The organism is Wolbachia endosymbiont (group A) of Sturmia bella, assembly GCF_964030905.1.
GTDB lineage: Bacteria > Pseudomonadota > Alphaproteobacteria > Rickettsiales > Anaplasmataceae > Wolbachia > Wolbachia pipientis.
Genome location: NZ_OZ034988.1, coordinates 576,135 through 633,805, shown reverse-complemented (window position 1 = coordinate 633,805; position 57,671 = coordinate 576,135). Strand labels below are relative to the sequence as shown.

General features: G+C 33.4%; 37 protein-coding genes and 4 pseudogenes (2 of these 41 cut by a window edge). 19 read left to right on the top strand and 22 right to left on the bottom strand.

The window, feature by feature from the left end:
- Both ACQH3L_RS02970 and ACQH3L_RS02965 read right to left on the bottom strand, forming a co-directional pair.
- Positions 1-2,969, bottom strand: partial view of a hypothetical protein gene (locus tag ACQH3L_RS02970; protein ID WP_425384975.1) — the 5' end (the start) only. The gene continues 7,111 nt to the left of window position 1, outside the view; only the first 2,969 of its 10,080 coding nucleotides appear in the window; its start codon is at positions 2,967-2,969; its stop codon lies beyond the left edge, outside the window.
- A 28-nt stretch (positions 2,970-2,997) separates the two neighbouring features.
- The gene (locus ACQH3L_RS02965; protein ID WP_425384974.1) at positions 2,998-4,281 is read right to left on the bottom strand and encodes a hypothetical protein; all 1,284 of its coding nucleotides are present in this window, start codon (positions 4,279-4,281) and stop codon (positions 2,998-3,000) included.
- 1,309 nt (positions 4,282-5,590) lie between these two features.
- Here ACQH3L_RS02965 and ACQH3L_RS02960 point away from each other — a divergent pair.
- On the top strand, positions 5,591-6,916 hold the full coding sequence (locus tag ACQH3L_RS02960) for a hypothetical protein (RefSeq protein ID WP_425384973.1): 1,326 nt from the start codon (positions 5,591-5,593) through the stop codon (positions 6,914-6,916).
- Between the two features lie 484 nt (positions 6,917-7,400).
- Here ACQH3L_RS02960 and ACQH3L_RS02955 read toward each other — a convergent pair.
- From ACQH3L_RS02955 to ACQH3L_RS02945, 3 genes and pseudogenes are all read right to left on the bottom strand, one after another.
- Positions 7,401-8,588 (bottom strand): annotated as a pseudogene (locus ACQH3L_RS02955) (recombinase family protein); the annotation flags it as partial.
- A 206-nt stretch (positions 8,589-8,794) separates the two neighbouring features.
- A complete protein-coding gene (locus tag ACQH3L_RS02950) occupies positions 8,795-10,990 on the bottom strand; it encodes an AAA family ATPase (RefSeq protein ID WP_425384972.1) in 2,196 nt (731 codons plus the stop codon).
- 707 nt (positions 10,991-11,697) lie between these two features.
- Positions 11,698-15,225: an SNF2-related protein gene (locus tag ACQH3L_RS02945; RefSeq protein WP_425384971.1), complete on the bottom strand. Its 3,528-nt coding sequence runs from the start codon at positions 15,223-15,225 to the stop codon at positions 11,698-11,700.
- Positions 15,226-15,918: 693 nt separating this feature from the next.
- Between ACQH3L_RS02945 and ACQH3L_RS02940 the strand changes: the two genes are divergently transcribed.
- The 9 genes from ACQH3L_RS02940 (at position 15,919) to ACQH3L_RS02900 (ending at position 27,810) form a co-directional block, all read left to right on the top strand.
- Complete coding sequence (locus ACQH3L_RS02940) at positions 15,919-16,668, top strand: NTP transferase domain-containing protein (RefSeq protein ID WP_425384970.1); 750 nt, start codon at positions 15,919-15,921, stop codon at positions 16,666-16,668.
- A 124-nt stretch (positions 16,669-16,792) separates the two neighbouring features.
- On the top strand, positions 16,793-17,746 hold the full coding sequence (locus ACQH3L_RS02935) for an NAD-dependent epimerase/dehydratase family protein (protein WP_425384721.1): 954 nt from the start codon (positions 16,793-16,795) through the stop codon (positions 17,744-17,746).
- A complete protein-coding gene (locus ACQH3L_RS02930) occupies positions 17,703-20,030 on the top strand; it encodes a glycosyltransferase (RefSeq protein ID WP_425384720.1) in 2,328 nt (775 codons plus the stop codon). The genes ACQH3L_RS02935 and ACQH3L_RS02930 overlap by 44 nt, the downstream gene beginning before the upstream one ends.
- On the top strand, positions 19,991-21,667 hold the full coding sequence (locus ACQH3L_RS02925) for a WG repeat-containing protein (protein WP_425384719.1): 1,677 nt from the start codon (positions 19,991-19,993) through the stop codon (positions 21,665-21,667). The genes ACQH3L_RS02930 and ACQH3L_RS02925 overlap by 40 nt, the downstream gene beginning before the upstream one ends.
- A 4-nt stretch (positions 21,668-21,671) precedes the next feature.
- On the top strand, positions 21,672-22,661 hold the full coding sequence (locus tag ACQH3L_RS02920) for a phytanoyl-CoA dioxygenase family protein (RefSeq protein ID WP_395461744.1): 990 nt from the start codon (positions 21,672-21,674) through the stop codon (positions 22,659-22,661).
- Positions 22,662-24,437, top strand: a complete 1,776-nt coding sequence (locus ACQH3L_RS02915) for an ABC transporter ATP-binding protein (protein ID WP_425384718.1) — start codon at positions 22,662-22,664, stop codon at positions 24,435-24,437.
- A gap of 1 nt (position 24,438) precedes the next feature.
- A complete protein-coding gene (locus ACQH3L_RS02910) occupies positions 24,439-25,488 on the top strand; it encodes a threonine aldolase family protein (RefSeq protein WP_425385009.1) in 1,050 nt (349 codons plus the stop codon).
- Complete coding sequence (locus ACQH3L_RS02905) at positions 25,485-26,537, top strand: threonine aldolase family protein (protein WP_425384717.1); 1,053 nt, start codon at positions 25,485-25,487, stop codon at positions 26,535-26,537. Before ACQH3L_RS02910 ends, ACQH3L_RS02905 begins: the two co-directional genes overlap by 4 nt.
- 127 nt (positions 26,538-26,664) lie before the next feature.
- On the top strand, positions 26,665-27,810 hold the full coding sequence (locus tag ACQH3L_RS02900; RefSeq protein WP_425384716.1) for an MFS transporter: 1,146 nt from the start codon (positions 26,665-26,667) through the stop codon (positions 27,808-27,810).
- A 17-nt stretch (positions 27,811-27,827) separates the two neighbouring features.
- On the opposite strand, the gene ACQH3L_RS02895 is transcribed toward ACQH3L_RS02900, so the two are convergent.
- From ACQH3L_RS02895 to wmk (ACQH3L_RS02865), 7 genes and pseudogenes are all read right to left on the bottom strand, one after another.
- Positions 27,828-29,135, bottom strand: a complete 1,308-nt coding sequence (locus ACQH3L_RS02895; protein WP_425384715.1) for a UDP-glucose dehydrogenase family protein — start codon at positions 29,133-29,135, stop codon at positions 27,828-27,830.
- A 47-nt stretch (positions 29,136-29,182) separates the two neighbouring features.
- On the bottom strand, positions 29,183-30,082 hold the full coding sequence (locus ACQH3L_RS02890; RefSeq protein WP_425384969.1) for a DMT family transporter: 900 nt from the start codon (positions 30,080-30,082) through the stop codon (positions 29,183-29,185).
- Positions 30,083-30,565: 483 nt separating this feature from the next.
- The gene (wmk, locus tag ACQH3L_RS02885) at positions 30,566-31,477 is read right to left on the bottom strand and encodes a WO male-killing family protein Wmk (RefSeq protein ID WP_010962716.1); all 912 of its coding nucleotides are present in this window, start codon (positions 31,475-31,477) and stop codon (positions 30,566-30,568) included.
- Between the two features lie 25 nt (positions 31,478-31,502).
- On the bottom strand, positions 31,503-32,411 hold the full coding sequence (gene wmk, locus ACQH3L_RS02880; protein ID WP_006280075.1) for a WO male-killing family protein Wmk: 909 nt from the start codon (positions 32,409-32,411) through the stop codon (positions 31,503-31,505).
- Positions 32,412-32,486: 75 nt separating this feature from the next.
- Positions 32,487-33,620, bottom strand: coding sequence for a hypothetical protein (locus tag ACQH3L_RS02875; RefSeq protein WP_425384968.1), 1,134 nt, complete (start codon positions 33,618-33,620; stop codon positions 32,487-32,489).
- A gap of 100 nt (positions 33,621-33,720) precedes the next feature.
- A pseudogene (locus tag ACQH3L_RS02870) lies at positions 33,721-34,377 on the bottom strand (JAB domain-containing protein).
- Between the two features lie 164 nt (positions 34,378-34,541).
- Positions 34,542-35,442: pseudogene (gene wmk / locus ACQH3L_RS02865) on the bottom strand (WO male-killing family protein Wmk).
- A gap of 129 nt (positions 35,443-35,571) precedes the next feature.
- Here wmk (ACQH3L_RS02865) and ACQH3L_RS02860 point away from each other — a divergent pair.
- The gene (locus tag ACQH3L_RS02860; RefSeq protein WP_425384967.1) at positions 35,572-36,468 is read left to right on the top strand and encodes an Rpn family recombination-promoting nuclease/putative transposase; all 897 of its coding nucleotides are present in this window, start codon (positions 35,572-35,574) and stop codon (positions 36,466-36,468) included.
- A complete protein-coding gene (locus ACQH3L_RS02855; RefSeq protein WP_010082266.1) occupies positions 36,469-37,008 on the top strand; it encodes a pyrimidine dimer DNA glycosylase/endonuclease V in 540 nt (179 codons plus the stop codon).
- Between the two features lie 702 nt (positions 37,009-37,710).
- On the opposite strand, the gene ACQH3L_RS02850 is transcribed toward ACQH3L_RS02855, so the two are convergent.
- A complete protein-coding gene (locus ACQH3L_RS02850) occupies positions 37,711-40,140 on the bottom strand; it encodes a TomO hydrophobic C-terminal domain-containing protein (RefSeq protein ID WP_208571664.1) in 2,430 nt (809 codons plus the stop codon).
- Between the two features lie 242 nt (positions 40,141-40,382).
- Between ACQH3L_RS02850 and cifA the strand changes: the two genes are divergently transcribed.
- The 5 genes and pseudogenes from cifA (at position 40,383) to ACQH3L_RS02825 (ending at position 46,876) form a co-directional block, all read left to right on the top strand.
- A complete protein-coding gene (gene cifA, locus ACQH3L_RS02845; protein WP_155968735.1) occupies positions 40,383-41,807 on the top strand; it encodes a cytoplasmic incompatibility factor CifA in 1,425 nt (474 codons plus the stop codon).
- Between the two features lie 75 nt (positions 41,808-41,882).
- Positions 41,883-45,383 carry a cytoplasmic incompatibility factor CifB gene (gene cifB / locus ACQH3L_RS02840; protein ID WP_425385008.1) on the top strand — a complete coding sequence of 1,167 codons (3,501 nt, stop codon included), beginning with the start codon at positions 41,883-41,885 and terminating at the stop codon, positions 45,381-45,383.
- Positions 45,384-45,407: 24 nt separating this feature from the next.
- The gene (locus tag ACQH3L_RS02835) at positions 45,408-45,890 is read left to right on the top strand and encodes a phage late control D family protein (protein WP_425384966.1); all 483 of its coding nucleotides are present in this window, start codon (positions 45,408-45,410) and stop codon (positions 45,888-45,890) included.
- A gap of 12 nt (positions 45,891-45,902) precedes the next feature.
- Positions 45,903-46,440, top strand: a pseudogene (locus tag ACQH3L_RS02830) (ankyrin repeat domain-containing protein).
- Positions 46,441-46,654: 214 nt separating this feature from the next.
- Positions 46,655-46,876 carry a hypothetical protein gene (locus ACQH3L_RS02825; protein WP_143688910.1) on the top strand — a complete coding sequence of 74 codons (222 nt, stop codon included), beginning with the start codon at positions 46,655-46,657 and terminating at the stop codon, positions 46,874-46,876.
- Here the strand turns inward: ACQH3L_RS02825 and ACQH3L_RS02820 are convergent, their stop codons facing one another.
- A complete protein-coding gene (locus tag ACQH3L_RS02820) occupies positions 46,877-47,398 on the bottom strand; it encodes a phospholipase D family protein (RefSeq protein ID WP_425384686.1) in 522 nt (173 codons plus the stop codon).
- Here ACQH3L_RS02820 and ACQH3L_RS02815 point away from each other — a divergent pair.
- Positions 47,397-48,311, top strand: a complete 915-nt coding sequence (locus ACQH3L_RS02815; RefSeq protein ID WP_425384685.1) for a patatin-like phospholipase family protein — start codon at positions 47,397-47,399, stop codon at positions 48,309-48,311. The two genes, ACQH3L_RS02820 and ACQH3L_RS02815, sit on opposite strands and share 2 nt — an antisense overlap.
- Positions 48,312-48,389: 78 nt before the next feature.
- On the opposite strand, the gene ACQH3L_RS02810 is transcribed toward ACQH3L_RS02815, so the two are convergent.
- The 7 genes from ACQH3L_RS02810 to ACQH3L_RS02780 form a co-directional block, all read right to left on the bottom strand.
- A complete protein-coding gene (locus ACQH3L_RS02810; protein ID WP_425384684.1) occupies positions 48,390-48,722 on the bottom strand; it encodes a WD_0736 family protein in 333 nt (110 codons plus the stop codon).
- Between the two features lie 428 nt (positions 48,723-49,150).
- Positions 49,151-50,056 (bottom strand): WO male-killing family protein Wmk, encoded by a 906-nt coding sequence (gene wmk, locus ACQH3L_RS02805; protein WP_425384683.1) that lies wholly within the window; start codon positions 50,054-50,056, stop codon positions 49,151-49,153.
- Positions 50,057-50,094: 38 nt separating this feature from the next.
- Positions 50,095-51,009, bottom strand: coding sequence for a WO male-killing family protein Wmk (gene wmk, locus ACQH3L_RS02800; protein ID WP_425384682.1), 915 nt, complete (start codon positions 51,007-51,009; stop codon positions 50,095-50,097).
- A 78-nt stretch (positions 51,010-51,087) separates the two neighbouring features.
- Entirely contained in the window at positions 51,088-52,284 is a 1,197-nt protein-coding gene (locus ACQH3L_RS02795) for a hypothetical protein (protein ID WP_425384681.1), read from the bottom strand.
- 107 nt (positions 52,285-52,391) lie between these two features.
- On the bottom strand, positions 52,392-53,048 hold the full coding sequence (locus tag ACQH3L_RS02790; RefSeq protein ID WP_425384680.1) for a JAB domain-containing protein: 657 nt from the start codon (positions 53,046-53,048) through the stop codon (positions 52,392-52,394).
- A 189-nt stretch (positions 53,049-53,237) separates the two neighbouring features.
- On the bottom strand, positions 53,238-53,495 hold the full coding sequence (locus ACQH3L_RS02785) for a transcriptional regulator (protein WP_425384965.1): 258 nt from the start codon (positions 53,493-53,495) through the stop codon (positions 53,238-53,240).
- A 75-nt stretch (positions 53,496-53,570) separates the two neighbouring features.
- Positions 53,571-54,188, bottom strand: a complete 618-nt coding sequence (locus ACQH3L_RS02780) for a helix-turn-helix domain-containing protein (RefSeq protein WP_425384964.1) — start codon at positions 54,186-54,188, stop codon at positions 53,571-53,573.
- Between the two features lie 61 nt (positions 54,189-54,249).
- Here ACQH3L_RS02780 and ACQH3L_RS02775 point away from each other — a divergent pair, with 61 nt between their 5' ends.
- Entirely contained in the window at positions 54,250-55,143 is an 894-nt protein-coding gene (locus ACQH3L_RS02775; RefSeq protein ID WP_425384963.1) for an Rpn family recombination-promoting nuclease/putative transposase, read from the top strand.
- A 336-nt stretch (positions 55,144-55,479) separates the two neighbouring features.
- Here the strand turns inward: ACQH3L_RS02775 and ACQH3L_RS02770 are convergent, their stop codons facing one another.
- Positions 55,480-57,671: the 3' end of an ankyrin repeat domain-containing protein gene (locus tag ACQH3L_RS02770; RefSeq protein ID WP_425384962.1), read on the bottom strand. 5,965 nt of this gene lie beyond the right edge of the window; the window shows 2,192 of its 8,157 coding nt (coding positions 5,966-8,157); its start codon lies beyond the right edge, outside the window; the stop codon is at positions 55,480-55,482.

The following is a 57,671-nucleotide window of genomic DNA, read 5'->3' as shown; positions in this document are numbered from 1 at the left end:
CTTGGAGTAATTTTAACCATTACATTCTCAATTGGTTGAGATGCAAAAGACCATCCTACTCCGCCTAGATTTAATCCACAATCCGTTGCTGTTCCATCTTTGCAAGATACAATAGCTCCATGGATTCCTCTTATCAATTGTATTCCACCTGCAGCATTCATTAATCTGCTTTTTAATTTTGGATTTTTTGTTAAACCACTATTTTGTTGTAAAACATCACCTTGCAAATCCTTAATACGCTCATTCTGAATATAGCGCTCATACCCTTGATCTCCAATCACCTTATCAACTAAATATTTATAGTCACCTTCAATATTTTTGTTTCCAATAAACTCTACTAGCTGAGCGTTTTTCCCTTTATCTTGACTGCTTTTAACATAAGTTAGAAATTTCTCACTATCAATTATAATTTTGTCTACATTATTTTCATCTATATTTCCTTTACTGAATTTTTCTACATCACCCTTCGAAAACAAACAGTTATTAATGCTTCTCTTGCTTCTACTACTTTGCCCCACACAACTATTTGGATCAAATCTCTTTCCAGGCTGCTGCTGACTAAAACTAAAGATAGAGCTATGAATTACTTTAACAGAAGCAAACTCATCTTTGCTCATTAAGATAAGAGAATCTGCATTACTTACACTTTTATCAAACACAACGCCTATAAAACCCACTTCTTTTCCATCTGTAAGTGTTTTATAAGTTACACCTTTTACATACTCTGTATTTATCTGATCATTTGCCTCCTTTACCAATGCATCAGCTGTCTTACCTTCCCTTGGTCCTTTAAGTTCTAAACCTACTGGATCGTATTCTTTAGCACTGCTAGCCTGATCTGCAAACTTAATACCATGCACTAGCATATCAATACGTTTTCCCCTTCCAGTTTGAAACTCTGTTAATACTAAAGCTCTGTTTTCTTGTAATTCTCCTAATTTTATATCACTGTAGTGGCTAAATACTCCATGAAACACAGCTTGAGTATGTGCTTCTTTTTCTATTAAATCTTTAAAAGGCAGCATTGCCTCACCTAACTTTTCAAATGACTCCTTATACTTGCCTATTGATTGAGATCGATCTTGTGAAGAAGCAAGCTGAGACTCTAATACCTTATCAAATGTTTCCTTGAACTCGGTAGGATAAGGAATATCTTTAAAATTACCTTCAAATTTATTAGTTTCTCTTCTATTATACTGCTCTAGGGAAACGGATTCTCCCACCTCCACGCTAAAATACTCTTCAAATTTTGATTTTTTCTTAATGTTAAAACTAAGGTTTAGTTCAACTATTTTCCTGTTTCCTATTTCTTGCTGAAGTTGATCAAGAGGAATTCCCTTGTTCATCGCATTATCTCTTCCATCTGTTTCAACAATATTCATCACACAAACTGATTTTTGAACATTGATTGGAATAAATACCATTGTCACAACTCCATGGCTTTGATCCAAGTTAGATGGTTGACCGGCACCTTGCCCTTTACTTTTCTGATCTTTAAGACGTTGAGATTTAGGTTCAGGTTGAGCTTCTGTGGGTATATTTTCTCCATAAATAAAAACGTGCTTTTTAAAACTGCTTTCTAAAACTTGAACTTCATTTAATAACAGAGACTGCCCTAACAAAAACCTACTAAAATAATGATTATCTCCTGTACCAGGAAATGTATGGTAGATACGCTCTATGTTATTTTGAACTTTCTCCTTCAGCCCTTCTTCATTAATTCTACCATTATTTCGTCCATCAATAGATTCCATTATATCATTAAAAAGAGGGGTGATTTCTTGATCACGTGATTTAGCAACGATATTCGAAACAGGGGATGGATGATCAAGGTTTACACCAACGCATAGCATGTCATTTGCAGTAGTTAAAATTCTCATTACATTCGGTTGAAAACCTTTTGTATAATCCTCAGCTTGCTTTAAAGCAGTAGTTGGTGCAGTTCCACTCTTTTCTCCTATTTTACCTTCTTCTAACTCTGCTTTAGTAGCAGCCTTCATTTCTATAATAATAGGAATAGCATTCAATGACCTATCCTTACCACGAGGCACTAAAACAATATCAGCGTAACCTCTCCCTGCAAATTGCTCTAGATAAACCCTAAGATTATGTCTATAGCGAAAATTCACTAGGGCGCCTGCTATAAACCCATGATGTGCTGTTTCCCGGAGTTGAACGATAACCTTTTTGCTATTGGATAGCGTACGCTTTTCTTCACCGTACATAAGTGAATCCTTGTATTCAGAGTGGATTTTACTAACTTTTTTAAGAATTTCTTCGACAGATTCCTTTACTTTTCCTGCATTCGAATTAGTTAGCTTCGCTATATCACTTTCTGGATTATTCCATACCCCCTTTTTTATTTCCTTAAACTCATGTGTTGTAGAAGCATCATTGTCCAATTTATTACTTTCCACATTAATAGATATTCCTGCCATTTTCCCTTTGTCATCTTTTTCTTTAGTGATTTCTACCAACCTCACACCTAGCTTACCTTGATCTCTAGCTAGCCTCACAATGTTATTCCTGGCGACTTTAGTATTGCCTAATATCTTATCTAGCTCACCATAGCTAAACTTTTTCTTTGTGCTACCAGATTCTGCAATAACAAAGAGCCTTACTTTATCAGCAGCATCTTCTGGGCTTTTGATTTCTCCTTTTTTAATAACAGCTACTTTTAGAGTCTTTGCACTATCAAAACTAAAATATACTTTCTCAATGTTCAGCTTTGTTGCAATTTCTGTGTCTACCAAAGTAGAAAAGCTTCCTAGAAAGAAATGAGGAAAAAATCCTTCTTTACCTACTGAATGTAAATACGATGGAACCTGATCAATATATGATTGAAACCTTGCTTTGAAAGATTTAAAATCACTTCCCTGTTGAGTTGAAGTACTTGCTACATCTGAACTCACCTCTCTAATTAATAGTTCTATTAACTCAAAATCTTGTGGTCTTTCTTCGTTCGGCATATAACCCTCCTTTTATACATATAATATTTTAATGATCACCTACCCCCACATAAGATTGTTTACTAAGCTCTACCTCAGCTAAATCACCACTTGGACCAGGTATGTTTTTTTGATCAAGTTCTTTATCAGCAGACTTGCCATACGCTAAAAACTTATTTAATGAAACATGATCTCCTTGCTCTAATATAGAACGTATATAATTTGCTTTTTCAGAAGACATAAACTCCCTAATCTGATCAGAGTTAGCTTTATCTAAAATTGCCCACACTGGCTTCATAAAACCTTTTTCAACCAAATGCACTGAAAATCTTCCTTGAAAAACAGAGTTATTCATCATTTCTTTATTCAATGTCAAAGTACGATGATCATCAAATCCCTCTCTTGTCCATATACGTATAAAAATTTCCATAGCTGTACTTAAATAATGCTCTGGGCATTCCTTTACCATTAATTTTAACCAGAGATAGTAATCATCTTCTGGAATATTGCATGGCTTCAAAAAATCAAATAACTTCTGAAATAGATCAAAATTAAACATTTCTAGCATTCTGTATAAAGAGGCATATTCAGTATTCCTTTCCAAATCTCTTTTCAAAAGCTCTGGATATCTATCAGGATTTATCTGATTAAGGAAGAACTCGAATATATCAGGGTAAACGCGAAAATTAGGTCCTGCTGAATAAATTGCATTTTTCATTAAGATCTCATCCTTTTTCTGTTCACTCATTTCATTTTCAGGCAATGATTTTATCTTATTCCAAAAGAATTCCACTGCTTCTACTTTTTTCCAATCTACTGCACAATCAAGCCCATACTCATATGGATGACGACCTCTTAAATCCAATTTATCAAGATACCCACTAATAAAATGTGACCAAAACTGTGCTATAGGACCTTCTCCACAACACCTAACTAAGTGATGATACTCAAGCAAGCTATCATTACCTTGAGCAGACAATTCCTCTTTTCTTTCCTCAAAGATAGCTCTTATTTCATCCTCCAAACAACACTCACATGCAATTCTGTATCTACTTGCCCTGCCAAAAGCATTATCTGAATCTGGTAGTGTAGTAAGCCTTTTACCTACCTCCCGTCTATTAAGCTTGACTCCATGTAATCCTCCTACTTCCTCCCAAGACTCCTTATCAGATAACACTTGTGCAATAAGATTGTATCCTTTTTTACCACTTCTTCCAATTATCTTCGAATGTGTATAGCACCAGCGTTCAACTTGGAGGAGCTTAGATGCCTTATAAGGATCATCCTCTTTAACAGATGAAAACAAAACTTCCGGAATATCTCCACGGTCCATAATTACCCCTCTTTGCAAATGAATAAAAAAATACTTTGATTCTTAACCCTCTCACATACCATAATGAATGAGCTTCTATTATATTCTAGGCATGTTGCTCTACCTTTAAAACTTTGTCAATTACTATTTTAGAAAAATTTTCTAACCCAAAGTAGTTTTAGGCAAAAGGCTCTTAATAGGCTCAATATAAGGCCTTTTATTTGCTTTTAAATTCTGTTTTTTATAAATCTACCTTAATTACTATTCTAAAATGAACTAGTATTAATTTAACAAAATATATTATTAATATCTCAAATAACTTAACCATTTCCAGCGCCCAAAACTGCTACACGTGAGAAATATTTTTTTTGGGATGGCATGGTCTACCATCTGTAACATACGAACTTTTCAATATAATGATTTTGCTATACGCTAAAACTAGCCATATTAGCCCATTTCATCCATATCTATATACGAACTGTTTTGCCTAAGCTTATTGAAATAATTTAAATCTTCTATTTTTATAACCTTATTTTTACGCGGCTTGTTCTCACAAATATACGACCTTTTTTGCAATCTTAGGAAGAGTAAATAATTCAATTCTTTATAACACTAGCTAGCATGGTATCTTCACTAAAATATTTTTTGAAAAAGTTAGTTGACTTATAAATAATTCTCTATTAATATTGGCATGTGTTTATTCATTTTGCTGAAGTTGCTCCTTACAAGTTTGTTGTAAAAAAACTTCAGCAGTTTCCGTACTCCTTTAAAGCATAATTCATCATGCTCTTATAGTAGTGATATCAAATATAGGTCTTAACCATGTTAATTTATAGTAAAATTAGCTCAAATTTGCAGTCATAAGCAACTTTTAACCTATCTACATACTCCATTGTTACTCACCATAAAAACTTAACAAAAATATAAGTAGTAAAAAGATTATGGTTATTGATTTAATGTTATATATTGCATATAATGTATTATTTGTGTTTAGAGGGGTAAGTATGGGTGAGTCTACTGGAATGATAAAATCTATCATCATCTTTAATAGGCAACCATTTGCTTGTAATGTGTTGGCTTTTGTGCTCTACTTTATCTCTTAGTGAAACTTTAAGTTCCATATCCTGCACACAAAGAAATCCATATTTATACCAACATTCGTTATGGGGAACACAAATGATAAATTTATTTAACTTCGCAATTATAGGCAAAAACAGCTCTTTTTCATGTGTTTCATAACTAACGGAAATTTGTATTAGAAAAATTATGCTTGCATCAGCCTTTATTCATGCTAGTTATTGTACACAATGTATTTATAGATTGAGGGAATATGGTGTTAGAATATATTTTAGATACTAAGCAAGTTTATAAAAAAAAGCCATTTGGTCAGTTAGCTGATGAAGAACAGCATACAGAACGTTTTGGTCAGTACACCATTGAAGGTAATGCATCATCGTTAAGTCAAGAACAAAGTGATGATGACTGGCATGAGTCCGTTATTGAAGACAAGAATACTGTTGTTGAAAGTTCTTTTATTCCAGAAAACTCAATTTTGATGAATTTAGCAAATCTGTTAACTGAGAGCGAAAAAGTTTCGATTGATGAATTTCATGAAAAGATGGAAAGTATAATGAAACGGTTTCATGAAAATAGATACGAAAATTCTGCAAAGGTCACTCTAGAAAAGATGGAACGTTTAATAGATGAATATTTGAAAAGAAAAATAAAGCTAAATTTACGCTGTGATCAATATGAATGCACTGTGTCAAATTTTGTATTCAAAAAAATAATTGATATTGCTAATGCTAGCAGTGTTATGCGTATAACGCCTACTACTAGAGCACGGTATAAAGATGATGGAGAAGAGGCAATAGATGAATGGGAAGAGGCTTTAGAACCTTTATTCAATATTGTCAATAAGCTATTATCAGCAGGTGCAAAAATAGAGTCTGATTTTTACAATGATAGGATGATAGGTGAAGTTATGTGGGGAAGTGATGAGCCTATTTTTACAAAGTGTAAAAAAATTAAGGACGAACTAAAAAGTATCGCATATAAGGGTTTAGTAAACAAGAATGAACAGATTCAAGATGATGATCTGAAAGTAGAAGTAGATAACAATCTTGCTCTTTTCAGGTGGCCACAAAACAGTATCGTTGAAGTTGCAAAGGTTATGAATAGTAAGGTGAATGAAAATTTCAGTATAGAAAGTAGCATCTTACAGATCGGAGAAAGTATAATAAGAGTTGAAAGCATAGGAAGAAAAAGAAATTATACAGATGTCTTAGGGGGTGGCATTGAAATGTCCTTTATCACTGAAGTAGGTAAGATTAATATTCATCTATGTCCTAGTGATGAAGGTAGTAATATAATAAAAGTAAATCTTGATGAAGAGAGCCAAGAGAAGTTTGACAAATTAAAAGATAAATCAAGTTTAGGAGAAAGTTGCTTTTTAGGAGGAAAAAGTGTTCTACAAGCTTTAAACGATAAAGGTTTTGAAAGAAACGGTAGAATACTTATAGAGTCAGCTGAAACTATTAAACAATCAAATTTTGTAGTGAAAGAATCAGGTGTCCCATCTACTCTTATGAGGCCAATCGATAGTTTAGACCAGCTGCAAAAGATGGGAGCTTCGAAAGAAATAGTAGTGTGTTAATGAAGTCAACTAAAATTAGTAAACAAAAGAAAGGTCTTGGAGGGTAAAAAAATTGATGTATCTTCAAAGTAAGATCTTTTGAGGTATAAACTATACTCTCAAGGTGAGAAGAAATAGTAGGGAGATAAGTGTTAACTTAGTAATTTAGAGATTCTTCTAAAGAAATTATTTTTCTCTCTTGATGTTTATTCTTTTATAGGTATAGCCTTTTGTGTTTGATTGAATTGACTTTTGTGATACCTACAGAATTTCCTTTATCAGACCCACCACATGATTCAGCGGGAGAAGGGCTATCAGGAACATTTATCTCTTACGCAATAACTTTGGAGTTCTGGAATCGTTTCATATGTATGTTTAAGATTATCACTGTTTTTATTACATAATTAAGTATCAGTTCCTGTAAAAATAGTTTACCTTAATTCTTTGTTTTAAAGTATTGGTTTTCTGGCACATAGTCTTTTCCATTGCCTATTGCTTTTGTAAATTAAGATTCTAAGCCGTAAAACTTCTCCAGTTGGTCACTCCATAACATTGGTACTTCTCTTAAATAAGCTAGCTTCAAATCTCTTGGCTGTCTCCCATTTACTATGTCTTCCTTTATTTTTGGAGCTAAATAATTTAATCTCAAAATTTGCTGTATACGTCTTGTACCTATATTAATTTTGGCACTCATCTCTTTAACACTTCTATACTTTCCCTCTTCTAGCTGACGTTTCCATAGGTGAGCTCTCACCACTGCTTTCAGTAGTGCATTATTTGTTTTCCCTTCTGGCTCTACTACTGTACATTTGTTTCCTTTCTTCTTCATTGGTATAAATTTTTCCTCTGATTCAGAATGTACCTCCATTCCATCCTCTCTCACCATTACTCCCTTTATTAACTTTTGCACTATTTCTTTTTGCTTTCCAAAGCTTAAATTTTTCCACTCTTCCGCTTTTTCTCCCCATTTTTCATATAGCTGCTCTGTCTTTCTCATCACTTCTTTTTCTACTTCTCCTGCTACTATTGTTCGATTTATTGATTCACAATTCTTTCCCCTTAAGTGATTATTACATATGTAGTATCGATACCTTTTATTCTCTTTTTTTGCATACGTTAGCGTCATATTTACACTACAGCTCTTGCACTTAATTATCCCCCTAAGCAGCGCTTCCTCATATTTTGCTTTTCTATATGGCTGATTCTTTATTAATTCTTGTGCTTTTTTCCACTTTTCCTCTTCTATTATTGCTTCATGCTTTCCCTCATACTGTTTGTCATAATGTCTTATCTTTCCCACATATATTGGATTTGTTATTATTCTCCTTACCGTCGCTTTTTTAAAGATATCTGATTTTGTTCTGTAACCTTGACTATTTAGCTCCCTTGCTAGTTCTGCCATTGACTTCAGCTCTATATACCTCTCAAATATATGTTTTACCAACTTTGCTTCTTTCTCATTTATTATTAATTCCTTATCTTTTACATCATACCCAAGCGGTAAAGTTCCACCCATCCACAATCCCTGCTCCTTTGATGTTGCTATTTTATTTTTTACTCTCTCTACTATCATTTCTCTTTCTAGTTGTGCTGCTCCTGACAATACCGTTTGTACAAATTTTCCCATTGGCGTATTATTGTCAAATATCTGCGTTACTGCTACAAAATTTACTCTATGTCTTCTAAAAAGCGATCTTTAGCTTCCTAGTTTCTCATTACTTATTTAGTAACCAAGGAATCAGGAATATAATTCAACCATTTGATGTCTTATCCCTTTTTAATTGAAATCATAACTTATAATAGGGTTGTGGCTCCGAAGTTAGATTGAGTAGATGGTAGATTGAATAGAGAAAATAGGGCAACTCTAAAATATTTAAAGAGCCACCCATAAAGAAAGACTTATCCTAACATTAAATTTTGCCTATAGCTAAAATCTTCATCTCCAAGAGTGAACTTTCCTATACCACAAGCAAATGGTCCAGTTGGAATGTCAAGCCACTTATCCTCTTTTGCACCTGTAGACATTCCTTTAACTAACTGCTTTGCTTGTAAAAGTTCCTGAACTATACGCTCTAGTCGATCTCTTCCCATACTGTGGAAAATCTCAGGTAGCCTATGCCGTTGTTTATATACTCCTGTGCTTCCTGTGTGAGTAAATGGGTGTCCTGCAACAGCAGATCGTGTAATTGCATCAGTAAGACATATTTTAAGGTCTTTTTCACTAGCATTTTTAACTGTTAGTTGTATTGTTATATCTTCTAGTAGCCCTGTTTCCTGATTTCTTAGGTAAGTTCTTACAGTGCGATCAGCTAAACCATTGGCCTTCACAACTGCCCCATGAAACAAAGCATTCTGTCTTGGTGTTTCTCCTACTGCCTTAAAGATTTCTAGCCTAGCTGTATTTTCTATTGGCCAAAAAGCGTATGAGCATCTAACACCATTAACAAGAGCAGAGGTACCTCTAATTGCATCGCGTGCTTGTTCAGCAGTTAATATTGGTTTTTCTCCTTTTGGCTTTCTCATGTGATGAGCAGTAATTATCGAAGCTCCAGTACTACATGCTAAATCAGATAATAAGCACATTAGATAATCCCCTACAGCAGGATCAGCATTTATATCTGCATGGATAAATGAAGCAAGTGGATCAAATACTATCAATTTCAGATCTTTAATTTCCTCGAGCTGTTTCATTACGGATTCGAATTCAGGAGAAACTTCGACGATTTTACCACGAACATTTCTGAGTATTGTAAGTGATCCTCTGACGTTTGGCAGTGGTACAATAAATAATTTATCTTTATGTTTCAACCTTTCACACTTAGGGTCGAGTCGTTCTAAGCGGCGGTGTATCTCACTTGCATCATCTTCTGCTGAAAAAATCACTACTGATCCATGTTCAGTAACAAGTGAACCAAAGCCACACATCTGATCCTTATCACTTGCAACCTTAAGCGCTAGGTCAAGAAGAAGCATACCTTTGCCTGTATCTCCCATTGCTGCTATTATTGAAGTAACACCTAAAGGAAATAGACCTTCAACAAGAAACTTTTGCTCTGGTACCGGACCTACAAAGCGCTCTGCACTCCAATCTAAAATGTTAAGTGGCTGTTTTGTGGATCTTTCTAAACTTTTCATATTTGAAGTATCAGTAGCTGGAGTATCAATAGTAAGCAACGGAGTTGAAGCTAAAAACTCTTTGACATCTATACCTTCCTCTACACAATCAGCAGCATCCCATTTCTCAGGCTTACCTCGAGGAATTTCAAGCACAGCAAGTGATGCAACTCCGATCTCTAAAAGCTTTTTTTCAGCATTTTTTGCGTATTCATTACCTGCTTCATCATTATCTGGCCAAATGATAATATGCTTACCTTTAAGTGGTGACCAGTCTGTTTTATCAATTGGTGCGTTTGCTCCAGACATTGCTGTTGTTGCTGTGATACCTTGTTCTATCAGCGCTTCTGCACATTTTTCCCCTTCAACCAGAACAACTTTATCAGACTTTAAAATACTTGGTATGTTATAGAGAGGTCTTACTTTTGGCGCACCATACCGAGATTGTTTAACATCAAAAGGCTTATATTGCTTTTTTCCTTTAGGAGGATCAGAACGATAAATTTTTACAATGACCTGACCATTTTCATCATAATAATTCCAACTGTGGGTAATAAATTTCTCGAAGTCTTCGTCAGCCTTTGCGCATTTCTTGTTATATCCAAGACATTCACTTATAGAGGCCATCACTTCACAAAAGTCTCTCTTTGTATCTTTTCCCTGTGCACCTGCCCAAATATCAAGAACATCACCTTTCTGCCCAGTTGCAAAATCCTGCCAGAGTCCGGCTTTTCCACCAGTTAATGCTACTCTGAGGCTTTGTCCTTTGTTACCATGCACATCACCTATTCGGAATTCATCTCCATGAAAAGTTCCCCTTGGGAATAAATAAGAAAGGCATGATCTTATGTTTAATAATAGTTGTCTTTTTATTTCTTCTACATCAAATTGCTCTAATGGTTCTACAGTATTATTAAAATCATAATATTCATCATTTAAAGTATTTTTTTGTTTGACATCAGTTAAAAAATCTTGTACCATAAGTTGGAACTCCTTTTAAGATTAAGCGTTTGAAAGGTTTTTGAGTAAGGCTGTTTTGATTGGGGTCTTACTCTTTCATTATGTAAGTAAAAACTACGGTGGGGGTTCTCTTGGCAAAGCTTGAAAAATATATTAACAAGTAAAGGAAGTCAGTTCAGGTGAAAAGTGAGGTTTTAGTATCTTCTTTCTTTTAAGGAAAAATACTCTATTATAATTCTACTACATTTTACTCACCATGTCAACCACTTAGTTTTTATTCTGTTGATATATTTAAAATAAATTAAAAAAACTAATGTTTTCTTTCTGCTATATAATTCATAATGGTGTCTTTGATAGAAAACCCTCTACTATATATATACCGGGTTTCTTATGACTTTTTCTGAAAAAATTAAAAACTTTTTTCTTTGGAGGAGTTTGGCCTACCTATTAATGATAATCTTTTCAAGCCATCTGTAAAAATGAAAAGTTTCTGAAAACGGCAATTACTTTTTGGTTCATGAATAGAATTATTAAAGATGCTTTTTATTCAAATTTTAAAGGGCATTACAGGTGCTAAAGGGTACAGTTTAAAGTGGAATCACTTTAAAACGTAATTACAGGCTTTTTGCCTACCAATGAGACATAAAGTACGAAATATAAATCTTTATCTCTATTTTGAACTATTAGCGGTAGTTAGCTGGTTCTTTACATTAAATAACTCAGCTATATTATAGTGCATTTTTTATATTAACTAAATCTCTTAATTGATCGTTGTTAAATTCTGTAATCCAACTCTCGCCACTACTTATAGTTAGGTTTGCTAATTCCTTCTTGCTTTGAATCATCTCATCAATACGCTCTTCAAATGTACCTGTTGAAAGTAGCCTGTACACCATGACATTACGTTCTTGCCCGATACGATAGGCCCGATCTGTTGCTTGTGCTTCCACTGCTGGATTCCACCATAAATCGTAATGTATTACATGGTTTGCCGCTGTTAAATTAAGCCCTGTTCCACCAGCTTTTAAAGACACTATAAGAATGTTGGACTGGAATAAGTTTTGAAAGTCATTAATCATTGTATCACGTACTTTTCTAGAAAGTCCTCCATGTAAAAATGGCACTTCTGATTCAAACCTTTCTTCAAGTAGCCTAGCTATAATCTCACCCATTTCAGTGTATTGAGTAAATATCAATGATTTTTCTGCAACTTCACCAATACTAATCAATATTTCCTCAAGCATCTGCATTTTACCGGATTGTTCAATACTCGCACGCTTTTTCTTGCCAAACTGTGATGGATGGTTACAAATTTGCTTTAAAGCATTGATAAGTTTAAAGATTAGTCCCTTACGTTCAATCCCTTCACTTTTTTCTATCTTCTCCATAGTTGTATCAACAACCTTTTGATAAAGCGCTGTTTGCTCTGAAGTGAGGGAACAATAACGATTGTTCTCAATTTTATCTGGTAAATCCTGAATAATGCTTTTATCACTCTTAAGCCTACGTAACATAAAAGGGCTAGTGATTTTCATAAACCTTTCTAGACAAGTTTTATCTCTTGCTTTTTCAATCGGTGTTGCAAAGCTGCTTTTAAACTGCTTAGGAGTACCAAGATAAGATTTGTTGATAAAGTCAAAAATGCTCCAATACTCAAGCAACCTATTCTCAACAGGCGTACCACTCATAGCTATCTTATGTTTTGCTGCAATAGTTTTAATTGCCTTGGTTTGTTCGGTATTAGGATTTTTTATATTTTGTGCTTCATCAATCACGAGCAAAAACCAGCGAATTTTATTAAGTTCTTTTTTATCACGACGTGCAAGACCATAGGATGTTAGAGCTACATCATAATCACTTGCCAATTCTCGATTTTGTCCGTGATAGACGAAAAGCTTTAATTCTGGTGCAAAACGTTCCATCTCTCGTTGCCAATTACTTAATATGCTTGTGGGAGCTACTACCAAGACTCTGTCCCGATCCAAAAACCCTGTATTTTTGCAACACAGAATAGCTGCTATAACCTGTAATGTTTTACCAAGACCCATATCATCAGCAATTATGCTACCAAACCCGTTTTCTATGTTCTGTACAAGCCAACTAAATCCACGTTCTTGATATGGGCGTAGTTGTGCTATTAGATTATTTGGTGTAGTAACAGGTGTGTAAGTATTAAGTTTATTAAATAAGCTTGTAAGCTGCTGGTCAAATGCTACTTTAGTTTCATTTACTTCTCCTGTTAGAGCAGCTTGCATAAGCTCTGCTTGACTTAAATAATCAGGCAATTTATCAAGTTTTTTTAATAAAGCTTCTACCTCTTTGTCATCCAAAAGGACGTACTGATCGACTATTCGCACAAGCCCTCGGGAATCTTTTAGCAATTTTTTAAATTCTGTAACGCTTAGTTTTTTATCTCCTATTGCTACTTTCCAATCAAATTTCAATAAATTTTCCAGCGTTAAAAAGCTTTCGCGATCTTCTTTTATTTTATCTTTAGTAGACAAATTAAGACTTAATTGTGGTTTTAAGATTTTTTGTAAAGATTTCGGCAAAATAACTTTGATGCCTATTGCTCTTAGTACAGGCAAGATATGCAAAAATAATGGTGCAAAATTATCTAAATTAAATGATAATGTGCTATTATCGTCAATCGACTTTTCTAGTTCAGGTATATATTCAGACAAAAGTGCAAGATCAGATAAAATACTAAGCTTTACGTTTTGATTAGAGAGTGCTTTTTCCAGCTTGATGAATGACTTCTCATCATCCAGTGATAACTGTACCTCAAGTTCAAATTTTTCATGGTGATCTTTTATCATTAAATAGAGTTTGTAAGGTTTATCTGCTAAATAAAGACGTGAAAGCCAGAGATTAATTGCTTGCGGTATTTCCTTGTTGCTAAACTCAGTAAACTTGTATGATCTTCCAGTAAAGAATAATTCAAAGATGGATTTATCTCTATGCTTATCCAGTGATGCAGGAAAGTTATCTTCTATATACCCTAAAAGGATGAGAGAGATAGCAACATTTACTTGTTCCTCTGGTTCCATAACGATTTCTTGATATTTAATCAATAGAGGCGGACAAATAGATGATATCTTGCTATGAATTTCCTTAACTGACTCATTAAACAACGCCGGAATCCACCTAATTATTACTTCTCCTCTTTTGTTTTGTAATACTTGTGGTATTAGCGCTGACTTTTCCATTAGCATATGTGCAAACTGTGAAATCATATGCATGAAGCGAAGTTCAGGGTTAAGTTTGTGGAGTAACGAACTAGGAATATCATTTAAAAATCGTGCTACATCCCTCAATACATTTCCACTGAGCCTAAATAAATTAGTTGTACCATTGCTCACTTGAGTAAGGTAATGCTGATCATCAATGAATAGTTGAAATGTTTGCCAATTCTCAATATTTCCCCATCTTTTAATAAATAGCTCCTCTTCTGATAGTTCCTTCTTAGAAGCTGGATAGTACACTAATCTTCCTGCAGGATACTTTTGCCAATGCTTATAAGCTATCTGTAAGATATTATGAAAGTTTTTTTCAAAAAAAAGTGGATTATCTGTTAAAATACTACTGATACAATCAAAAAGGTTAGGAATAGTTGATAAATCAATATCATTTAAAATTGCTTGGTTATGTATTCTAATTTTAGAACATGCCTTAAATATATCATCTATCTTTAAAATGTTTTGAGCATTTTCTAATTTTCCATTCCCAAAATCATCGATAAGTGCTGACAAATTACAATTATGAATATTAAAAATCATGAAGGGGTTTTTATCAATTTCTGCAGCAATAAGATAAATTACAGCAGCAATGTGTTTACAAGGCATAGCCCAATCAGGACAACTACAACTTGCATTCATCTCCTGCCAATTTGAAGGAAATAATTTAATCCCAAGATCATTAAGCTTATCAAACAAGCTGGCTGATAATTGTCTATTTATCAATTTAGCTAATATAGCTGGTGAAGTTTCAATAATTTGACGAATGGTCTGTTGTTCTGATGAGCTTAATTCATTGAGTATAATTTTGACTTTATATGGTTGAGGTTTTGAACCACGATATGGGTAAGATCCTGAGCTATGAACTTTAGCTGTAACTATGTGACCATTAATTTTAATACCAAAAGCTCGACCAGTATTAGCACAAGTTCTGCCACGTGGAAGACGGTTATCATAATCTATTCCGTCAAAAGACTGGAGCCACTTCTTACCCCACCATGTTTTTCCATAAATAGTCATCTTGTAAAACTATATATTTTAACCTAGATAAGCTAGATGCTGATTCTATGGACGATTTTCTCTGAATATGCAAAACTCATCTTGAACTACTACAAAATGTTAATTATAACAACAGAGAGGGCAAAAGCAATAAACACTTATATCAAAGGAAAAATTGATTAAGGGAAAAGTGAAACTTTTTAAAGGTTGTTTAATACCTTTACACCTGTGATTGTAGCACTAATGTTGTGCGATAAATGTACAGTGAAAATGTCATCAGAAGTTACCCAATTATTGAGTAGTTTTTTTTACGGCGTCAAGACTCTTGCCAGCATAGAAAATATCAGTTCCTATATAAATATCCTTATGGGCTAAAAGAAACTTCTATTGGTTGATAGAAAACAGAAAAAAACTATTTAAAAAGTATACTCAACAATATAACAAGGAAGCATAAGTTAGGAAAAGTAGTAGGCCGTTGATAAGGATTTGCCTATTTTCTCGATCAACTAGCTTTTGTATAAGTACTGATGGGTCAATATAAATGAGTAGTTCTGGGAAGCTTACTTTATCGGCTAATCTATATTAGCGTCATAGAGGATTTATATATTTCAAGCATGTTAATTATTTTTTCTGGATCATTTAGGAAGCTATAGTAGACTTTACAACTCATTAATTATCACTTAACTTACCTCCTAGTAAGTTCTTGAGTTATGTATGGATAACACGTTGATAATATTAGCAGCAGGAAAGAGCAGTAGAATGAATTCACAGTACTCAAAAACACTACACCTAGTAGGAAATTTTACTCTTTTAGAGCATATAATTCACAATGCAAAACCGCTGAGTTTAAAAAGTCTATCAATTGTCATTAACAAGCCTTTTCTAAAGGAGTTAGAAAGATTTAGTACCTTAAAAGATATAATTGATAAATATAATATAAAATTGATAATTCAAGAAAATATTACAGGTACTGGCACTGCAGTTAAAATTGCTCTAGAAAATCTGGAGGAGTTATCTGAACAAGACATAGTTTTAATACAGTATGGAGACACTCCTTTTATATCTAGCGATACAGTTATGAAAATGACTGATTGTTTAAAGTATAATAATTTAGTTCTTCTTGGATTCAATAGTCAAGATGAACAATATGGAAGATTAGTAATTGATAATTACGGAAATGTTCAAAAAATCCTAAAAAATGGAGATAAAATGCTTCTTGCAAACTCTGGAATAATGGCTTTATATGCTAAAGATCTCTTTACCTTAGTAAAAGAAATAAAATTCAATAATTCGACCAATGAATATTGTCTTAATGATATAGTGCCGATTGCAGCAACCAATAACTTGAGTGTAGGTTATGTAGTTTCTGATGAAAGAGAAGCAATGGGAGTAAATAATAAGGAGGATTTGATTAAAGCCGAACACTATTTTCAAGAAAGAAAGCAGCCAACTTTTATTTCATAACTACATTTTTTTATTCATTAATTTAAGTTGACATTTGTTTTATACTGGTTTTATAATACCTTTTGATTCTTACTTGTAAGATAATTGGTACGACAAATTTTCCTAGTTGTAGTAGAGGGTATACATGGGGATATTAATAACAGGTGCTGCAGGTTTGATAGGGTCGACTTTGGTGAAAAAGTTAGAAAACCAAGGCCATGAAGTAATAAGCTGTGATATTAGGTTTCGCAACAATCCACTCAGTTTTTTTTCAGAAGATATAGCACCACTACTTGCTAAGTGTACAGGAATTATTCATCTGGCTGCAATTTCTCGAGTGGTACATGGTGAACTTTATCCTGCACTGTGTCAAAAAATTAATGTTGATGGTACAATGCAGTTTTTAGGGTTATGTAAGTCACTTCCAAATAAACCATGGTTTATATATGCAAGTAGTAGGGAAGTCTATGGAGAGCAGAAGAAACTGCCGGTTACAGAATCTGCTAGTATCGATCCAATAAATAATTATGCCAAAGGCAAAGCATTTATTGAGGAACAAATAACAAGTTTAAAAGATTTTAATGTAGCAATATTACGCTTTTCAAATGTATATGGTGGTTTACTAGATCATAACAGTAGAGTAATTCCTGCACTCTGTATTAATGCATTAAGAGGTGATCCAATTAAAATAGAAGGTAAAGAATGTGTTTTTGATTTTACCTATTTGGATGATGTTATAGAGGGTATATGCTTAACTGTTCAATATTTACAAAGCGAAAAATCTTCTCTTCCTGCTATTCATCTTACTACTAATAGCCCATGTACTTTAGAAAACTTAGCAAAAACAATATTAAAAGTCACGAAAAGTGATTCTAGAATTGATTTTTATCCTCCAAGAAATTTTGACGTAACTAAGTTCCATGGTGATTTTACTAGAGCTAAAGAGCTACTTGGTTGGTCTCCAAAGTATTCATTAGAAATAGGATTAAGTAAATTTATAAAAAGTCTGCAAAACAGTACAAAAGAATATCCTAACAATATAGATATGGTAATATATGAAAATATTAAAAGTTATTCATGGTTACCCTCCTTATTATAGTGCTGGTTCAGAGGTTTATAGCCAAACTCTTGCTCATGAACTAGCAAATAACAATGAGGTACAAGTATTTACTAGGTATGAAAATAGCTTTTTACCTGATTTTTATTACACTACAGTCCTAGATCGTAGTGATTCTCGAATCTTACTGCATTTAATTAATATACCCATAGCTAAATATCGTTACAAATTTATCAATGAAGAAGTAGATATACAATTTAAAAGAGTAATAGATAACTTTCAGCCAGATCTTATACATTTTGGTCATCTTAATCATCTATCAATTACTTTACCAGAAATTGCTTTTAAAGAAAATATACCTACAATTTTTACGCTACATGACTTTTGGTTAATGTGTCCAAGAGGAAGGTTTATTCAACGCAATTCTGAAGATTTGTTACGGCTCTGTGATGGACAAAAGGATCAAAAATGTGCAACCCAATGTTACAAAGGATATTTTACAGGAGATGAAGAATTCCTGAATTCAGACCTAAATTATTGGGAACAATGGGTTGCAACTAGAATGAAGCACACAAGGAAAATAATAGACTATATAGATTACTTTATTTCCCCATCGAAATTCTTGATGGATAAATTTATTCAGGATTTTAATGTTCCGATAAACAAAATTTCTTATCTTGATTATGGTTTTGATCTCAATCGTCTTAAGAATAGAAATAGAGCACAAGAAAAAGAGTTTATTTTCGGTTATATTGGTACTCATACTCCCGAAAAAGGTGTTGATCTATTATTGAAAGCTTTTTCTCATTTATCATCTAAAGTAAAACTTAGAATTTGGGGAGCAGCAAGAGAAGAAACTAAAGCTTTAAAAGCGATTGCCAATCAGTTTTCACCTGTTGTTAAAGAAAGAATAGAGTGGATGGGAAGTTATGATAATAAGAATATAGTTACTGACGTATTTAATAAAGTTGATGCAATAGTCGTTCCTTCAATTTGGGGTGAAAATTCACCGTTAGTAATACATGAAGCACAGCAACTTAGAATACCAGTTATAACAGCCGATTATGGTGGCATGGCAGAATATGTAAGAGATGGACTGTTGTTTAAGCACAGAGATGCAAGTAGTTTATCAGAAAAAATGCAAATCCTATCTACAGATCAGGAGTTATATAGTAAACTTACCCAAAAAGGCTATCCTTACACTAAAAATGGAAATATACCTTCTATAAGTGAGCATACTGAGAAACTTAACAAGATTTACCGTAATGCTATTGAAAAGAAAGGCAAATCAGTAGCTGTGAAACCAGGTCCTTGGAGAATTACTTTTGATACTAATCCAGATTACTGCAATTTTGCTTGTATAATGTGCGAATGTTTTTCACCATACAGCAAAGTTAAAGAAGAAAAGAAAGCTAAAGGAATAAAACCTAAGATACTGTCGATAGAAACTATCAGAAAAGTAATTAAGGAAGCAGCTGGCACACCTTTAAGGGAAATCATTCCTTCTACTATGGGTGAGCCTTTAATGTATAAAAGCTTTGATGAAATAATTAATTTGTGCCATGAGTTCGGCCTGAAGCTTAACCTCACGACCAATGGTTCTTTTCCTATTAAAGGAGCTAGAAAATGGGCTGAACTACTGGTACCAATTTTATCTGATGTTAAGATTTCCTGGAATGGGGCAACTAAAGAAACTCATGAAAGAATCATGAAAGGTTCAAAATGGGAAGTAGTGACAGAAAATTTAAAAACTTTCCTTGAAGTTAGAGATAAATACTTTAGCGATACAGGTGAAAGGTGTACCGTTACTTTACAATTAACATTTTTGGAAAGTAATTTACATGAACTCTATGACATAGTTAAGATGGCCATAAAAAATGGCATAGATAGAGTTAAAGGACATCATCTTTGGGCACATTTTGAGGAAATTAAGGATCTATCTATGAGAAGAGATGAGTTAGCAATTAGTAGATGGAATACAGAGGTGAGAAGGTTATATGAGCTTAGAGATAATATGCTATTACCAAATGGTAAAAAGATAAAATTAGAAAATTTTACAATTCTTTCTCAAGAAGGTATTAAGGATTTGGCTCCAGGTGGTCAATGCCCATTTTTAGGTAAAGAAGCATGGATAAACAATGAAGGAAAGTTTAGTCCTTGCTGTGCCCCAGATGAACTCCGTAAGACATTAGGAAATTTTGGTAATGTTAATGAGGTTAAACTCGAGGAAATATGGCAGAGTAGTGAGTACCTAAGCTTACAAAAGAATTATTTAAATTACAAATTATGCAAAACATGCAACATGAGAAAACCTTTGATCAATTAATCAAAGATAATCTTAGATCTATTAAAATTTCACCGTGTGAGAGGTTTCACGAGTTGCTAGGAAATCCTTTGTATGAAAATAGGTTTATAAAGGTTGGTAAATTTCATGAGCCCGGTCTTGCACCGGTTTATGATCAGACAGGTGCTTATCATATCAATGTAAGAGGAGAAGCAGTTTATCATAATAGATTTCTAAAAACTTTTGGATTCTACTTTAATAGAGCAGCCGTAGAAGATGATACAGGGTGTTACCATATTGATTCATCTGGATGTAGAGTATACAAACAGTCTTATCAATGGATTGGAAATTATCAGGAAGATGCTTGTGTAGTTAGAAGACATGATAAATGTTTTCATATTAATTTAAATGGCAACAGGATTTATCAGGAGGAGTATGATTATGTTGGAGATTTTAAGGATGGTATCGCTGTAGTCTATAAGGATGGTAAAGCTACACATATTAATCATCATGGAAAGTTAGTACATAATAAATGGTATAAAAAACTTAATGTTTTTCATAAAGGGTATTCTATTGCAGAAGATCAACATGGTTGGTTTCATATAGATATTAATGGTGATCCTGTTTACCAGCAGAGATTTAAAATGGTAGAAGCATTCTATAATGGGATGGCAAAAGTTGAAACTTTTGAAGGTGTGTTAGGACAAATCGATATTACCGGAAATGTAAAGTTTAGTATTTTTGATTTAGGTAAAGAATCTCAAGTGCATAGGATTTCTGCAGAACTTTCAGCCTTTTGGAAAACTTACCTCGCAAATGTTGCTATTGAACTTGATTTGTTAAATATCTTACCTGCAACTATGCCAGTTTTATCTCAAAAGTTAAATATTATCGTTCCAAATCTAGAAAGGCTGTTAAGGGCGTTGTGGGAAATAGGGTTTATTGATTACGATAAGGACGAGGACTTATGGAAACTATCATCAAAAGGTAAGTGTTTTAAGGAAATACCATTTTTGCCAAAAGCAGCAACAATGTGGGCAAGAGTTGCCGCTGAAAGGAATTGGTTAAAGATTGCCGATATACTAAAACAGAAGTCAATCTCTTCATTTGAATCTTTTAAGGAAAGAGAAGCATCAGAAGATAAGAAAATAGCGTTTTACCAAGCATTGCTAGGATATTCTAGATTTGATACTAAAGAGTTTAATTCTAGGATTAATATAGATGGTGCTAAGAATATATTGCTATTTGGTGTACACTCTTTATTTCTTGCTTATTCTGATATACACAATAAAGGTTCTATAGGCCTATATAACGAACATAAAGTGCCAAGACAGTTAGTAGAAAATTTAAAAGTCAAACTTATAACTCAGGAAAAACTATCAGCTACAAATTATGAATTAGGTGTCTTTTGCCGCTTTCTACAGCATTATGATGATGATAAAGTATTGTCTTATTTAAAATTGGTCAAAGGAATATCTCGTATTTTATTGATAGAAACTATTTTAGATTACCGCTCTCCAGCTGGAGGCTCTGTAGATATTAATGTAATGGTTGAAACAGGAGGTAAACTAAGAACATTAAGCGATTGGGAAAAAATATTAAAACAAGTAAAAGGATTCAAAATTTTTGCTGTTGTGCCTTTAACAGATTACTTATCAGTCATTGATGTCAGGTATTAATCATATGGAAATACTACAAAAAAATGGTTTTTTTATTATCAAAAATCTGGTTCCTTTAAAGCTAATAACTCAGTCTTTAAGTGATATAACAAATAAGATATCAGAGCTATCCCAAGAACTAAGTGTTTCAACTTCTGACTACTTAAACTGTACCGGTAGATGGGGCACGTCATCTCGAGTAACTAGAATTATCTCTCAAGCATTAGATAAAATTATTAAAAATTACCTTGAAAAGTCACTTCAGTGTCAGATACTGCAGAAAAAATCAAATGTTATATGTAAAACTGCTGATTTAATAGATGCAGTTCCCTTCCATCAAGACATCTCCTATAGTTTCAATGATCCTTACCACTTTTCCGTTTGGTTAGCTTTGAATAATGTAAGTGAAACTTCAGGTGCACTGCAAATTATAGAAAACAGTCATAAATGGGAAATACAGCCTTTAGTTGATTTTTGGTACCCATATTTTTTTGATCAGTACTCAAATAACCGAGAAAATTATAAAATTAAGTCACTACCTATTTCAGCAGGAGATGCGATAGTTTTTGATTCACGGTTATGGCATGGTAGTGATAAGAATACAGATGCTAAAGATAGATTTGCTTATGTAACAAGGTGGATTGTAAAAGATCAAGACCTTCCCTATGTGCCAAAACCTCAGCCTTCAGTTTTTGGTATACTCAATTGTGGTGAGTTAACAGAATCTATACTGAGAGAATGCTTGTCATTATTTGGCTACCAAGAAAGTATAAAAGCAAAAAACATGAAAGAACTTATTAAGAGCTGGTTAGCCTTTATTACAGACACAACTACAAATATTTCTGAGATCGACACTACTGAGGCTAAGCGAGATTTATATAAGCTACTTATTCTGAATCAAGCATCAGCACTACATGATGCTGGAGACATCTCAGGAAAAATATACAAAAATTTATGGTTTTCACTACTTGTATTTCTCAATAAAAAAGTCAACGTAGTGGAGCTAGCATTATAAATGAACAGAAGTAGAGTTGATAGCTTCAAATGTGTATTGATGTTCATCTTGAATATAGTATCTAAATTCAAACTTAATGTACTTATAATGTCTTTAGTTGCCCTGGTGGTAGCTGTTGATTTGTCTTTTAGAAAGTATTTAGTAAAAAATATTCTAGATACAGCTGTAAAATATCAGGAAGGTAATGTAATTGAGAATCTTTTATTACCTGTAAGCGCTTATCTTGGTATGGCATTACTTATCACTACTGCTTTTAGATTCTATGGCTATTTTGTTGACATTCGAATGTTTACCTTAATGCGTCAAAAGATAGCTGATATGTCTTTTTGTAGGCTACTCCAGCAAGACCATTCCTATTATCAGAACAATTTATCTGGAAGCTTAGTACATAAGGTCAGTAACTTAATGGATAGTGTGATAGAGTTAATAAGATTGCTTATAGATTGTTTTTTCGGTTACAGCATAGCATTAGTCTTAGCTATTTATACCTTATCATTAGTAAACATAAAATTTGCAATCGCCACATTCACTTGGGTAAGCATTTTTATTTTAGTATCGATTTTCAGCTTTCGTGTACTTACTGAACTAGCTGATAATTACTCTAAACAAAACTCACAAGTAATAGCTAGTATAGCAGATAGTATTTTAAATGTTATATCAGTAAGGTTATTTTCTCAGCAAGCACATGAGAGACACAAATTTTTTCAAATATGCAAGAAAAGAACTATTGCAGAGAGAAAATTACAATGGGCATACTTTTGTCTTTGGTTTATATATGGATATTCATTCGATATACTTCAAGCAGTAAACTTGTATTTTTTAATTCATGATTATCAATTGAACAAGGTTGCAATAGGAGATATTGCTCTTGTACTTGGAATTAATATATCGATTATAGAGTTTCTTAACCATCTAACTAGGAATCTTACCCAATTTTCTACTCATTTCGGCAAAGTTTCAGATGCATTGCCAATCTTGACTACCGTACCAGAAATTCAAGATAAGGAAAATGCTAAAGAATTAAATTTATTAAGTGGAAGAATAACGTTTAATAATGTTTCTTTTTCTTATGAAGGTCAGGAGCCATTATTTCAAGATTTCTCAGTGACCATTAATCCTTGCGAAAAGGTAGGTCTAGTTGGTTATTCTGGAGGTGGTAAATCTACTTTTATAAACTTAATTCTAAGGCTATTTGATGTTAAAAAAGGTAATATACAGATTGATAATCAAATAGTATCAGAAGTTACACAGAGTTCTTTGAGGCAACAAATATCTGTAATACCTCAAGACCCATTGTTATTTCATGATACTATTTTAGCAAACATCATATATGGTAAACTTCAATCTACTATCGAAGAAATAATGAGAGCTGCAAAGCTGGCTGGTATTCACGATTTCATTATGACTCTACCAGATCAATATGGAACTATAGTCGGAGAAAAAGGTATCAAGCTATCTGGAGGAGAAAGACAAAGAATAATAATAGCAAGGGCATTTTTAAAAAACGCTCCAATATTATTTCTTGATGAACCAACTAGTCAATTAGATTCTATAACAGAAAAAACAATTCAAATGAGTTTATTTAAACTGATGCAAAATAAAACTACGATTACTATAGCACACCGTATTTCTACACTTTTACACATGGACCGAATTCTAGTATTTAACAAAGGAAAAATTGTCCAAGATGGTAAACACGCTGAACTAGTTTCTAAGCACGGTCTTTATAAAGAACTTTGGAATGCTCAAATTGGTTGTTTGAATGGCAAGAAATAAGATGGAAAAAATTATTGATCTGAGAAGTGACACTACAACTCTGCAGAGCTTCAACGTTATACATGCAATAAGTAATGCAACTGTTGGAGATTTTGCTTATGGTGAAGACAAAAGCTGTAATGACTTATCAGAATATTGCAAACAACTATTCAAAGTAGAAGAAGCATTATTTGTAACCAGCGGTATGCTTGCAAATAGATTAGCCATTGCCAGTCAAACAAGTCCTGGTGATGAACTCATAACTCATTATAATTATCACGTTAATTTTTTCGATAGCGCAGGCAATGCAAAAGTAAATAATATCGTATTTAATTGCATTAGAAATAATAGCGGAATCTTAGATGTTGATGAAGTAGAATATGCTATTAATTCTAAGCCGAGGTATAAAATTTTTGCTCAGGTGAGTCTTGTTTCTATAGAAAATAGTATAAATGGGTTTAATGGTAAAATTTATCCTTTTGAAAAACAAGTTGAGTTATATAACTTTTTAAAAGCTCACAATGTAAATCTTCATTTAGACGGTGCAAGAATATTTAATGCTCATATCGAAACGAATATTGCTTTAGCAGATTATGCTAAATACGTGGATACAATGAGCTTTTCTTTTACTAAAGGACTTGGAGCTCCTTTTGGTTCAATGCTTATGGGTAAAAGAGAGATAATTGAAAGGGCTAAAAAGCTACAGGTTTGGCTAGGTAGTGGTTATCATCAGATAGGGTATTGTGCTAATGCAGCAAAATACGTACTACAGAATAATATCTCTAGGCTTAAAGAAGATAATAAGCTCGCTAAATTACTTGCAGATAAGATTAAAGAAATTCCACACATAAAACTGGTACTACCTTATCCAGAAACTAATATAGTAAGCTTTAGTATAAAAACACTAAATGTAACTAATGAGGTTTTCTTGAGTAAGTGCCAAGCTTATGGTTTATTGCTTTTTCCTTGGCTCGAGTCTCATATAAGAGCAGTTACCCATCTTGGCACAAAGGAAACAGACATCATGAAAGCTGCTGAAATTATAAAGGAGGTTGTGTTAAATTTAATATGAGAGTAAAAATAGATTTCTTTAGCGATTCAAACACTGACCCTTCAGCTAAAATGAGGGAAGCGATGGCTAAAGCAAAAGTTGGAAACGAAGCTGCATGTGAAGATCCAACTGTGAACGAATTAGTGGCAACCGCATGTAAAATATTAGGTAAACCTGCAGGAATCTTTTTGATTTCAGGAACGATGTCCAATGTAATTGCTTATAAAGTACACATTCAAAGACCTGGTGATTACTTGCTGCTTGATGAAACTTCACATCCACTCATAGTACAATCTGGCTTGATCGCAGCCCAGGCACATGCTACTCCTTTGCCCATCAAAGGTACGAGAGGAATATTTACTGGAGAACAAATTGTTGAGTTTATTACTCGTCCTAGTTTAAGAAATATTCCGAGAGTTGGGCTTGTTTCTATCGAACAAACGACAAATTTTGGTGGTGGAGCTGTGTGGCCTTTAGAATATATTCAAGAGATCTCAAGTCTCTGCAAAGAGAATGACGTATTCACTCATTTAGATGGAGCAAGACTGTTCAACGCTTGTGCTCATACTAAAATATCTCCAAAAGAGTATGCAAGTTATTTTGATTCGGTATTCATTGATTTTAGTAAAGGATTAGGTGCTCCAATGGGCGCAATATTGCTTGGAAGTGAAGAGTTTATTGAAAAAGCTTGGTACTATAAGTTTCAAATTGGCGGAGGTATGCACCAAGCTGGCATTATTTCAGCTGCATGTTTATATGCTCTACGTAATAATGTAAATTCTTTAGAAGAAGATCATAAAAAAATGCAGCACCTTATAGAAGGCCTAGACTCCATAGATCAAGTTATAATTGATATCGACCTGTATAAAACTAATATAGCGTATTTTTCATTACGTACTAATTGTATATCTACTCAAGAATTAATAAACGTACTAATGACAAATTATGGAATTAGAATGACTAACATCAAAGGTAAAATCAGAGCTATAACACATAGAGATATAAGCTATGAAGATATTAATACTACTGTATCTGCTATAAGAAAGATACTAAGTAATTTTCTCCACTAATTGTTTGCAAACTTCTTGTCAAACAATATTATACCAATATAGTATTATGCTAGCATCTGCATAGAGCTATTTGGGAATAGGTGTGAACTTTGTCTTCTTTCAATATTTACTATTCTTCTGTGGATATATGCTGCTTTATTTATCAAGACAAAGTATACCAATTGCTCTACCACTGTTAATAGATACTGACCATGTAAAATTAAGCTATTTTTTTGCCTGCTTTTCTTTTTTTTATGGAGTATCAAAATTCGTTAATGGAATAATCATGGACTCCAAAAATAATCCATTATTTATGTTTGGGCTATGCAATATTGCAACTGGATTATTAACCATTGGTATAACTTTATCATATAATAATCTAACTTTATTACTGTTAACATTAATATTATTAGCTTGGACACAAGGGTTAGGTTGGCCAGCTATTACCAAGTTTATGGTTACAAACTCTAGCATCTCTTCAATTGCATCATCATGGGGAGTTATGAGCGCATCTCAGCAACTTGGTTCTTGTATTACTTTAATTGTATTACCAAGTATAATTAAAATATATAATGCAAAAAGTGCATTTTTGTACTCTGGTTTCTTATGCTTACTTTTTGGAATTTATACAATATTAAAAGCATATTACAAAGAAAGTGCCAACTTTACTACCTATTATAAGGTGCAGAAATCTCAAATAGGTATCAAGGTAACAAGTTCCATATGGTTTCTATGTTGTGCTACTTTTTGTGCTTATATTATAAAAATGGGAATCTTCTTTTGGTTTCCTATAATTTTAAAGAATAAATTACAAATTTCTCTTGTACAATCCTCACTAATAACAGGCGTATATGATTTAGGTGGAATCCTTGGAACTTTAATAACAGGAAGAATTAGTGATATGTACTTCTTTCAAAATAGAAGCTTGCTGGCATCACTTTATATGTTGGGTATAGCACTCACTTTTATTGCAATGAACTTTGGTCAAAACATAATTCTTATGAACCTTTGTGCAATCTTATCAGGATTCTTTATATTTGGAGTGCAAGTACTGACAGGTGTTATAGCTGTAGAAATTGCTCCACAAAATAATGTATGTGCAATTGTAAGCTTAACAGGATTATTTGGGTATATTGCAAGTTCAATATTTTCATGCGTGCTCTTAGGAGTACTTGTTAAGCACTGTGGTAACAGTATTATGTTTTCATTTTTTTCCATTTGCTCTGTTGTTGCACTCGTTTGCTTTTCCATACTATCAAGCAAAGATCTAAAAAAACTAAGTAAAGCGGTGTAAAAAAAATTTCTCAACAGTTAAACTTTGTAGATAGATTTTTTACCCAAGGAATAAACATGGTAACCATATCTTAGTAATAGCTCGCTATCTAATAAATTACGGAAATCAAAAACATTAGGTGCAGCCATAATACTCTTTAAACTTGCAAAATCTTGATTTTTAAATTCTTTCCACTCCGTTAACAATAACAAGGCTTCCGCGTCCCTTGCAGCCCCTATAGCATTGTCCGCGTATTCTATATCCTTTAGAACTTGCCTAGCATTATCTATCCCCATTGGGTCATATGCAGTAATTTTAGCCTTGTTATTCACTAACAATTGTGCAATATCTATAGCTGGGCTATTTCTTACATCATCAGTACCAGACTTAAAAGTTAGCCCCCATATTGCTATTTTTTTATTTTGGACTCCATTTAATACATATTCTACCTTTTTAGCAATGTTTGTTATATGATTATAGTTAGATTCCTTAACTGAATTTAAAATTTGTAGCTTGACATTGTGATCTTCAGCAAGCCTTATTAAAGCTGACAAATCTTTAGGAAAACATGATCCTCCAAATCCTGGACCAGCTTTGAGAAATTCCTTACCTATTCTATGGTCCATTCCCATACTGTTAGCTAAAAGGTCAATGTCTGCTCCTAATAGCTCACATAAACCTGCCATCTCATTGATAAAAGCAACCTTTGTTGCTAGAAAAGCATTAGAAGCATATTTAATCATTTCAGCAGTAACTGTATCAGTGACTATTAACGGAATATTCTTATCTATAAATGATCTATATATAACTTCTAGTTTTGCTCTAGCTAGCTTAGTTTTTACTCCTATTATTATCCTATCTGGGTATAAAAAATCTGATACTGCAGAGCCTTGCTTGAGAAACTCTGGATTAACTCCCAAATCAAAGTTATAGCCCTTATTAGATAAATAATTATGTATATTTTCTCCAGTACCAGGAGGAACAGTTGACTTTATCACTATTAAGCAATCTTGATTAACTCTCTCAGAAACTTCACTTACTGCATTATATACATTCTTTAAATTTGCATTTCCTAGAGAGTCTGATGGAGTATCTACAGTTATAAATACTACTTCTGTATTGGGATTTATTTGAAAATACGAATCGAAAAATCTTATCCTTTGTGACTTTATATTATTCTCTAAATAATCTGCTAATCCAGGTTCATATAAGGGAATTTTCCCTGATTTCAAAAGTTCAATCTTCTCAGTATTTATGTCAATGCAATCAACTTTATGGCCCTGCTCAGATAACATTGTACCAGATACTAAGCCTACATACCCTACTCCTATAATAGTTATGTGCATTTTATTATCACCTTAAAAATATAGCTTAGCATCTAAAATAAATACCATTAACAATTATAAACTTTTGTTGTTACATTATTTTTCTTAATTGCCTTACCCTCCGAATAAGCTATAAATAAGGTTGATGGTATTAATATCAAAGTACCATATAAAGCACTTTTATCAGGTAATTCATTAAATATAACGTATGTTACTATTGCAGAAATTATTAGCTCTATGTATCTATACGGTGCAAGTGCAGTAGCATCAGTAAGAGCAAAAGCTTTTAACATGGAGAACAGAATTAGGTTTGAACTTATTCCTAAAATCAGCAGTAATACTAACTCCAACAAGGAAGGCATATGCCAATAAAATAACAAAGGTGGAGTAGCAAAAATAGTTGTCGTTAGAGCTGAATAAAATAACATACTTATTACTGACTCTTTTATTACAAGTTTCTTATTAAGTATATCTAATATAGCAAAGATCAATGCAGATACAATAAAAATAAGAATTTTAGGATTAAAATCTTCACTATGAGCTTTGGTAGTAATAGCAATACCAACAAAGCCAATAACAGTTACTATCCATCTTTGCCAAATTATATTTTCGTTTAGCAAAGGGATTGCAAGAAGTATAACAAATAATGGTATAGAAAAACTTATAATCGTTGCAGTTACTATGGGGAAAACAGTCAACCCGTAAGTCCATAAGGTCATTCCACAAAACAACAACCCACCCCTGGTTATTTGAGTAGATATTTGACTTGTTTTAAAAGTTTCTATTCCATAGTAAAGCATAAAAGGTACAAGGGTAATAGTGGTAAACAGAAAGCGGAAAAAAATTACTTCAAAACTCTGAAGATGTAAACTTAGATATTTTGATATAGTATCATTAGCTACACTACTAAGTAAGCTAAGTATAAACCAGGTAACTCCAAGCAAATAAGCTCTTAATCTGTGATCCATAAAACTCCCAATTTAATATTTTATGAGATAACTTTACTATAAAAAAGATCAATACTAGACAAGTTTTCCTCTATCTACTGTTTAACCATATTCATAAATATTTAGTAGAAATGATTTGAGAAGTATTATATAAAGTGCAGCTTTATTGTATAATTTTAATAAACAGAAATGCTAACTGATTTTTTTGTAATATATGATAATACTTGCGAATACTATCACATTATCAGGAAAAGTAATCGGGAGTACTGACGGCTGTGGCAATTTTACCAACTAGCTTCTCTGCTAGCATTAGCAATATGTGTTTTCAGTGTTAGCTGTGAAGACGTTAAAGAAAGTTATCAAACAAGCAAATTAGCAGCAAAACTTTACGAAAATGCTTCAGTTGAGTCAGCTAAACAAATTTTCAGAATAGATGTATTAAATACGTAACCATCTTTACTTATATCTTAATATAATGTTTCTCAGTACCGTCTTTAACACAATTCAATTTTCACACTCATCAGCAGTTAGGCCACTTGCTCGCACAATAATATCAATTGCAACACCTGCCTTTGCTAGATTTTTCGCAACCCTGATTTTCTCTGCTTTTTTAACTTTTTCCTTGCCGCTTTTCATATCTTCAGATAGAGATTTGACTAACGCATCTAATGATTCCGGTTCTCTGTACTCGTTTATTAAACTCAATAGCTTTTTACTTTCTCTCGTTTCAGGTAGCAAGACTTTAATATTTACTGATAATGCTCCTGCTATTTCATATAATTTATCAAATAGTATGGTAGTATAACCTCTTTCATATTCATGTATTTCCTTGAGTGTTACGCCAACTTTATCCGCTAAATCTTTTTGAGTATACCTTCTTATTAACCTCCATTCTCTTATTCTTTGCCCTATTCTGTAATATATAGAATCAGTGCAGATTTCTCTCTCTGTATTATCATACTCGTAAATAGATAAGCCGGTTGCCTGGGAAATTATGTCAACTGAAACTCCTTCTTTCACTAGATTTTTTGCTATTTCCAACCTTGCCTCTTCTTGATTAATTTTTTCGCTAATATGAACAAACCTGACTAATGAAGGTACTATTTTGCCTAACTTTTGATTCTCATATATTTTCGTTAGATAGAGTATTTCCTCGTCTTCATAGCTGTCTTCCCTTACTATTACTGGTTCGGGTAATAAATCTATAGCATTAACTGACAATACTCTTGCTATTACATATAGTACTTCAATTGGAATAGGAATATACCCATTTTCATAGCTGTTTACTTCTTGGTATGTTAAACCTATTTCACTTGCCAATTCTACTTGAGTATGCCCTCGCATTAACCTGCTATCTTCTATTTTTTGTCCTATTTTGTAGCTTATAGAACTAATATCGCTTACAGAAACAAACATATATACCTTACTTAGAAATAAATTTTCATGCAATTTGATCAACGGATAAACCGATTATTTGCAAAATAATATCAATAGAAATTCCCCCTTTTACTAAATCCTTTGCAACTTTAATCCTTTCTATCTCTCTCACTTTCTCCTCACAAATCCGTATCCCTTCAAACAAAGACTTTATTAGTGCATGCCGTAGTTCTTGGCTCTCAATTTCTTTGTATTCTTTAATCAAATCAGGTAGCTCATTTTTCACTTTACTCCCTTCCTCTATTAGTAGATCCGTAATATTAATCGATAATGCTTCTGCCATTTCATATAATTTATCAAGTGGAACAGCAGTCCTTCCTTGCTCATAGTTGCTTATTTCGTCACGTGTTGTACTCATTTTTTCTACTAAATCTTTTTGAGTATACTCTCTCACTAGCCTCCATTCTTTTATCTTCTTTCCTATTTGGCAGTAAATAGAACCTCCTTTTTCTTCAACGCATTCATCAGCAGAGAGGCCAATTGTTTTTGCAACAATATCAACAGAAACTCCTGCTTTAACCAAACCTTTTGCAATCTTTATTTTCTCTGCTTTTTTACTACTTTTTTCACTAACTTGGACAAAATTGGTTAGTAAACAAAACATCTTACGTAACTCCTGGTCATTAATCTTTTTATATTCTCTTACTAGATTTAAGATTTCTTCTCCCTCATCTTCAAGACAGCTTTTTGATATAGGAATTAGATCCGTAATACTGATTGATAGTGCCTCAGTTATAGCATATAACCTTTCAATTGAAATTCTACGATTCCCTTTTTCATATTGAAGTATTACCCAGTACTTTACACCAAGTTTCTCTGCTAAATCTTTCTGAGTATACCCTCTCTCTAACCTCCAACTTTTTAATTTTTCTCCCACTTTATAATCTAGACTTTTTTCCACAAAAAGAACCATACATATAATATTTTATACTATAGCTCAAAGGCTCCAGATATAATAGCCAGACTCTGGAACCTTTAAATTGATGAATTAAAGTGCCCTACAAGTTTCTTTACTATTTTCACGTACTTTGTCTGCCCATGAAAACAATTTTTCACTTACTTCCTTCTGCTTTTCACTCCATATGCCGCACCTAGTGAAATTACCTCTTTCTACCACTTTCTTAAGTTTCACTCCCCCAAAAAGGCAATTTTTTCCAATTTCTTCTCCTCTTTTTTGTAATTCAGCCCACATTTCCTTATCCGCTACTTTTACTTGTACCTGACTGCAGTTTTTTACGTCCTGGTACAATACAATATTTAGCTTACCAAGGCTTGTAGGAAATTCTAACACAACGGAGCTACCATCTGATACATCAACGTAATTTCTTGCACCTCCTTCCTCCCTTCTGATCTCAACTGCATTATTACCCATTTTTAAAATGTTACTCCCTAACTCTCTCAGTATTTTGGCTACCTCTACCTTGCTATTCCCAGAAAACTCTATGTACGATGTTGTATTATCTATCTCAACATCTATTAATTCTCCTTCTTGCACAGCACTTTCGCCAGCTTTCTCTAGTTCTTCTAGTCTCTCATCTATCTGTGGCTGAACTTCTGGTTGTAGCTCATTATAGATTTCACCTATCAGTTTATTCTGTAGTAGAGTATCATGAAACTCTGCACCACTTAGCATTAGCTTACGCATTATCTTTTTTCGATCACTTTTTTCTAATCTGTGAAAGTGTGTGCCCAATATCATGTATTCTGCGAAGCTCCACTCCCCATCATTACATGCATTTAGCCTTGCTCCATCATCTATTACTTCATCTATAATTTTATTCATCTCTTTTAAACTTTTTGCTCTTACCACAGCACTCTTAAACCAGCTCAACTTTTCGCTTTCGCTTATACTTGGCTTTATTTTTTGCAAAGCTGAAGTAAATGGATTTAAATCTTCTGCTTGATCATTTAAAGGTTTTGTGCCATAAACATAGTCAAGGCTTTTCCCGTAGTTGATTTTGTTTTCGCGAATGTTTCTGCTAGGGGAGGCCTCCCGGTTTATCTCCTTCTGGTTATTAATTTTACTCACAAATTTAGACTGCTTTATATCAACGCCTTCAAGAGCACCAAATATTTTCTTGTGATTAACATTAGTCTTTTTATTCCGATCTTTACTAGTCATATAAACCTCATATTAAAAATACTTTTTAAGCGTACAATAAACTTTATACATCTTACTACTCATTATAATTTATAATGAGTAGATTTGCAAATACTTTCTACTATAACAATCCATTTTCTCGAAAGCTGAAATAGCCTCCACTTGTGATGATAATATGGTCAAACAATTTTACGCTTACAGTACTACATGCTGCTGCTAAGCTCTTCGTTACTGCTTGATCTTCTTCTGATGGCTCTAAGCTCCCTCCAGGATGGTTATGTGACATTATTATTGATGTTGCATTTTTCATTAATGCCTTTCTTGTAATTTCCTTTATTTATACTGGTGCTTTTTCCATTTCACCAATATAGGATTCTTCTCCAATTAGTTGACGCCTTTTATTCAAGTACAGTATTTTTACACATTCCCTTTCTGAGTGGCCTATACTTACGTTTAAGTACTCTACTATCCCTTGTAAGTCCATGATTGGCTCACTCTTAAGCTTTTCTTTCAGTACCCTTTCTAGTGTTTCCTTAACACACATAATCATTGCTACTGCAGAATCAGTTACTCCTTCTATAACTTTCAGGTCATCCATTTCTCTACCTAAAATCCTTCCTACTCCTGTATAAGTATTCACCAAATTTTTAGCAATTTCTTGAGCCTGTGGGCTTTCATGTACTGCACTTAGAAACGTTTCCATTATTTCACGATCAAGTAGTGCTTTGCCTTTGCTTTCTAATATTCTGAATTCGATTTCTTCTTTACTTTTATTCATATAATTTACCTTTCACTAACAACAAACTTTTTTTAGATATTTACTGCTGTTTTTTATCAGCATTGGCATAAAGCCATAGCTTTCGAGTGAAGTCAAATCAATTTTTCAATCTTTTTTACTTATTTTTTCATCAAAAAGTGAAGATATTAATATATGATGATTTTTTATTGTTGAATTTCGCCTAAAGAGAGGCCTGTTATTTGCAAAATAATATCGGTAGAAATTCCTCCTTTCACTAAATCCTTTGCAATTTTCATCTTTTCTGCTCTTTTCACTTTTTCTTCGCAAATTTGTATGCTTTCAAACAGAGATTTTATTAGCGCATAGCGTAATTCTTGACTCTCAATTTTTTTGTATTCTTTTATTAAATCAGGTAGCTCACTTTCTACTATCTCATCTTCCTCTATGAGCAGATCTGTAATGCTAATTGATAATGTTTCTGCTATTGCATATAATTTTTCCAGTGGAATGGCCACACGTCCTTGCTCATAGTTGCTTATTTCATCACGTGTTGTATCCATTTTCTCAGCCAAATCCTTTTGAGTATACTCTCTTCCATTCTTTTATCTTTTTTCCTATTTGGTAGTAGATAGAACCTGTTTTTTCTTCAACACACTCATTAGCAGAGAGGCCAATTGCTTGTGAAACAATATCAACAGAAATTCCTGCTTTAACCATACCCTTTGCAATTTTTACCTTCTCTGCTTTTTTACTACTTTTCTCACCAACTCGGGTAAATTTTGTTAGCAAGTAAAACACCTTGCGCAACTCTTGATCATTAATCGTTTTATATTTTCTTACTAGATTTAATATTTCCTCTTCTTCGTTTTTAAGGCAAATTTTTTCACTTGATACAGGAATAAGATCTATGATGCCAACCGATAACACTTCTGCTATAGCATACAATTTCTCAATCGAAATTTTACGTGTTCCTTTTTCATATTGTAGTACTACTTGATACGTTACGCCAATTTTTCCCGCTAAATCTTTTTGAGTATAACCTCGCTTTAACCTCCAGCTCCTTACTTTTTGTGCTATTTTGTACCTTATCGAGATATTTGCCATAAATATTATACAGGTTAATACTACCAAATAAAGATATACAAAAGGGATGCTTCTTTCTATGTTTGAATTTTAGTTGAATATTTCTTCACAATTGTGTATAATTATTAATGCTTTTTAAGTGGATTTCCTATGGCTCTTTCGAAGTTTCTCGATCCCAAGAATGATATATCGTTCAAGCGCATCTTTGGTACTGAAAAAAATAAAGATATCCTTATTCACTTTCTTAATGATATTCTCGGCTTTGCTGGAACAAATGCAATACAGGATATAGAGTTTTTAAGTACTATTCAAGATCCTGATATTGCTTCTAAAAAACAAAGCATTGTTGATGTTCTTTGTAGAGATAAAAATGGGCTGCAAGTGATAGTCGGAATGCAGGTCGCTAAAACTAAGGGCTTTGAAAAACGTGCTCAATACTATGCTGCTAAAGCCTATTCAAGACAGGCTGACAAAGGCGATCAATATCATGACCTTAAGGAAATTATCTTTATTGCTATAGCAGACTGTATTTTATTTCCTGATAAGTCTGAGTATAAGTCAAAGCATACCATTCGCGATGAAGATACTAATGAACATGATCTAAAAGATTTTTACTTTATATTTATTGAGTTGCCTAAATTTCCAAAAACCAAAGAAGATCAGCTTTCAAGTATTGTTGAGAAATGGGTCTACTTCTTTAAATATGCAGATGAGACTAGTGAAGAAGAGCTGGAAAAAATAATAGGTAGTGATCTAATAATTAAAAAGGCCTATGAAGAACTAAATAGGTTCAACTGGTCAGAAAAAGAATTTATTGCCTATGAACAGGAAATAAAACGTATTCTTGATGAACAGGCTGTCCTTGCTCAAAAACTTGATGATGCTACTGCAAAAGGCATCCTCATCGGACATGAAAAAGGCAGAAAAGAGAGGGAAATTGAAGTTGCAAAGAATCTACTTAAAGCAGGAGTTTCTATTGATATCATAGCTCAAACTACTGGTCTTACAGCTAATGAAATTAAAGACTTAAGCTCTTTGGATGTTTAGATGAACATCTTTGTACTAGATGAAAACCCAGAGATTGCGGCAAAAATGTTATGTGATAAGCATATAGTAAAAATGCTATTAGAAACTGCTCAGTTACTGAGTAATGTTTTTTCAATAGCATTAAAAGTGCCAAATCCTTTAGTCAGCATCACAGACCAGAATATAGAAGTTCCATATAAACTTACTCACAAAAACCACCCTTGTTCTCTATGGGCTAGACAATCCAAAGGGAACTTTTTCTGGTTAATAAAATACGGAAGGGAGCTGTGCAAAGAGTATACTTGGCGATATAAAAGAAAACATAGATCAGAAGAAGTTATAGATTGGTGTGATAGTAATAAGAATTTGCTTGTTTTTCAATCAACCGATATAAAGCCTTTTGTACAGGCGTTACCAGATCAATATAAGTCTAGTCATTCAGTAAAAGCTTACAGAGAGTACTACCTAAAAGAAAAGATGAGGTTTGCTAAGTGGGAAAAGGGTAGAGAAGTACCGGATTGGTTGCTAAGCAGAATCGTACGTCTGAAAAGCCGCAAATAAAAAGAACGCCTTAATTAGTAGAGAGGAAGGTGCATAAAAACTAAAACATCTTCTCACTTTAACTCTTAATTAGATTTGAGGTAAATCATTAAAATCTCCACTCTTTTAACTGAGTCTGATAAAATTTAAAAACGGCAGTTTATTGAATACTTTACATGATTAAACCATTAAAACTCTTCAATTTTACTGAATTGATGGTAATTTCAAGGTATTTGCTGCTCAAATTTAGATACATGCTAATTTCTCTATTATAAATACTTAAATTATAAACTATTTACTCTTTAATTTTGGTTATTAGTACTGCGATCCAGAGGTATTCCAACATCACTCACTTCAGAAGAGCAAAGTACTCTGATAATCTGGAATTTCAAAGTAAGGTCTCGATATTACTTCTTTTATAACCTAACGAAAATCTGAGTTCAGAACATAAAACCAGTCCCTTAATATAACTACTTTGCTGTTCCCTTACTATCATTTACAAAGAAGCCCTTATATTTTTCTACTAAATCTGGTCTTTTCTTCATCTATATCTCCTTCTACACCTAGAACTCTATTCGCCAATTCCCTATTCTCTAGAGAAATAAGTAATGCTCTATATCACCGTCAGAAATTAATCTGCCGCACCGAGAACTGATAGACCTTTTTATCTTTCCCATTATCTCTTTTCTTGGGGTGAGTAAAACAATATATTTTTCCACATAGTTATAAGCTGGGAACCATAAAAACAGCTTCATGATCAGCCATTTTAAAAGTTCGATCAAGTTCAATATTCCTAAGCGTTGTACTTGCCTTATATGAACAATAACATCCCAATGTAAGGAAAGTTAATGCAGTCAAAGCAAGTGAAATAGATATTCCTAAATGAGACATTGTTAAACTTGTGCCAACAGCAAATACTCCAGATAATATAAGAGAAGCAGAGGCATAAATTATTTGCTTTCTACTCTGAGCTCTTGCTTCTGAGAATTGAGATTTTACTGCTGAACTTTGTTCAGAGACTCGAGATAGGTTGCTAGTCCTTTTACTATAACCTTGTTTTACATTAACACCCACAGACTCAGTGGCAACTTTTGAATCCATCTCATCCTGGATTGATATATCAATATTTTCCGGCTGTTCATTAGCTAGAATAAGCTCATCATGCAAATTTTTTACAGAGCAAAAATGTGAGGGATCGATACTAAAGCTTTCTTCAATGCCTTCTAATCGTTTATTCTCTTCCTTTAATCGTTCTATATTTCCTCGTAATATACTATTTTCTAATAGCAATTCCTCACATTGTTTCCCTTTTGCATCTATCTCTTGTTCCAGCTTTACTAGTTTAATTTCATAGTCTTTACATAACTCAGCTTTTCCTTCCGGTATATCTGCATCCTCCACTTGTATACACGAATCTTCGGTTTCTCTTTTTGTCTTTTCCGCTCTTAACAAATACTCATAATCATCTTCTAACCCATTTATTTTTTGCATTAATCGTTGATTGTTCTCATTCAGCCCATTTATAACTTCCTGCATCTTTTCTTTTTTATTAAATAGCAATTCCTTTTCTTCTTTCGCTGTAGCAAGTTTTTCCTTAAGTTCATCATTTTCTGCCAGAAAATCTTTATTCTCTTTTTCAAGTTTATCTACTTTTTTCTCTAACTCTTGAACACTGTTATCTAAGGATTCATTCATCTTTTCCAATCCCTTCAATTTTTGTTCAAGATACATGCTTTTAGAATCACTTTGTGGTAATCTTGTACCAATATCTACGAGAATTTCTCCTACAAAATCCATAAACTTTTTGAAATGTCTCTCATGAACTATCACTTCTTCACTTAGTGTAGTATTACCCAGCTTTTCCACAATTTCTTGGATTTTTTTTAAACTATTGGATAATAGCTCCATTCGTTCAACAATTTTAGTTACTTCACTTACGTTCAATTCATCACTCAGATCTGCATTACTAGTATAATTCTCACCAGTGGTAACTAGGTTAGATGGATTGGCAGGTTTAATCGGGGTACTCGTATCAACAGAAGCTCCAAATGGCATAAACAGTGCACTTCGGCTGCTCTTAATCGATCTACCTAGTGAAGGTATATCACTATTATAAAGTGTTCTATCACCACTAGAGGCAACTTGCTCTTGTCTATAATTTGTAGAAGTTCCTGTTGGACTAGTACCATTTTTCTGATCTTCTCTACTGCTTTCATTCGTAAAGCGCTTCACTCCCATTACCCTCCTAACATTCTCTCCAAGTTCTTCTCTTTCGATTATAATACGAGATTCATTTTTTTCATAGTTAATTTTATCATATAATTGTTCACATTCTTTGTAGGACAATATTGGTTGTAGCGTCTTCTTCTTTACTTCTTCATCGTAGAAAGCTCTCAGCTTATCATTTGATAATATTGCTATAGCTTCTTTTACATCAGGATGCAATTGAGAATGCCCATTTTTGCATGAATGAACACGGTTCAGTAGAAAAATCTTAACAGAGTGTTGCTTGTATTCCATAATTTCCTCTAATGTAATCCCCATAACTTTTTCTTGTGATTCTATGTATCCTAGAGCTTCTTCAAAGTCTTGTCTGTTAGAGGTGAGAGGTTGAGCTTTTTTTAACTTTTTGATCTCACTATCTTTTGGATGCACACCATTAACTTCAATAACAGGGATAACACTTGCAGAGTCAATCGCATTTAACACAATACTACAATCATCTTGATTTTTTAGGAAAGCTTTTAGCTGTTTTTTAAAGTTCAATAAATTACTTAATTTATCTTCATTAGTTTTAGATTTTTTGATTTGATCATAAACGTTTCTGGCTGCTTGGTTATTCTCTTTATCAGTCCTTATTTTACTTTCTAACTTACCAAGGAGTTTGCTCAGTGGTTTTTTAAGTTTCTTATAATCGTTAACAAGCAGTTCTCTTATCCGTCTTTCAAAATCTCCTTTTTCTTTGAATCTCAAAACAGTATATAGATCATCTTCAGCCCTCTGCTGATCGGATTTTGTATTTACAACCATAACCTTACCTAACACTAACAGATACTGCTGAACAGAACTTAAGGGCGAAGTTAAAACACACTTAGTTAAAGTCATAAGCACTTCTCCAATTAATCTTACTAATATTCTTCTGGAAAACAACATATCTACTGACCTTATTCTTGGGAATATAAATAGAAAAAGTGCATCACCTATAGTCTCCAGAAAACCTGGTGTTAGCTGTCAAATTAAGATTTCTAGAAAATACTCAATAATTCCAGACAGATTTCTCTAGGCCTGACCAGAACGTTTGGGTATCAAATAGGTCTTTCTGGAGTAATTAGGTGTTGTAACTTAGTTACAAATTTAGTACCATAGCGTTGTTTTCATGATATAGGGAGGTTTAAATGCCAATAGAAACAAAACGTCAGGCTGAAGTGCTTAAAAAGCTACAAGATGTGATAAAACATACAGATCGTGACATTGCGGCTGGAAGAAAGTTAGCTATTAAAAGGTGGGTCGAGACCTATATAGAGTATATCAAACTTTTTAAGGATGATAAGCTGGAATTCTTATATAATGTTTTTCGAGATGAAGGTTGTTGGTTAGGTACAAGGTTAAATAATACTGTTTTAGGTCAGAAATTGACTGAAGAGAAAATAGGAGAAATCGATAACCCACTACCAAGGTATGGTATGGCATCTAGGTACTGTATAACGGGCAAGATAGGTGATTTTTTCAACAAACAGTTTGTACTCTCTAGAGGTCAATTTACTTCAGAAGAGGTAGATAGTCAAGGTAATCCGATCAGTGATCAATATGTAAGAAACATTCTGCTATCATCCATGAAGAGAAATGGTCCTGTGTTTGATTTCTGGATCGATAGAGAATCTGGGGAATTAAAGAAGTATGATGCAGTAGAAGGTTTTGACAGTGCTGTAAAACTTAAGTGGAGCGAAGGGGTAGAGTATTTTTATAATCAGTTAGAGGAAAAAGATAAGGAGAAGAAGCTTACAGAAGCTATTGTTGCTCTTTCTCGTCCTCAATCTGTTGAGAAAGACGCTCCTATTTTAGATTTTTGTGTAAGGAATATAGGCGATAAAGATACTCTTTTACAGAAATTATTGCAGAAAGATAAGGGAGTATATTCCCTTCTTGCTGAATTAATAGAGTCATGTTTTTTTGATACGGTTCATGATTTGGTACAGTGCTGGTGTTATAAAGGCGTTTCAGCAGGAGGAGACTGTTCGGACAAGATATTCTCACAGCAAGACTATGAACTTTTTCTTTATTCACTTTCAAATGTGATGTTGAAAAATCCTGAGTTAAGTGTTCAAGCTAGATCCCTTATTATGGAGATTTGGAAATGTGAACGCTTTGCTGAATACAGAGAGACCTCTGTTAATACTTCTAATTATACAGTTCCTATAAAGAGTGTACTTGGGGGATTAATCATTAATTGGAAACGAGAAGATGTTTGTAAGCCCGATAGGGAAATAGAGAAAGAAGAAATATTAGATATGATTTCATTTGCCAAAGGTTGCTTTCCTGAAAAGTTTGACCTTTTTAAAGAAGTCATGATAGAAAATCTTAGAATATGTGGTAGGGAAGGAAAGAGGAAAGGTGTAGATTACGGCAAGTTTGCAGAAGAGTTATTTCTTCAGTTAGAGAAAGTAACTTTACCTTCTGTAGGTGATGGTCCTTGGAATAATTTGCGGTCTCAATCTAAGGTATCTTTGCCACTTGATGGTTCTGGTGATGGCCCACAGTCTGAGTTTGAAGCTCCTAGTGTGAGTGGTATTTCTGGTTCTCATAAGAAAAGAAGAATCTAGTCTACTCATTAATGTGAGTGGTTTTTCTGGTCTTAGCAAATAGAGAGGTGCTTTGTGTCTTTAATAAGAAGTTTAGTGGATGGAGATCTTGATGGTTTTAGACAAGAGTTTGAATCCTTTTTAGATCAATGTCCATTTTTCTTGTATCATGTAAGTACAGGACGTTTCCTTCCTGTATTCTTTTTCAGTATGTTTGCTACTGCTCATGATGCTAATATCTTAAAAGCAAATGAGAGAGTGTATTTTCGTTTTGATAATCATGGTATTGATACAGGTGGTAGAAATAGAAATACAGGGAACCTAAAAGTCGCTGTTTATCGTGACGGACAGCAAGTTGTCAGATGCTACAGTATTTCTGATCGTCTTAATAGTGATGGGTTAAGGTTCAGTACAAGGGAAAGAAATGCTCTAGTGCGAGAGATTAGAGGGCAAAATCCAAATTTAAGGGAAGAAGACCTAAATTTTGAGCAATACAAAGTATGCATGCATGGAAAGGGCAAGAGTCAGGGAGAGGCGATTGCAACAGTATTCGAGGTGATTCGTGAAAAAGATTCTCAAGGTAGAGATAGATTTGCTAAATATTCAGCGTCTGAGATTAGCCTTCTTAGGCATATAGAACGCAATAGGCTTAATGGGATTAATGCGCCTGCGCCACGCAGTTTGTTGACAGTTAAGGAAATAGGAAGTATACGACTCAATCAAGATCAGAGAGTACAGCTTGGTCATTTGGTCAATTTTGTGCAAGTTGCACCGGGTCAGCAAGGGATTTTCAGTTTTATGGAAGTGCTAGCAAGTAACCAAAGAATAAATATAGAACGTGGAATAAATGAAGGAATTTTGCCATACATAACTCGAATCTATCGTAGTTACCTAGGCAGCCTACAAAATGACATTCAAAATCGCAGTCAAAAGTTTGAGAGTCACGGATTTTTCTTAGGTTTGTTGGCAAATTTTATTCATCTCTACACAATAGATATTGACCTTGACTTGTCTCCTGGAAATTCATATGTTGCTTTTCTTATATGTCATCAGGCAGAGAGAGAAAACATTCCTATCGTTATTAATGTTACTAGATGGAGGACATCGTCTGATATTGCATTAAACCGCGCTAGAGCTGATGCTAAAAGATTACATGCTTCTTCATTTATATCTATTCACACTGAATCAAGAAATGCTGTTTGTATTGGATTAAATTTTAATCTGAATATAGATCCTTTTAGTATTGATACAGTAGAGTTTTTAGAGAATAGATTTCCTTTGGTACAAAGATTATTTGAGTGTTTGGAGGATGAAGGAATTAGAGAAAATATTAGAGATTTCTTGCTTCAACATCTTCCTAACGAAATACCAAGAAATGCAGAGAATTATAACAGAATATTTGATTGCATAACTGGTTTTGCTTTTGGGAATAGTATTTTAGAAGAGTTCAGATTAGTAAACGCAGTTCAACAACGTGTAAGAAAGTATATATTTAGATATGGTGATGAGAATCATGCTTTAACCATGGTCTTCCATACTCAAGGTTCTGATATAGTTATACTTCATATTAGAGATAACAACGCTGTACAACAAGGAGCCATCAATTTACAAGATCTTAATGTTGACGGAAATAATGTTCATGTACGGGAAGTTTCATGCACACTTAATAATCAACTTGGCCTTAATATTCATACAGATAACCTTGGTTTATATCACAATTACCAAAATAATAATGCAAATAATTTTCTTGGTGGTAATCTTGTGCAAGTGCCTAATGCTGGAAATGTGCATAATGCTTTAAATCAAGTTATGAATGATGGCTGGCAAGATAGATTTCAGCATCAAGAATTATTTAGAAACATTTCTGCAGTATTAATGCCAGAAGATACGCATGGCAATATGATAATAGATGTAAATAGCAAAGATAAGTTTCGCTCTATACTACATGGTACATTTTATGCTAGTGATAATCCTTATAAAGTGCTTGCTATGTATAAAGTTGGTCAAACATATAGTTTAAAAAGGTGGCAGGAAGAAGAAGGAGAAAGGGTAATACTTACAAGAGTTACAGAACAGAGACTAGGTCTTCTATTATTAAGACAACCTACAGCAGATACTCACCCAATTGGATATGTATTAGGATTTGCTGATAATGCAGAAGAAGTAGAACAGGAGCAAGACGAGGCAAGGTACAAAATAACAGAATTGATGAGCAAACAAAGGGGATATTTGCCTATTACTTCTGGAAATGAGGTGGTTTTGTCTTATGCTGTATTTAATAGAGGTGCACAGAGAGCAGAAGACTTTATATCTCTTCCACAACAAGCAGTGTATGTACATAGACTTGATCGTCGTGGTCATGACTCAAGACCAGAAGTATTAGTGGGACCTGAAAGTGTTATTGATGAAAATCCACCAGAAAATCTATTGTCAGATCAAACTCGTGAAAATTTCAGGCGCTTTTACATGGAAAAAAGACCAGGACAGAACTCGATTTTTTTGCTTGATATAGATGATAATCTGCACGTTCCATTTAGTTACTTGCAAGGTACTAGAGCACAGGCAATAGAAACATTAAGGTCAAGAATAAGGGGAGGTGGTACTTCTACAGCACAAGGAATATTACAACAAATAAACACTATCCTTCGTAGAAACAACGCTCGTGAAATAGAAGATGTGCATAATCTACTTGCACTAGACTTTGCAACAGAAAATCAAAATTTCCGTTATTGGCTACAAACTCATGACATGTTTTTCGCTGCACGACAATATACTTTCCATGATGATCGATCTAATCCAACTAATGATCGTCATGATTTTGCAATAACTTCAGTAGGAGTCGATGGAAATCAAAATGATCCAACAGGTAGGGACTTATTAAGTAGTAACATAGATAACTTTAAACAAAAAGTAGATTCGGGTGAAAAAGATAGATTAACTGCTATTATTAATGTAGGTAATCGTCATTGGGTTACATTAGTTATTGTCCACCAAAATGGAAATTATTATGGGTATTATGCTGATTCACTTGGTCCAGATAGTCGTATTGACAATAATATTCGAGGAGCTTTAAGAGAATGTGATATTAGCGATGATAATGTCCATGATGTTTCCGTTCATCAGCAAACAGATGGCCATAATTGTGGCATATGGGCATACGAAAATGCTAGGGATGTTAACCAAGCTATTGATCAAGCTTTACAGGGAAATAGTAACTTTGGAGAGAAAGGTGAAGGTATTATAGGTTATATACGTGGTCTTCTTAGTGCAGGAATTGGAAATGACACTAGACAACCTCAAAGAAATGAACAATACTTTAGAAATCGGGGAAGAAATATTTCACAATTATTCCAAAATGATTCTCTATCTTCTCCTAGGGGTAGATTGATTCAAGGTCGTCCAGGAATTCAACATGAAATTGATCCATTACTATTACAATTTTTAGAACTCCAATATCCACAGCGTGGAGGTGGGGGAGCATTGCAATTAGGCGGAGAAAGAGTGATATCAATTGATTTTGGTCCGCAATCTGTATTGGATGAAATTGATGGAGTGAATAGAGTTTATGATCATAGCAATGGTAGAGGCAGTAGGTAGAGGTTAATAGGTGAATGAGGAGCAATGGCAAAACTAGCTGGCGGATACATACTCTTTATTCCCAAAGGCAAAGCAAAGTCGGCAACTGGAAAAGCTTTAGGAACAACAGCTATTAGACCTCAAGACACAATCAATTGGAAAGTGCATTTTACCGTGAGTAGGTACAACTCAGTGGTTGCAAAATGGCATAGCTATGAAAAGGGTGAAACTATATCAGAAACAGTTGGCTCTGGTAGTCCAAGTTATACCATACAAACGCTTTACTCTAATGTAGAATCAGCACTAAGTGCAGCAAATGCTAAGTTAAAACAACTAAAGCGAAATAATGCAGTATTGGATATCACTATGCCTGGTAATCCAGAACTATTTGCAGAGGCGAAACTTAGCTTGTTAGGGTTTCATCAAGATATAGACGGTGAATGGATAATTGACAGAGCAGAACATGTGTTAGATAGTTCAGGTTATCGCACTGTGTTATCAGCATCAACGTTAAGAAAAAATCAGTAAACCAAATGTTTAATGTTGAAAAAAGTATTGAATATGAACAGAGACTCAAGAAATAAGCTACATTTTTGGTGGTTTATAGTAACAGTAGTATGTGTTATTATTACCTATTGCTATACGAAAGCAAAAGCTACAGATAATTATAAAACAATATTGCGGATTGCATCTGAAAATTGTAACTTAGAAATTGCGAAGTTTTCAGTAAAAAATTTATTAGATATAGATACGCAAATTTTTAAACTTACTACACTACATTATGCTGCAGGAGAAGGATGCTTAGAAGTTGTCAAATTTCTGATAGACGAAGGAATTAATGTAAATATTATCAACGGGTATGGAAGTACAGCACTTCACAATGCTGCGTATCGAGGGGATTTAGAAATCATAAGGTTTTTATTGGAGAAAGGTGCAAATCCTACAATCAGAAATAAAGATGGAAAAAAACCCAAGAGATGTAGCTGTGCTAAGATCACGGCACAATAAAGATAAACCATACGATGAAATTATACACTTGCTCTATAATGCTGAAAAGGAACACAAATCTGAGCAGTAATATTTCGTAACTGGGAAACAATAGGAAATATTTATACATGTCAAGTTTAAGATAATTTTTTTAGATTGATCCATAAATTACTAACCTTATTACTCAATTTCTAAAATAGTTTTTTCCATTTTCCTTCTTATGCCGCTTGCACTTAACTTGACGCTTATGAACACTACCAAACAAGAAATAATTGAAAGTCTTTTATTATACAATCAGGAAAAGCATGCAAAAACAAAAAATCCCAATCACAGTAATAATAACGATGGTAATACAGACCATAGCAACAATTTGGTGGCTCGCCAAGCTAGACTTACGGGTACACATGCATGATAAATTTATAGAGCAGAACAATGGATTGGCCGTTACGGTATATCGTCTGGAAGAACGGGTAAAGAATCTTTCTGAGGAATTAGATGAATTCAAAGCTAATTTGAAGTACAAGTAATTATTCTTCTACTTTTGGTGTGTAAGCATCAGATTGAGATTGACGATCCTTCCAGTTTTTGATGTATTGCTCGACTAATGGAGGATCTTCTGTTATAATTAGTAGATTCTCAGTGTTTTTTTTCTGTGCGGCGTCAGAGAAATTGAAAGACCCAGTTATGATTTTTTGGTTATCAATAATCATGACTTTATTGTGAGCGATTGCTGGTTTGAAATCAATATAAATCTTAATACCTTGCTCGAATAACTCATTGATGACACTATATTTTGAATGAATTTGCGACTTATCAAGAATTATCTTAACTTCTACACCTCGTTTTTTGGCTTGAATCAAGGACTCAGCAATAGGCTTTGAGGTAAATTGGTATGCTTGAACTAACACAGACCCTTTAGCATGCTCTACGGAATCAATTATTAGATTGGTGCAATTTTCCCTAGGAGTGAAACATACAGTAGTACTAGGACAAGAAACACAACCTGATAAAAGAGAACAAGTTAATAAAATTATTAAATATCTAAACATGATTAAATATATCCTTTCAGTTGATGGCGGAGGCATAAGGGGCATAATACCAGCCATCATTCTAGCAGAAATAGAAAAAAGAACAAGAAAGAGAGTAGCTGAAATCTTTGATCTTATGGCAGGGACCTCAACCGGTGGAATTGTTGTAGCTGGATTATGTAAAAAAGATAAACCTCAATATTCTGCTAATGATTTAGTCGAGTTCTATCGGGAATATGGACCATATATTTTTAAGTCTTCATTTTTTAGGCGATCAATACTATCTTGGTTTAACTGCGCACAATATCCACATAAAAATATTGAATCTGTACTGGATAAATATTTTGGCGATGATATCCTTAAAAACACTTTAAGTAATGTGTTGATTACGAGTTACGATATTCAGAATAACTGCCCATTTTTCTTTAAAAGCTGGAAAGAAGGTAATATTAAGCTGAAAGATGCACTCAGAGCTGCAACGGCTGCACCTACTTATTTCATACCAAAACATCTCAAAATTAACCAGATAGACAGAATATTAGTGGATGGCGGGGTATTTGCAAATAATCCAGCGGCTTGTGCATATGCAAGTGGTAAGAGGTTATTTCCAAATGATGATATTCTACTGTTATCGATAGGTACTGGAAGAACAGATAGAAGCATAGAGTATGCTAATTCAAGGAAATTTGGCAAAATAGGCTGGGTAAAACCACTATTACATGTGATGTTTGCCTCAAGTTTAGATTCAGTAAATTACCAACTTGATCAAGTTATAGGTGATAAATATATACGCATACAATCGCAATTAAAAATAGCATCACCCGACATGGATAATATTACATCAAAAAATATCAAATCTCTTCAGCAAGAGGCAAAGGCAATGGTAGAAGGCAATCAAAAAGTAATCGATAAATTTTGTGACATTGTATCTTAATTTACATCAAGTAAAATCTAAAGCTTTAGTTGAGCCAGAAAAGTAAAATAAGCAAATTTGCCTTGTTGAGAAATCTTATTATCTTTGTGTACTACTTTCTTTTTCACTACTAAAAAATCCACATAAATGGTTAAAAACCTTTTCAATAAAAAGCTCGCTTTCCTTTCCTGTAAAAGCTTCTTTTATTTTATGCAAACTACTTGTTACCTTATTGCTATTTTTTATGACTGAGTAGCTTTCAATAGCTTGACAAGCAGACAAAATAGTTATTGCCCCTATTATAGTTGAAACAATTATGGCAATTAAAGGTGCTATTTTTGTAAGTACTGCTGCAATTAATGAGATGCCAACACAAAACGCAATAGCTGAAATGCAAAATGCTACTGTATGTTTCTTTTCATGACTAACCATACACACCTTCTTAATAAATCTATTAAAAGGATAACTTATTTTTTTAATACCGTCAATATTTTTAGAAAAATTGGCATACTCAAGATAATCATTTGTGATACCAATGAATTACATTAAGCAAATTTCTGGTACCTAATTTAGTTAATTCACTTCAATCTATTTGAACATTATATATTAAATACACAAGCACAAGAATTTCATTCAGTAATTTAGATATATTAAATATATAATTATTTTTTATTGATATTTTAATGTATTATTTATGAGTAAGTAAACTACTGAAATCTTTAATCCAGGTTAAGTTTTGAAAGCATGATTTTCAAGCTCCTCGATAGAAATGTCCAGCATAAGTAGATTATTTGCAACCTTTATCTATATTAAGTATATAACTACTTTTACTTGTATCTTAATATATTATTTAACACAATTCAATTTTCACACTCATCAGCAGTTAGGCCACTTGCTCGCACAATAATATCACTAGCAACACCTGCCTTTGCTAGATCTTTCGCAATCTTGATTTTCTCTGCTTTTTTAACTTTTTCCTTGCCACTTTTCATATCTTCAGATAGAGATTTGACTAATGATTCTTGTTCTCCGTACTCATCCATTAAACTCAATAGCTTTTTGCTTTCTCTTGTTTTAGGTAGCAGAACTTTAATATTCACTGATAATCCTTCTGCTATTTGATATAATTTATCAAATGATATGGCAGTGTATCCTTTTTCATACTCGTGTATTTCTTTGAGTGTTAAACCAACTTTATCCGCCAAATCTTTTTGAGTATACCTTCTTATCAATCTCCATTCTCTTATTCTTTGCCCTACTCTGTAATATATAGAATCAGTGCAGATTTCTCTCTCTGTATTATCATACTCGTAGATAGATAAGCCGGTTGCTTGGGAAATTATGTCAACTGAAACCCCTTCTTTCACTAGATTTTTTGCTATTTCCAACCTTGCCTCTTCTTGATTGATTTTTTCGCTGATATGAACAAACCTGATTAATGAAGGTACTATCTTACCTAACTTTTGATTCTCGTATATTTTCGTTAGATAGAGTATTTCTTCGTCTTCATCTTTATACTCTCTTACTGTTATTGGTTTAGGTAATAGATCTACAGCATTAACTGATAATACTCTTGCTATTACATATAGTACTCCAATTGGAATAGGAGTATAACCATTCTCATAGCTGTTCACTTCTTGGTATGTTAAACCTACTTGACCTGCTAATCCTATTTGAGTATGACCTCGCATTAACCTACAATTTTCTATTTTTTGCCCTATTCCATAACTAACATTGCTTGCAGAAACAAACACATATACCTCCATTTAAGAAAAAAACTCTATTACTATAATTTTTCCACGAGCTACCCATCTAAAACTATATCAACAGGTAAACCTACCGATTGCAAAATAATATCAATAGAAATTCCCCCTTTTACTAGATCCTTTGCAACTTTAATTCTTTCTATCTCTCTCACTTTCTCCTCACAAATACGTATTCCCTCAAACAGAGATTTTATTAGTGCATTACGTAGTTCTTGGCTCTCAATTTCTTTGTATTCTTTAATCAAATCAGGTAGCTCATTTTTCACTTTACTCCCTTCCTCTATTAGTAGATCCGTAATATTAATCGATAATGCTTCTGCCATTTCATATAATTTATCAAGTGGAACAGCAGTCCTTCCTTGCTCATAGTTGCTTATTTCGTCACGTGTTGTATCCATTTTCTCAGCCAAATCCTTTTGAGTATACTCCCGTAATACCCTCCATTCTTTTATCTTTTTTCCTATTTGGTAGTAGATAGAACCAACTTTTTCTTCAACACATTCATCAGCAGACAGACCAATTGTTTTTGCAACAATATCAACAGAAACTCCTGCTTTAACCAGACTCTTTGCAATTTTTATTTTTTCCGATTTTCTACTACTTTTCTCACTAACTTTGACAAATTTGGTTAGCAAACAAAACATCTTACGTAACTCCTGATCGTTAATCTTTTTATATTTTCTTACTAGATTTAATATTTCCTCTCCCTCATCTTCAAGACAGCTTTTTGATACAGGAATAAGATCACTAATACTGATTGATAGTGCCTCAGCTATAGCATACAACCTTTCAATTGAAATTCTACGGTTCCCTTTCTCATATTGCAGTATCACCCAATACTTTACACCAACTTTCTCAGCTAAATCCTTCTGAGTATAACCTCTCTCTAACCTCCAATTTTTTACTTTTTCCCTTACTTCACAGTCTAGACTTTTTTCCACGAAAACAACCATGCGTATAATATTTTCTACTATAGCTCAGATATAACGGTAGAAAAAACCTCTGGAACCTTAAAGTTTGCTGTAGACGCATTAAAGTTCCCTAAAGGTTTCTTTACTACCTCCACATACCCTATTTACCCATGAAGACAATACTTCATCATTGCTAATCTCTTTTATAGCATACTTTTCATTCCATATGCCACATCTAGTGAAATTACCTCTTTCTACCACTTCCTTAAGCTTCACTCCCCCAAAGAGGCAATTTTTTCCAATTTCTTCGCCTCTTTTTTGTAACTCAGCCCACATTTCCTTGTTTTCTACTCTGACTTGTACTTGATCATATTTTTTTACATCGTGGTACAATATAACATTTAGCTTACCAATGCTCGTAGGAAACTCTAACATGACAGAGCTGCCATTTGACATATCGGTATAGTTTCTTACACCTCCTTTCTCACTTTTAACCTCAACTGCATCATTACCAATTTTTAAAATATTACTTCCTAACTCTCTCAGTATTTTGGCAACCTCTACTTTACTGTCCTCAGAAAATTCTATATATAATGTTGCATTGTCTATCTCGATATCTATTAATTCTCCTTCTTGCACAGCACTTTCGCTAGCCTTCTCTAGTTCTTCTAGCTGCCTATCTATCTGTGGCTGAACTTCTGGTTGTAGCTCATTATAGATTTCACCTATCAGTTTATTCTGTAGTAGAGTATCATGAAACTCTGCACCGCTTAACATTAATTTACGTATTACCTTTTTACGATCAACCTTATCAAATTTATGAAAATGTGTACCTAATACTACATACTCTGCGAAACTCCATTCCCCATCATTACATGCATTTAGCCTTGCTCCATCATCTATTACTTCATCTATAATTTTATTCATCTCTTTTAAACTTTTTGCTCTTACCACAGCACTCTTAAACCAGCTCAACTTTTCGCTTTCGCTTATACTTGGCTTTATTTTTTGCAAAGCTGAAGTAAATGGATTTAAATCTTCTGCTTGATCATTTAAAGGTTTTGTGCCATATATGTAGTCAAGTCCTTTCCCATAGTTGATTTTGTTTTCGCGAACTTCTCTACCAGGGAAAGGTGCTATTTCTTGAGACTTTTTAGCCTTATTAATTTTGCTTACAAAGGTAGGCTGCTGGCTAGTACGACCAATTCCTACAATAGCATTTAACATCTCACCTTTTGATAATCTATCAAGATCAACGTTTAATTCGTAGATGCTTCCTTTTTTGTCATCAAAAGGTACAATTATTTTATTACCCATATTATCCTCACTATTAAAAATACTTTTTAAGCGTACAATAAACTTTATTATTATACATTTTATTACTCATTATAAATTATAGTGAGTAGATTTGCAAATACTTTCTGCTATAACAATCCGTTTTCTCGAAAGCTAAAATAGCCCGTACTTGTGATGATAATGTGATCAAATAATCTAACGCTTACAGTACTACATGCTGCCGCTAAGCTCTTCGTTACTTCTTGATCTTCTTCTGATGGTTCTAAACTCCCTCCAGGATGGTTATGTGACATTATTACTAATGTTGCATTTTTTATTAATGCTTTTCTTGTAATTTCCTTTATGTATACTGGTGCTTTTTCCATTTCACCAATATACGATTCTTCTCCGATTAATTGGCGCCTTTTATTCAAATACAATATTTTTACACATTCCCTCTCTGCATGACCTATACTTACGTTCAAATATTCTACTAGCCCTTGTAAGTCCATTATTGGCTCACTCTTAAGCTTTTCTTTCAGTACCCTTTCTAGTGTTTCCTTAACACACATAATCATTGCTACTGCAGAATCAGTCACTCCTTCTATAACTTTCAGGTCATCCATTTCTCTACCTAAAATCCTTCCTACTCCCGTATAAGTATTCACCAGATTTTTAGCAATTTCTTGAGCTTGTGGCCTTTCATGCACTGCACTTAGAAATGTTTCCATTATTTCATGGTCAAGTAGTGCTTTGCCTTTGCTTTCTAATATTCTGAATTCTATTTCCTCTTTACTTTTATTCATATAATTTACCCTTCACTAACAACAAACTTTTTTTAAATATTTACTGCTGTTTTTTTTATCAGCATTGGCATAGAGCCATAGCTTTCGAGTGAAGTCAAATCAATTTCTCAATCTTTTTTACTTATTTTTTCATGAATAAGTAAAGATATTAATATATATTTGTTTTCAAGTTATGTAAAAAGGTTGTTGTTAATCAATTATTCTAGAAACAACATCAGTAGAAAACCCTAACTGAAGTAAATTATTTGTAACCTTCATTTCCTCTACTTTATCAATCTTGTCTCTGTAAATTTGCTTTCTTTGCAATAAAAATTCTACCCATATATTTAGCTTATCTCGTGATTCTTGATTGTCAATTTTTCTATATTCTCTTGCCAAACTTAATAATTCACTTTCTCCTTCGCAATCACTTTCTTTGTATTCCTTTATTAGATCTTCAGCATCCACTGATAATTCCCTTGCTATTTCCCATAACCTTTCACTTACAATAGTGACACTACCTTGTTCATAGTGATGTATCTGTTAGGGCCCTATATTAAGCTTTTTTGCTAATTCTTCTTGTGTATATCCTCTGATTATTCTCCACTTCTTGATCTCTTGTCCTCTGTTTGGCTCGTATCTCTCTTTATCAGCATATTCTTCAGTTGATAAGCCTGTTGCTCGATAGACAATCTCAGTATCAAACCCCGCCTTAACTAGATTCCTTGCAATTCTTATTCTTGCTGCTTTTATATTACTTTCTTCTTCAGCTCGGACAGATTTGGTTAATGCATAAATTGCTTTGTGTCCTCCTGTTTTTTCTATGAAATTATACATTTCCTCGGTCTTGGCTTTGTCGAAACAACTGTTTTCTTTTAGTACTTTTTGTCTTGGAAAGAGATTTCTAATAGGAATTGATAATGCATTTGCTATCACTTTTAGCCTTTCAATTGGAATGCCACATGTTCCTTGCTCGTATCTTATCAGTGTGTGATAGTTTACGCCTGCCTTGCCTACTAAATCTTTTAGAGTATATTTTCTCTTTAACCTCCAGCTCCTTACTTTTTGTGCTATCTGGTACTTTATGGAGATATTTGACATACAGAAATAGATATTATACAGGTTAATACTACCAAATAAAGATATACAAAATGTTTGCATTTTAGTTGAATATTTCTTCACAATTGTGTATAATTATTAATGCTTTTTATCTTACTTTCTCATGGCTCTCTCAAAATTTTTAGATCCTAAGCTTGATTTAACATTTAAGAAAATTTTTGGTACTGAAAAAAATAAGAATATCCTTATCCACTTTTTGAATGATATTTTGGGGTTTACTGAAATAAATACTATACAAGAAGTTGAATTCCTTAGCACCATTATGGACCCTGAAATTGCCTCTGATAAGCAGAGTATTGTCGATGTTCTGTGCAGAGATTCCACTGGGGCCAGATACGTGATTGAGATGCAACTCGCTCGTGATAAAGGCTTCGAAAAACGGGCTCAATTATATGCTGCTAAGGCTTACTCGAGGAAGGCTGATAAAGGTGGTAAGTACATTGATTTAAAGAAGGTTTTCTTTATTGCTATTTCTAATTGTAATTTATTTCCTGATAAGCTTGATTATATATCTAGCCATACCATAAGAGATGAAAAAACTAATGAGCATGACTTAAAAGATTTTCAATTTATTTTCATTGAGTTACCAAAGTTTCCTAAGAACAGAGAAGAGCAGCTAGAAAATGTAGTAGATCGTTGGCTATTTTTCTTTAAATATGCAGAAGAAACAACTGATGAAGATTTAAGGAAAATAGCAGAAAAATCACCAATAATAAAGCTAGCATATGATGAATTAGACAAGTTTCATTGGAATGAGAAAGATTTAGTAGCTTATGAAGAAAGGGTAATGGATTTACAGAAAGAAGCTGCTATCTTGGAACAAAAACTCGATGATGCTACTCATAAAGGCATCCAAATCGGCGAAGAAAAAGGTGAAATGAAAGCTAAAATAGCTGTGGCCAAAAACCTACTTAAAGCTGGTGTCTCTACTGATATCATATCACAAACTACAGGTTTTTCTCATTCTGAAATTTCACAACTCAAAGAAAAAACATAATATTCCTACTTATTCACTTCAACATTTATAAAAACCTTTTCTAAGTTAGACATGTCCCCTAATTAAGAATCTAGTGAACTGTCTAAAACAGCTATAAAGATTACACATAGAATTATATAAACTACTATCATAACGTTACCCAAACTTCTATACCAAAGCTACGTGCTGTAAGCTCAATATGGAAAACACATTAACCACTTAGCATTTAATGTCTACTTCATCCATTTTAGTATTAAGACCATCAAACTTGATACTGGTTCCCTAATTATTTTGGCTACCCTCACTTTAAATTTTCCACTACTTGGCATATTATAGCTCCACCCCTTATATTATAACTTACCTATTGAGATTACCTCCAAGCTTAGTTACTCCCATCTCAGAAAGACAAGTTGATACTTTTGAATGGCTGTGAACTGAAGCATTACTTAAATAACTTTGAGGCTCTAAACTCACTTGCTTTGCATCATCAACTTCTAATGTACCATCTCTGTTGTGTAATATCTGCTCTATTGATTGATTTAGCAGACCCTTATTAAATTGAGCTATAAACTTGTCAAATTTCTTCGGACTTAATTTACCAGCTTCTTTACCAGGACATGCTTTCTCTACATACGATTTTAAAATCCCTGAAATTTCATTAAATTTACCACCCATGATTTTTCCAGTAATCTCTTTCTGCATTCCCATATAATCAATATTTAATCGATGCATTGATACACCACTTTTTAATCCAGCTTGCTCTACTACTTTCTCAAATCCCTCTGTAATACTGAGTGCATAGCCCTGTGCTTCTAGTAGGGATATAGACTGATCTACTGTAGAAATATACTTCTGACCTGTGACTTTTCTAACCAGCACATCAAGTAACATTATTGTACCATTTACATCCATTTTTGCATCAATTTGTGAAATTGGACTTGAGGTGCTTGATGTTTCCTTAGATAATGTAGGCTTAGAATTTAATAATCCACCTATAGAGCTTTTTACCCAAACAAACAAATCATTTATACGTGAAGATAGCCTCGTACTACTACTTACTGCTATATTACGTTGATTACTCAACTCTTCGACTGCATGTGATAAATTCTGCTCATTACGATGGTGACGACGATGACGAGTTTGCTTTCTGCTGTGTTCATGCCTGTGCTTATGAATCAACTTAGGTTGATCAGATAACATCACTTCCGGACTTCTTTTCTTATTGAAACCATCATTATAGACTTGATCGTTATATTCTTTTTTTACAACATTTATATTCCTTGCCGTATTTATTTGTTCCTGATGATCTTTTAGGTTTATTTCCTTATCAGCAAACTTGATAGATAGTGTTTCCATTTTAGATGTTTCATAAAATTTACTCAGTACTATTGTACATGGATCATTCTTATCAACATTAGCGTCAAAAGCATTAGTTATTACTAGGTCATTACCATTATTACTCAAAAACTTATAGTTTCCTGCTCTTTTAGGCGTTATTAGTACAGCGTTTACCTCTATATCTTGACTGGTTACAATAATAATTTCTTTATCTCTTTCAAACACTAAAGGTAATGGTTTTAAACTCCACTCATTGTTATCAAAGTTTATTCCCATTGGCACATTATTCAAAATTATGTGAGTCTTGTTATACAAATTCACCCCATCTTTTAGCCTCACAGTAAAACACTCGTGCTTTTTTATCCCACTTACGAACGAATCTTCTGTTTTCTTTAATTCAGTTATTTCTCCTTTTAATAGTAAATCATTTGCTAATTTTATAATTTTTAATTCAAAACTTTCTTTATTCGATAACTTACCTCTTGCTTTTTGTACTAAACTTCTCAAGTCAATTGTATCTACTGAACTTTCTACATCAAGATCGTAAATCACTACTTCGGGAACTTCAAGTTTCTTATCTGTAGAATCAATCACATATACATTTTCACCACCATTCCCAACTAGATGACTTTTATGTAGCGGATTGTTGTGTATTACCTCGTAATTACCACTTCCTATCACCACCGTTTCATTATTTGGTAGTGATTGTATAAGGAATAACATTTTGTTTAATCTATTTGCTACACTCAAGTAACTCTTTATAATTTCATCAACAGATTCATTAGTGTTTTGCAGCATATATAGGTTACCTTTATTTCCTACTTTTATTTCAGTATTGTTACCTAATCTATAAGAAGGATTTGATGCACCAGAAATTGTTATATTAGATTCTTTATTTGACATTGGTACAAAATTGAATGTAATTATATGAGAGGTCTTATTTAGTACATTGATATTTCTTACATCAATGTTCTCTATCTCAATTGGTTCATACTCAAATGTAAAAGTATTGTTTACATTCAGGTCTTGAGGTGAATAGATAAAATCAACTTTAGCACTACCAAGCCCATATGGTACAGTATAATGAAAACTTCCCTCGAGTGCACGATTGTGTATAACAGTATTGGGCCTTACCACTATCTGCATTTCATAGCCACAATTTTCATCGTATATTTCTATTTGATCTTTAAACCTTTCACTACCACCTCGTC

Coding starts and splice junctions, on each gene's coding strand:
- ACQH3L_RS02775 (WP_425384963.1), top strand. CDS start 54,250: ATGGCTCTCTCAAAATTTTTAGATCCTAAGCTTGATTTAACATTTAAG.
- ACQH3L_RS02940 (WP_425384970.1), top strand. CDS start 15,919: ATGGATAACACGTTGATAATATTAGCAGCAGGAAAGAGCAGTAGAATG.
- ACQH3L_RS02965 (WP_425384974.1), bottom strand. CDS start 4,281: ATGGACCGTGGAGATATTCCGGAAGTTTTGTTTTCATCTGTTAAAGAG.
- ACQH3L_RS02855 (WP_010082266.1), top strand. CDS start 36,469: ATGAACATCTTTGTACTAGATGAAAACCCAGAGATTGCGGCAAAAATG.
- wmk (WP_006280075.1), bottom strand. CDS start 32,411: ATGGTTCTTTTTGTGGAAAAAAGTCTAGATTATAAAGTGGGAGAAAAA.
- cifA (WP_155968735.1), top strand. CDS start 40,383: ATGCCAATAGAAACAAAACGTCAGGCTGAAGTGCTTAAAAAGCTACAA.
- ACQH3L_RS02875 (WP_425384968.1), bottom strand. CDS start 33,620: ATGACTAGTAAAGATCGGAATAAAAAGACTAATGTTAATCACAAGAAA.
- ACQH3L_RS02920 (WP_395461744.1), top strand. CDS start 21,672: ATGGAAATACTACAAAAAAATGGTTTTTTTATTATCAAAAATCTGGTT.
- ACQH3L_RS02815 (WP_425384685.1), top strand. CDS start 47,397: ATGATTAAATATATCCTTTCAGTTGATGGCGGAGGCATAAGGGGCATA.
- ACQH3L_RS02900 (WP_425384716.1), top strand. CDS start 26,665: ATGCTGCTTTATTTATCAAGACAAAGTATACCAATTGCTCTACCACTG.
- ACQH3L_RS02790 (WP_425384680.1), bottom strand. CDS start 53,048: ATGAATAAAAGTAAAGAGGAAATAGAATTCAGAATATTAGAAAGCAAA.
- ACQH3L_RS02835 (WP_425384966.1), top strand. CDS start 45,408: ATGGCAAAACTAGCTGGCGGATACATACTCTTTATTCCCAAAGGCAAA.
- wmk (WP_425384683.1), bottom strand. CDS start 50,056: ATGGAGGTATATGTGTTTGTTTCTGCAAGCAATGTTAGTTATGGAATA.
- ACQH3L_RS02820 (WP_425384686.1), bottom strand. CDS start 47,398: ATGTTTAGATATTTAATAATTTTATTAACTTGTTCTCTTTTATCAGGT.
- ACQH3L_RS02915 (WP_425384718.1), top strand. CDS start 22,662: ATGAACAGAAGTAGAGTTGATAGCTTCAAATGTGTATTGATGTTCATC.
- ACQH3L_RS02810 (WP_425384684.1), bottom strand. CDS start 48,722: ATGGTTAGTCATGAAAAGAAACATACAGTAGCATTTTGCATTTCAGCT.
- ACQH3L_RS02925 (WP_425384719.1), top strand. CDS start 19,991: ATGCAAAACATGCAACATGAGAAAACCTTTGATCAATTAATCAAAGAT.
- ACQH3L_RS02895 (WP_425384715.1), bottom strand. CDS start 29,135: ATGCACATAACTATTATAGGAGTAGGGTATGTAGGCTTAGTATCTGGT.
- wmk (WP_010962716.1), bottom strand. CDS start 31,477: ATGTTTGTTTCTGTAAGCGATATTAGTTCTATAAGCTACAAAATAGGA.
- ACQH3L_RS02960 (WP_425384973.1), top strand. CDS start 5,591: ATGGTGTTAGAATATATTTTAGATACTAAGCAAGTTTATAAAAAAAAG.
- ACQH3L_RS02795 (WP_425384681.1), bottom strand. CDS start 52,284: ATGGGTAATAAAATAATTGTACCTTTTGATGACAAAAAAGGAAGCATC.
- ACQH3L_RS02950 (WP_425384972.1), bottom strand. CDS start 10,990: ATGGTACAAGATTTTTTAACTGATGTCAAACAAAAAAATACTTTAAAT.
- ACQH3L_RS02825 (WP_143688910.1), top strand. CDS start 46,655: ATGCAAAAACAAAAAATCCCAATCACAGTAATAATAACGATGGTAATA.
- ACQH3L_RS02860 (WP_425384967.1), top strand. CDS start 35,572: ATGGCTCTTTCGAAGTTTCTCGATCCCAAGAATGATATATCGTTCAAG.
- ACQH3L_RS02890 (WP_425384969.1), bottom strand. CDS start 30,082: ATGGATCACAGATTAAGAGCTTATTTGCTTGGAGTTACCTGGTTTATA.
- ACQH3L_RS02935 (WP_425384721.1), top strand. CDS start 16,793: ATGGGGATATTAATAACAGGTGCTGCAGGTTTGATAGGGTCGACTTTG.
- ACQH3L_RS02910 (WP_425385009.1), top strand. CDS start 24,439: ATGGAAAAAATTATTGATCTGAGAAGTGACACTACAACTCTGCAGAGC.
- ACQH3L_RS02780 (WP_425384964.1), bottom strand. CDS start 54,188: ATGCAAACATTTTGTATATCTTTATTTGGTAGTATTAACCTGTATAAT.
- ACQH3L_RS02945 (WP_425384971.1), bottom strand. CDS start 15,225: ATGACTATTTATGGAAAAACATGGTGGGGTAAGAAGTGGCTCCAGTCT.
- ACQH3L_RS02850 (WP_208571664.1), bottom strand. CDS start 40,140: ATGTTGTTTTCCAGAAGAATATTAGTAAGATTAATTGGAGAAGTGCTT.
- ACQH3L_RS02930 (WP_425384720.1), top strand. CDS start 17,703: ATGAAAATATTAAAAGTTATTCATGGTTACCCTCCTTATTATAGTGCT.
- wmk (WP_425384682.1), bottom strand. CDS start 51,009: ATGGTTGTTTTCGTGGAAAAAAGTCTAGACTGTGAAGTAAGGGAAAAA.
- ACQH3L_RS02905 (WP_425384717.1), top strand. CDS start 25,485: ATGAGAGTAAAAATAGATTTCTTTAGCGATTCAAACACTGACCCTTCA.